This window comes from Mycobacterium sp. NGS27 (genome assembly GCF_059813005.1).
Window position 1 is genome coordinate 338251 of record NZ_JCALDT010000006.1, and the last position, 56792, is coordinate 395042.

Annotated in this window: 54 protein-coding genes, 2 tRNA genes and 1 pseudogene (2 of these 57 only partly in view); 37 read left to right on the forward strand and 20 right to left on the reverse strand. The window is 68.2% G+C overall.

Annotated elements, in window-relative coordinates:
• Positions 1-402, forward strand: partial view of an electron transfer flavoprotein subunit alpha/FixB family protein gene (locus AC5Y30_RS18670; RefSeq protein WP_067356295.1) — the final stretch only. The gene continues 555 nt to the left of window position 1, outside the view; the window shows 402 of its 957 coding nt (coding positions 556-957); the start codon falls outside the window, past its left edge; it ends in the stop codon at positions 400-402.
• A gap of 169 nt (positions 403-571) precedes the next feature.
• Here the strand turns inward: AC5Y30_RS18670 and AC5Y30_RS18675 are convergent, their stop codons facing one another.
• Both AC5Y30_RS18675 and AC5Y30_RS18680 read right to left on the reverse strand, forming a co-directional pair.
• On the reverse strand, positions 572-949 hold the full coding sequence (locus AC5Y30_RS18675) for an SRPBCC family protein (RefSeq protein WP_499920231.1): 378 nt from the start codon (positions 947-949) through the stop codon (positions 572-574).
• Entirely contained in the window at positions 949-2445 is a 1497-nt protein-coding gene (locus tag AC5Y30_RS18680) for a cryptochrome/photolyase family protein (protein WP_499920138.1), read from the reverse strand. The genes AC5Y30_RS18675 and AC5Y30_RS18680 overlap by 1 nt, the downstream gene beginning before the upstream one ends.
• Before the next feature lie 193 nt (positions 2446-2638).
• Between AC5Y30_RS18680 and AC5Y30_RS18685 the strand changes: the two genes are divergently transcribed.
• Genes AC5Y30_RS18685 through mnmA form a run of 4 tightly spaced genes read left to right on the forward strand, consistent with a single transcriptional unit; the run spans position 2639 to position 6660 of the window.
• Positions 2639-3475 (forward strand): GNAT family N-acetyltransferase, encoded by an 837-nt coding sequence (locus tag AC5Y30_RS18685; protein WP_499920139.1) that lies wholly within the window; start codon positions 2639-2641, stop codon positions 3473-3475.
• On the forward strand, positions 3472-4362 hold the full coding sequence (locus AC5Y30_RS18690) for a lysophospholipid acyltransferase family protein (RefSeq protein WP_499920140.1): 891 nt from the start codon (positions 3472-3474) through the stop codon (positions 4360-4362). The genes AC5Y30_RS18685 and AC5Y30_RS18690 overlap by 4 nt, the downstream gene beginning before the upstream one ends.
• A gap of 33 nt (positions 4363-4395) precedes the next feature.
• Positions 4396-5583, forward strand: coding sequence for a cysteine desulfurase family protein (locus AC5Y30_RS18695; RefSeq protein ID WP_499920141.1), 1188 nt, complete (start codon positions 4396-4398; stop codon positions 5581-5583).
• Positions 5584-6660 carry a tRNA 2-thiouridine(34) synthase MnmA gene (gene mnmA, locus AC5Y30_RS18700; protein WP_499920142.1) on the forward strand — a complete coding sequence of 359 codons (1077 nt, stop codon included), beginning with the start codon at positions 5584-5586 and terminating at the stop codon, positions 6658-6660.
• 6 nt (positions 6661-6666) lie between these two features.
• Here mnmA and AC5Y30_RS18705 read toward each other — a convergent pair whose 3' ends face one another.
• A complete protein-coding gene (locus AC5Y30_RS18705; RefSeq protein ID WP_499920143.1) occupies positions 6667-7311 on the reverse strand; it encodes a sensor domain-containing protein in 645 nt (214 codons plus the stop codon).
• 99 nt (positions 7312-7410) lie between these two features.
• Between AC5Y30_RS18705 and AC5Y30_RS18710 the strand changes: the two genes are divergently transcribed.
• From AC5Y30_RS18710 to AC5Y30_RS18735, 6 genes are all read left to right on the forward strand, one after another.
• Positions 7411-8436: a uroporphyrinogen decarboxylase/cobalamine-independent methonine synthase family protein gene (locus AC5Y30_RS18710; protein ID WP_499920144.1), complete on the forward strand. Its 1026-nt coding sequence runs from the start codon at positions 7411-7413 to the stop codon at positions 8434-8436.
• A 138-nt stretch (positions 8437-8574) separates the two neighbouring features.
• On the forward strand, positions 8575-10656 hold the full coding sequence (gene ligA, locus AC5Y30_RS18715; RefSeq protein ID WP_499920145.1) for an NAD-dependent DNA ligase LigA: 2082 nt from the start codon (positions 8575-8577) through the stop codon (positions 10654-10656).
• A 4-nt stretch (positions 10657-10660) separates the two neighbouring features.
• Entirely contained in the window at positions 10661-11773 is a 1113-nt protein-coding gene (locus tag AC5Y30_RS18720) for a cystathionine gamma-lyase (protein WP_499920146.1), read from the forward strand.
• Between the two features lie 61 nt (positions 11774-11834).
• Entirely contained in the window at positions 11835-12443 is a 609-nt protein-coding gene (locus tag AC5Y30_RS18725; RefSeq protein WP_499920232.1) for a TetR/AcrR family transcriptional regulator, read from the forward strand.
• Positions 12444-12594: 151 nt separating this feature from the next.
• Positions 12595-13041, forward strand: coding sequence for an MmpS family transport accessory protein (locus AC5Y30_RS18730; protein WP_499920147.1), 447 nt, complete (start codon positions 12595-12597; stop codon positions 13039-13041).
• Entirely contained in the window at positions 13038-15947 is a 2910-nt protein-coding gene (locus AC5Y30_RS18735; protein WP_499920148.1) for an MMPL/RND family transporter, read from the forward strand. Before AC5Y30_RS18730 ends, AC5Y30_RS18735 begins: the two co-directional genes overlap by 4 nt.
• Here the strand turns inward: AC5Y30_RS18735 and AC5Y30_RS18740 are convergent.
• Positions 15944-16600, reverse strand: coding sequence for an ACT domain-containing protein (locus AC5Y30_RS18740; protein ID WP_499920149.1), 657 nt, complete (start codon positions 16598-16600; stop codon positions 15944-15946). The two genes, AC5Y30_RS18735 and AC5Y30_RS18740, sit on opposite strands and share 4 nt — an antisense overlap.
• 116 nt (positions 16601-16716) lie before the next feature.
• On the opposite strand from AC5Y30_RS18740, the gene gatC reads away from it, so the two are divergent.
• From gatC to gatB, 5 genes are all read left to right on the forward strand, one after another.
• The gene (gene gatC, locus AC5Y30_RS18745; protein WP_499920150.1) at positions 16717-17016 is read left to right on the forward strand and encodes an Asp-tRNA(Asn)/Glu-tRNA(Gln) amidotransferase subunit GatC; all 300 of its coding nucleotides are present in this window, start codon (positions 16717-16719) and stop codon (positions 17014-17016) included.
• Entirely contained in the window at positions 17013-18515 is a 1503-nt protein-coding gene (gene gatA / locus AC5Y30_RS18750; RefSeq protein ID WP_499920151.1) for an Asp-tRNA(Asn)/Glu-tRNA(Gln) amidotransferase subunit GatA, read from the forward strand. Before gatC ends, gatA begins: the two co-directional genes overlap by 4 nt.
• 38 nt (positions 18516-18553) lie before the next feature.
• Entirely contained in the window at positions 18554-19585 is a 1032-nt protein-coding gene (locus AC5Y30_RS18755) for an ATP-dependent 6-phosphofructokinase (protein WP_067355742.1), read from the forward strand.
• A 315-nt stretch (positions 19586-19900) separates the two neighbouring features.
• Positions 19901-20821: a MinD/ParA family ATP-binding protein gene (locus AC5Y30_RS18760; protein ID WP_499920152.1), complete on the forward strand. Its 921-nt coding sequence runs from the start codon at positions 19901-19903 to the stop codon at positions 20819-20821.
• A 201-nt stretch (positions 20822-21022) separates the two neighbouring features.
• Positions 21023-22537 (forward strand): Asp-tRNA(Asn)/Glu-tRNA(Gln) amidotransferase subunit GatB, encoded by a 1515-nt coding sequence (gene gatB / locus AC5Y30_RS18765; RefSeq protein WP_499920153.1) that lies wholly within the window; start codon positions 21023-21025, stop codon positions 22535-22537.
• A 35-nt stretch (positions 22538-22572) separates the two neighbouring features.
• On the opposite strand, the gene AC5Y30_RS18770 is transcribed toward gatB, so the two are convergent.
• Entirely contained in the window at positions 22573-23703 is a 1131-nt protein-coding gene (locus tag AC5Y30_RS18770; RefSeq protein WP_499920154.1) for a PQQ-dependent sugar dehydrogenase, read from the reverse strand.
• A gap of 261 nt (positions 23704-23964) precedes the next feature.
• On the opposite strand from AC5Y30_RS18770, the gene AC5Y30_RS18775 reads away from it, so the two are divergent.
• A complete protein-coding gene (locus AC5Y30_RS18775) occupies positions 23965-24822 on the forward strand; it encodes a DoxX family protein (RefSeq protein ID WP_499920155.1) in 858 nt (285 codons plus the stop codon).
• On the opposite strand, the gene AC5Y30_RS18780 is transcribed toward AC5Y30_RS18775, so the two are convergent.
• Positions 24823-25179, reverse strand: coding sequence for a PH domain-containing protein (locus AC5Y30_RS18780; protein WP_499920233.1), 357 nt, complete (start codon positions 25177-25179; stop codon positions 24823-24825).
• Positions 25180-25534: 355 nt separating this feature from the next.
• Between AC5Y30_RS18780 and AC5Y30_RS18785 the strand changes: the two genes are divergently transcribed.
• The 3 genes from AC5Y30_RS18785 to ilvC are packed head-to-tail and all read left to right on the forward strand — an operon-like array spanning position 25535 to position 28938.
• The gene (locus AC5Y30_RS18785) at positions 25535-27403 is read left to right on the forward strand and encodes an acetolactate synthase large subunit (RefSeq protein ID WP_499920156.1); all 1869 of its coding nucleotides are present in this window, start codon (positions 25535-25537) and stop codon (positions 27401-27403) included.
• Complete coding sequence (gene ilvN / locus AC5Y30_RS18790) at positions 27403-27903, forward strand: acetolactate synthase small subunit (protein ID WP_499920157.1); 501 nt, start codon at positions 27403-27405, stop codon at positions 27901-27903. The genes AC5Y30_RS18785 and ilvN overlap by 1 nt, the downstream gene beginning before the upstream one ends.
• A gap of 33 nt (positions 27904-27936) precedes the next feature.
• Positions 27937-28938: a ketol-acid reductoisomerase gene (gene ilvC, locus AC5Y30_RS18795; RefSeq protein WP_499920234.1), complete on the forward strand. Its 1002-nt coding sequence runs from the start codon at positions 27937-27939 to the stop codon at positions 28936-28938.
• A gap of 64 nt (positions 28939-29002) precedes the next feature.
• On the opposite strand, the gene wrbA is transcribed toward ilvC, so the two are convergent.
• Together wrbA and AC5Y30_RS18805 are read right to left on the reverse strand one after the other, a co-directional pair.
• Complete coding sequence (wrbA, locus tag AC5Y30_RS18800) at positions 29003-29602, reverse strand: NAD(P)H:quinone oxidoreductase (protein WP_499920158.1); 600 nt, start codon at positions 29600-29602, stop codon at positions 29003-29005.
• Positions 29603-29621: 19 nt separating this feature from the next.
• Positions 29622-29732: pseudogene (locus tag AC5Y30_RS18805) on the reverse strand (hypothetical protein); the annotation flags it as partial.
• A gap of 11 nt (positions 29733-29743) precedes the next feature.
• On the opposite strand from AC5Y30_RS18805, the gene serA reads away from it, so the two are divergent.
• Together serA and AC5Y30_RS18815 are read left to right on the forward strand one after the other, a co-directional pair.
• Positions 29744-31330 (forward strand): phosphoglycerate dehydrogenase, encoded by a 1587-nt coding sequence (gene serA / locus AC5Y30_RS18810; RefSeq protein ID WP_499920159.1) that lies wholly within the window; start codon positions 29744-29746, stop codon positions 31328-31330.
• 37 nt (positions 31331-31367) lie between these two features.
• On the forward strand, positions 31368-32378 hold the full coding sequence (locus AC5Y30_RS18815) for a 3-isopropylmalate dehydrogenase (protein ID WP_499920160.1): 1011 nt from the start codon (positions 31368-31370) through the stop codon (positions 32376-32378).
• Here the strand turns inward: AC5Y30_RS18815 and AC5Y30_RS18820 are convergent.
• On the reverse strand, positions 32278-33582 hold the full coding sequence (locus AC5Y30_RS18820) for an MFS transporter (RefSeq protein WP_499920161.1): 1305 nt from the start codon (positions 33580-33582) through the stop codon (positions 32278-32280). The genes AC5Y30_RS18815 and AC5Y30_RS18820 overlap by 101 nt on opposite strands.
• A 232-nt stretch (positions 33583-33814) precedes the next feature.
• Between AC5Y30_RS18820 and AC5Y30_RS18825 the strand changes: the two genes are divergently transcribed.
• The 4 genes from AC5Y30_RS18825 to AC5Y30_RS18840 all read left to right on the forward strand — a co-directional run bounded on the left by AC5Y30_RS18825 (position 33815) and on the right by AC5Y30_RS18840 (position 36463).
• Positions 33815-34621: a fumarylacetoacetate hydrolase family protein gene (locus tag AC5Y30_RS18825; RefSeq protein ID WP_499920162.1), complete on the forward strand. Its 807-nt coding sequence runs from the start codon at positions 33815-33817 to the stop codon at positions 34619-34621.
• A complete protein-coding gene (gene gltX, locus AC5Y30_RS18830) occupies positions 34618-36099 on the forward strand; it encodes a glutamate--tRNA ligase (protein WP_499920163.1) in 1482 nt (493 codons plus the stop codon). The genes AC5Y30_RS18825 and gltX overlap by 4 nt, the downstream gene beginning before the upstream one ends.
• A gap of 146 nt (positions 36100-36245) precedes the next feature.
• A tRNA-Gln gene (locus AC5Y30_RS18835) sits at positions 36246-36317 on the forward strand.
• A 73-nt stretch (positions 36318-36390) separates the two neighbouring features.
• Positions 36391-36463 (forward strand) — tRNA-Glu (locus AC5Y30_RS18840).
• A gap of 12 nt (positions 36464-36475) precedes the next feature.
• Here AC5Y30_RS18840 and AC5Y30_RS18845 read toward each other — a convergent pair.
• Both AC5Y30_RS18845 and AC5Y30_RS18850 read right to left on the reverse strand, forming a co-directional pair.
• A complete protein-coding gene (locus tag AC5Y30_RS18845; RefSeq protein ID WP_499920164.1) occupies positions 36476-36988 on the reverse strand; it encodes a pyridoxamine 5'-phosphate oxidase family protein in 513 nt (170 codons plus the stop codon).
• A gap of 112 nt (positions 36989-37100) precedes the next feature.
• The gene (locus AC5Y30_RS18850; protein WP_499920165.1) at positions 37101-37802 is read right to left on the reverse strand and encodes an IclR family transcriptional regulator; all 702 of its coding nucleotides are present in this window, start codon (positions 37800-37802) and stop codon (positions 37101-37103) included.
• An 85-nt stretch (positions 37803-37887) separates the two neighbouring features.
• Here AC5Y30_RS18850 and leuC point away from each other — a divergent pair, with 85 nt between their 5' ends.
• From leuC to AC5Y30_RS18865, 3 genes are all read left to right on the forward strand, one after another.
• Positions 37888-39327, forward strand: coding sequence for a 3-isopropylmalate dehydratase large subunit (gene leuC, locus AC5Y30_RS18855; RefSeq protein WP_499920166.1), 1440 nt, complete (start codon positions 37888-37890; stop codon positions 39325-39327).
• 26 nt (positions 39328-39353) lie between these two features.
• Positions 39354-39962, forward strand: a complete 609-nt coding sequence (gene leuD / locus AC5Y30_RS18860) for a 3-isopropylmalate dehydratase small subunit (RefSeq protein WP_499920235.1) — start codon at positions 39354-39356, stop codon at positions 39960-39962.
• A gap of 199 nt (positions 39963-40161) precedes the next feature.
• The gene (locus AC5Y30_RS18865) at positions 40162-40806 is read left to right on the forward strand and encodes an HU family DNA-binding protein (RefSeq protein ID WP_499920167.1); all 645 of its coding nucleotides are present in this window, start codon (positions 40162-40164) and stop codon (positions 40804-40806) included.
• A gap of 88 nt (positions 40807-40894) precedes the next feature.
• On the opposite strand, the gene mutT1 is transcribed toward AC5Y30_RS18865, so the two are convergent.
• The 3 genes from mutT1 to cofC form a co-directional block, all read right to left on the reverse strand.
• Positions 40895-41842, reverse strand: a complete 948-nt coding sequence (mutT1, locus tag AC5Y30_RS18870; RefSeq protein WP_499920168.1) for an 8-oxo-(d)GTP phosphatase MutT1 — start codon at positions 41840-41842, stop codon at positions 40895-40897.
• An 88-nt stretch (positions 41843-41930) separates the two neighbouring features.
• Positions 41931-44120 carry an RNA degradosome polyphosphate kinase gene (locus AC5Y30_RS18875; protein WP_499920236.1) on the reverse strand — a complete coding sequence of 730 codons (2190 nt, stop codon included), beginning with the start codon at positions 44118-44120 and terminating at the stop codon, positions 41931-41933.
• A gap of 193 nt (positions 44121-44313) precedes the next feature.
• A complete protein-coding gene (cofC, locus tag AC5Y30_RS18880) occupies positions 44314-44976 on the reverse strand; it encodes a 2-phospho-L-lactate guanylyltransferase (RefSeq protein WP_499920169.1) in 663 nt (220 codons plus the stop codon).
• A gap of 159 nt (positions 44977-45135) precedes the next feature.
• On the opposite strand from cofC, the gene AC5Y30_RS18885 reads away from it, so the two are divergent.
• Positions 45136-46170 carry an NAD(P)H-dependent glycerol-3-phosphate dehydrogenase gene (locus AC5Y30_RS18885; protein WP_499920170.1) on the forward strand — a complete coding sequence of 345 codons (1035 nt, stop codon included), beginning with the start codon at positions 45136-45138 and terminating at the stop codon, positions 46168-46170.
• Between the two features lie 89 nt (positions 46171-46259).
• The gene (locus AC5Y30_RS18890) at positions 46260-47396 is read left to right on the forward strand and encodes a D-alanine--D-alanine ligase family protein (RefSeq protein WP_499920171.1); all 1137 of its coding nucleotides are present in this window, start codon (positions 46260-46262) and stop codon (positions 47394-47396) included.
• Between the two features lie 4 nt (positions 47397-47400).
• Here the strand turns inward: AC5Y30_RS18890 and AC5Y30_RS18895 are convergent, their stop codons facing one another.
• Complete coding sequence (locus AC5Y30_RS18895; RefSeq protein ID WP_499920172.1) at positions 47401-47961, reverse strand: DUF3515 domain-containing protein; 561 nt, start codon at positions 47959-47961, stop codon at positions 47401-47403.
• A gap of 128 nt (positions 47962-48089) precedes the next feature.
• Here AC5Y30_RS18895 and AC5Y30_RS18900 point away from each other — a divergent pair, with 128 nt between their 5' ends.
• The 3 genes from AC5Y30_RS18900 to AC5Y30_RS18910 are packed head-to-tail and all read left to right on the forward strand — an operon-like array spanning position 48090 to position 50718.
• A complete protein-coding gene (locus AC5Y30_RS18900; RefSeq protein ID WP_499920173.1) occupies positions 48090-49058 on the forward strand; it encodes a thiamine-phosphate kinase in 969 nt (322 codons plus the stop codon).
• A 41-nt stretch (positions 49059-49099) separates the two neighbouring features.
• On the forward strand, positions 49100-49783 hold the full coding sequence (locus AC5Y30_RS18905; RefSeq protein WP_499920174.1) for a uracil-DNA glycosylase: 684 nt from the start codon (positions 49100-49102) through the stop codon (positions 49781-49783).
• Between the two features lie 5 nt (positions 49784-49788).
• Positions 49789-50718, forward strand: a complete 930-nt coding sequence (locus tag AC5Y30_RS18910; protein ID WP_499920237.1) for an NADP-dependent oxidoreductase — start codon at positions 49789-49791, stop codon at positions 50716-50718.
• Positions 50719-50724: 6 nt separating this feature from the next.
• Here AC5Y30_RS18910 and AC5Y30_RS18915 read toward each other — a convergent pair whose 3' ends face one another.
• The 4 genes from AC5Y30_RS18915 to AC5Y30_RS18930 are packed head-to-tail and all read right to left on the reverse strand — an operon-like array spanning position 50725 to position 54444.
• On the reverse strand, positions 50725-51552 hold the full coding sequence (locus AC5Y30_RS18915; RefSeq protein ID WP_499920175.1) for an oxidoreductase: 828 nt from the start codon (positions 51550-51552) through the stop codon (positions 50725-50727).
• Positions 51553-51554: 2 nt separating this feature from the next.
• Positions 51555-52799 (reverse strand): hypothetical protein, encoded by a 1245-nt coding sequence (locus tag AC5Y30_RS18920; protein ID WP_499920176.1) that lies wholly within the window; start codon positions 52797-52799, stop codon positions 51555-51557.
• Positions 52792-53997, reverse strand: coding sequence for a sulfotransferase family protein (locus AC5Y30_RS18925; RefSeq protein WP_499920177.1), 1206 nt, complete (start codon positions 53995-53997; stop codon positions 52792-52794). Before AC5Y30_RS18925 ends, AC5Y30_RS18920 begins: the two co-directional genes overlap by 8 nt.
• Before the next feature lie 3 nt (positions 53998-54000).
• A complete protein-coding gene (locus tag AC5Y30_RS18930) occupies positions 54001-54444 on the reverse strand; it encodes a nuclear transport factor 2 family protein (RefSeq protein ID WP_499920178.1) in 444 nt (147 codons plus the stop codon).
• A gap of 95 nt (positions 54445-54539) precedes the next feature.
• Between AC5Y30_RS18930 and AC5Y30_RS18935 the strand changes: the two genes are divergently transcribed.
• Complete coding sequence (locus tag AC5Y30_RS18935; protein ID WP_499920179.1) at positions 54540-55430, forward strand: SDR family NAD(P)-dependent oxidoreductase; 891 nt, start codon at positions 54540-54542, stop codon at positions 55428-55430.
• A gap of 2 nt (positions 55431-55432) precedes the next feature.
• On the forward strand, positions 55433-56254 hold the full coding sequence (locus tag AC5Y30_RS18940; protein ID WP_499920180.1) for a mycofactocin-coupled SDR family oxidoreductase: 822 nt from the start codon (positions 55433-55435) through the stop codon (positions 56252-56254).
• A gap of 12 nt (positions 56255-56266) precedes the next feature.
• Here AC5Y30_RS18940 and rpmB read toward each other — a convergent pair whose 3' ends face one another.
• Positions 56267-56461: a 50S ribosomal protein L28 gene (gene rpmB, locus AC5Y30_RS18945; RefSeq protein ID WP_046185726.1), complete on the reverse strand. Its 195-nt coding sequence runs from the start codon at positions 56459-56461 to the stop codon at positions 56267-56269.
• A gap of 250 nt (positions 56462-56711) precedes the next feature.
• Here rpmB and AC5Y30_RS18950 point away from each other — a divergent pair, with 250 nt between their 5' ends.
• On the forward strand, positions 56712-56792 hold the 5' end (the start) of the coding sequence (locus tag AC5Y30_RS18950) for a DAK2 domain-containing protein (protein WP_499920238.1). 1623 nt of this gene lie beyond the right edge of the window; only the first 81 of its 1704 coding nucleotides appear in the window; its start codon is at positions 56712-56714; its stop codon lies off the right edge, out of view.

Sequence of the window (56792 nt, forward strand, 5' to 3'; positions counted from 1 at the left end):
CCCGCGGTCGCCGGTGACCGTCCGGAACTGACCGAGGCCACCATCGTCGTCTCCGGTGGTCGCGGTGTCGGCAGCGCGGAGAACTTCAGCGTCGTCGAGGAGCTGGCCGACTCGCTGGGTGCGGCCGTCGGTGCGTCGCGCGCCGCCGTCGACTCCGGCTACTACCCGGGCCAGTTCCAGGTGGGCCAGACCGGTAAGACCGTCTCGCCGCAGCTCTACATCGCGCTGGGCATCTCGGGTGCCATCCAGCACCGCGCGGGCATGCAGACGTCCAAGACGATCATCGCGGTCAACAAGGACGAAGAGGCGCCCATCTTCGAGATCGCCGACTACGGCGTGGTGGGCGACCTGTTCAAGGTCGCGCCGCAGCTGACCGAGGCGATCAAGACTCGCAAGGGCTGAGCCTCTCGGCCGCACGGCCCCCGGCACCGCGGTGCCGGGGGCTTTTGCGTTCGGTCACGGCACAGGGGCGCCGTGTCCACACCGTGAACCGGACTCCGAATCCGCTAGCGCCCGTGCTAGTGGATTGCCAAGCCGCGCAATGGTTCTCGGAGCCGGGCGTCGACCTCCGCTAGGCGCCGGTCAGCATCGCGTCGATGCGGCGCACCGCGACGGAACACACCGTCAGGTAGGGGGCGGACCACCACGGCACCGAAATGCTCACCCGCGAGCCACCACCCACCGCGTCCACCCGGTGCCGGGTCGCCGGCACACCGGCCACCTTCCACGCCCAGTGGCGCCCCGGCTCGTACTCGGTGACTTCGAACGGCACCGCGATCAGCAGGGAGGTCTGCACGGTGCCGGTGGCATGCAAGGCCAGCTCGGTGTGCGGCGCGTCGAGGCGGGCGCGGCGAATCGTCGGGCCCCACTTCGGCCACGCGTCCAGGTCGACCAGCAATTCCCACACCGCGGCCGGGGGCGCCGCGGTGTATTTGTCCACGGTCAACATCACGGCGCGGCCTGCCCGAGCCGGTGCTGTTGTTCGACGACGTCGTCGAGATCGGTGAGTCGCCGCAGGCCCGCCAACGGTTGGATCATGCGCCGGTTGCCCGCCAGAGACTTCTCGTTGCGGTTCAGGAACGACCAGTAGCCGCCCGTGAAGGGGCAGGCGCGCTCACCCACCCGCTCGGTGGGGCGATACGAGCAGTCCGCGCAATAGTCGCTCATGCGGTTGATGTAGGCACCCCCCGCGGCGTAGGGCTTCGTCGCCATCAGGCCGCCGTCCGCGTGCTGCGACATGCCCACGACATTGGCGACCATCACCCACTCGTAGCCGTCGACGAAGCACCGGTGGAACCAGTCGGTGACCGCCGCGGGATCCCACCCGCGCTGCAGCGCGTAGTTGGACAACACCATCAGCCGCGGGATGTGATGCGCCCAGCCGTGGTCGCGCACCTGGGCCAGCACGTCTTTGAGGCAGCGCGCTTCGACCGCGTCGGCGTCGAGGTCGGCGAACCAGTTCGGCAGCCCCGCGCGCGCGTTGAGCGCGTTGCGGTGCCGATAGTCGGGTCCGAAATGCCAATAGACGTGCCAGATGTAGTCGCGCCACCCGATCAGCTGGCGGATGTAGCCCTCGACGCTGTTGAGTGCGGCGTCGCCCGCCCGGTAGGCGTCTTCGGCCGCGTACGCACAATCCAGCGGGTCCAGCAGGCCCAAATTCATCGGCGCGGACAGCAGGCTGTGCGCCATGAACCGGTCACGCGAGAGCATGGCGTCCTCGTGAGGGCCGAAGTGCGGCAACCGATCCCGCAGGAACACCCGCAGGGCGGACTGCGCTTCGGTTGCGGTGACGGGGAATTCGCGCGGCCCGTCGCGGCCGACGAAGGTGACGACGCCGTCGCGTTCCCAGCGGTCCAGGTCGGCGCGCACCTGCTCGTCGATGTCGTCCTCGACGGGGCGCCAGGGCGCGGGCACGTCCAGTGTCTTCGCGTGCTTGGGCGCCGGCTCGCGGTTGTCGGCGTCGAAGTTCCACCGACCGCCCGCGGGCTGGCTCCCGTCCATCAACAGGTCGAACCGGCGGCGCGCGTCGCGGTAGAAGTTCTCCAGCAGCAGCGTGCGCTGCCGCTTGGCCCACTCGTCGAACTCCGCGCGGTCGGTGCAGAACCCGCGCGGGGGCAGCACGTCGATCGCCGGCTTCGACCGCACGAAACGATCCGCCGCCCAGGTGGTGGGCTGACACACGCTGATTCGCTCCGGCACCCGTTCCAGGGCTTCGCCGTAGGTACGGGTCTGCAGGAACTGTGCCTGGTCGCCCAGTTCGGCCGCGCGGTGGCGCAGTGCGGACAGCACGAGGTGGGCCTTGCGGCGGTGGAATCGGCGGCGTTCGAAGACCGCGCGGGACTCGATCAGCAGCACGGGCTGGGCGGGGTGATCCAGGAAGTGCGGGCCCAGTTGATCGGCGAAGCACCAGCGGCGAGGAGTCCGGATCGTCGACGAACTAGTCACCCTGCACGTGCTACCCGGTGCGGTGCGGGCTCAACCGTGGGCAATCGGCAACGCAGCGTTCATCCCGCCGTCGCGTGCTGTGTGAGCCGCGTCGCACCGCAGGGGCCTGCGCGCACAGTTCGTCATCTGACGTGCACCGACACGTCACAGCGGCGATGCCGACTAGCTCATCGACTACGCCACGTTGGGGTTCATGAGCGTTGCTTCGGTCCTCATACCCAGCGAAAAGCCCACCGGCTCGCCGGCCGCACCCCGCTACTCCCTGTTGCTGTCCACCGACCCCGCCATGATCGAGGCCGCGCAGCGACTCCGGTACGACGTGTTCACCAGCACGCCGGGCTTCGCACTGCCGGCGGCCGACCAGGGTGGCCGGGACCTCGACCGGTTCGACGAGTTCTGTGACCACCTGCTGGTGCGCGACGACGACACCGGTGAGCTGGTCGGTTGCTACCGGATGCTGGCGCCTGCGGGGGCCATCGCGGCCGGCGGGCTCTACACCGCCACCGAGTTCGACATCCGCGCGCTCGACCCACTGCGGCCGTCGCTCGTGGAGATGGGACGCGCCGTGGTGCGCGAGGGGCATCGCAACGGCGGCGTCGTGCTGTTGATGTGGGCGGGCATCCTGGCCTATCTGGACCGCTACGGCTACGACCACGTGACCGGCTGCGTGTCGGTGCCCATCGGCGGCGAATCCGACGTGGCCTCCGGAAGCCAACTGCGCGGTGTCCGCGACTTCATCCTCAGCCGGCATGGGGCGCCACCGGAATATCGCGTGTACCCGTACCGGCCGGTGGTCGTCGACGGGAAGGGCATTGACGACATCGAGGCGCCGGCGCGCCCCTCGGTCCCCGCCTTGATGCGGGGTTACCTGCGGCTGGGCGCCCAGGTGTGCGGCGAACCGGCGCACGACCCGGACTTCGGCGTGGGCGATTTCTGCGTCCTGCTGGGCAAAGCGCACACCGACACCCGATACCTGAAGCGACTCCGATCGGTTTCCGCGGCGTCGGAAATGGCGGGCGGCCGGCGATGAAAGCGGGGCACTCGTGGCTTCCGCGCGCATCGTGCGATGCACGCTGTGTGGGTGCGAGCGCCGTGATGACGTCGAGCCCGCTGCGCAGCGCGCTGCGGATGACCCTGCGCTTGTCGCTGGCGCTGCTGTTGGCGCCCGGACTGCCGCTGCTGGCGGTGCCGTTGCCGGGCCGCACCCGAGTGCAGCGCATCTATTGCCGGTTGGTGCTGCGTTGCCTGGGCGTGCGAATCACCGTGACGGGCAACCCGATTCGTAACCTGAGTGGGGTGCTGGTGGTAAGCCCGCACATGTCCTGGGTCGACGTCTTCGCGATCGGGTCGGTGCTGCCCGGATCGTTCGTCGCGCGTGCCGACATGTTCACCGGCCCGGCGACCGGGATCGTCGCGCGCTTCCTGAAGATCATCCCGATCGAGCGGTCCAGTCTGCGGCGCCTGCCCGGTGTTGTCGACGCCGTCGCCCGCCGGCTGCGGGCCGGCCAGACGGTGGTGGCCTTCCCCGAGGGCACCACCTGGTGTGGTCAGTCCGGCGATGATGCCGCCCGCGTAGCGGGCGGAGGTGGAGCCGGACCATCCCACAGAGGTCGTGGCGCCTTCTACCCGGCGATGTTTCAGGCCGCCATCGACGCCGGCCGCCCGGTGCAGCCGCTGCGGCTGACCTACCACCACGTCGACGGCAGCCCCTCGACGGTGCCGGCCTTCGTCGGCGACGAGACCCTGCTGAGCTCGATCCGCCGGCTGCTCGTCGTGCCGTGCACGCTGGCGCGGCTGCACGTCGAGTCTCTCCAGCTCCCGGGGACCGACCGGCGCGCCCTGGCCGGCCGGTGCCAATCCGCGGTGGGTGCCGCAACCGCCCCGGGCGCTGGTCACGGGCACATGCTGGTGGCCTGAGCAAACCGGCGGGCCGGTATCGTGGGTCGCGTCATGGTCTACCTCGATCACGCCGCCACCACCCCGATGCACCCCGCCGCCGTCGAGGCGATGACGGCTGTGCTGGGCACGGTCGGCAACGCGTCGTCGCTGCACACCAGTGGCCGGGCGGCGCGGCGCCGCATCGAGGAATCCCGTGAGCTGATCGCCGACAGGCTGGGCGCGCGCCCCTCGGAGGTCATCTTCACCGCCGGCGGCACCGAGAGCGACAACCTGGCGGTCAAGGGCATCTACTGGGCACGCCGCGACGCCGAGCCACGCCGGCGGCGCATCGTCACCAGCGAGGTCGAACACCACGCCGTGCTGGACTCGGTCAACTGGCTCGTCGAACACGAGGGAGCCGAGGTCACCTGGCTTCCCACCGCCGCGGACGGTTCGGTGTCGGCGACGGCGCTGCGCGAGGTGCTCTCGCGCCACAGCGACGTCGATGACGTGGCTCTCGTGTCGGTGATGTGGGCCAACAACGAGGTCGGCACGGTCATGCCCGCCGCCGAACTCGCCGCCGTCGCCGCCGAATTCGGCGTGCCGATGCACAGCGACGCCATTCAGGCGGTGGGGCAGTTGCCGGTCGACTTCGCCGCCAGCGGATTGTCGGCGATGAGCGTGGCCGCGCACAAATTCGGCGGACCGCCGGCCGTGGGTGCGCTGCTGCTGCGTCGCGACGTCGCCTGCGTGCCGCTGGCGCACGGCGGTGGGCAGGAGCGCGACATCCGTTCGGGCACCGCCGATGTCGCCGGTGCGGTCGGGATGGCGGCGGCCGCCCGGATCTCGGTCGACGGGCTCGAGGCCAACAGCGCCCGGCTGCGCGCGTTGCGCGACCGTCTGGTCGACGGCGTGCTGGGCGGCATCGAGGACGTCACACTCAACGGCGCCCACGATCCGCAGCGCCTGCCCGGCAACGCGCATTTCACGTTCCGCGGCTGTGAGGGCGATGCGCTGTTGATGCTGTTGGACGCCAACGGAATCGAGTGCTCGACGGGGTCGGCGTGCACCGCCGGTGTCGCGCAGCCCTCGCACGTGCTGATCGCCATGGGCGCAGACGCGACCAGCGCTCGCGGGTCTCTGCGACTCTCGTTGGGTCACACCAGCGTTGACGCGGACGTAGACGCGGTGCTGCGGGTACTGCCCGGCGCGGTCGACCGCGCCCGTCGCGCCGCGCTGGCCGCCGCGGGGGCGTCCTAAGTGAAAGTGCTTGCTGCCATGAGCGGTGGCGTCGACTCGTCGGTCGCCGCCGCCCGGATGGTCGACGCCGGACATGACGTGGTCGGCGTGCACCTGGCGCTGTCCAGCGCGCCCGGCACGCTGCGCACCGGCTCGCGCGGGTGCTGCTCGAAGGAAGACGCCTCCGACGCGCGCCGCGTCGCCGATGTGCTCGGAATCCCGTTCTACGTCTGGGATTTCGCCGAAAGGTTCAAATCGGACGTCATCGACGAATTCGTGTCGTCGTATGCGCGCGGCGAGACCCCCAACCCGTGCGTGGTCTGCAATCAGAAGATCAAGTTCTCGGCGCTGTCGGCGAAAGCCGTTGCACTCGGGTTCGACACGGTGGTCACCGGCCACTACGCCCGGCTGCAGGACGGCCGGCTGCGTCGCGCCGTCGATCACGACAAGGACCAATCGTACGTGCTGGCCGTCCTGAGCGCCGAGCAGTTGCGCCACGCGGCGTTCCCGATCGGGGACACCCCCAAGCCGCAGATCCGGGCCGAAGCCGCCCGGCGCGGTCTGACGGTCGCCGAAAAGCCGGACAGTCACGACATCTGCTTCATCCCCTCGGGCAACACCCGCGCCTTCTTGGGCGAGCGCATCGGGGTGCGCCGCGGTGCGGTGGTCAATGCCGACGGAACCGTGCTCGCCGAGCACGACGGCGTGCACGGTTTCACCGTCGGACAGCGCAGGGGCCTCGGCATCGCCGGGCCGGGGCCCGACGGCGGCCCGCGCTACGTGACCTCGATCGACGCCGAGACCGGCACCGTGCAAGTGGGCGAGGCAGCCGATCTCGAGATACGCGAAATGGTCGGCCGGACACCGGTTTTCACCTCGGGCGTCACGCCCTCCGGCCCGGTGGAGTGCGCGGTGCAGGTGCGCGCGCACGGGGAAACAGCAGACGCGGTAGCCGAACTGGTCGACGACGAGCTGGTCGTGCGGCTGCGCGCGCCGATGCGCGGCGTGGCCCGCGGCCAGACGCTGGTGCTGTATCGGCCCGATCCCGACGGGGACGAGGTGCTCGGCAGCGCCATCATCGCCGGCACCACCCGCTGATCCGGGCTATCGCGGCATGTTCGCGGAGATATTCGTCATCACGATGTCGGACACCGATTGCGCGAACCCGCAGAAGGTGACCTCCAGCATGGCCACCGACAGGATCCGGTAGTCGCGGCCGCACCCGCCGGGCCGCAGGTGCAGCGAGGTGGCGTCGGCGTTCCAGTCACCGACGTAGAGCTGCCCGCTCGAGCCGTTCGCACAGTCGCCGACGGTGCTCACCAGGGCGCCGAAGGCACGGCGGGCGGTGTCGGCGTCGCGATAGGCCGCCGCGCCCTCGGAGATCAACGCGCCATCGGGTGGGTCCTGAAACGTCGTCTTGTGGAAGGCCTCGAGGTCGCGCCCGAACGTCGCCGTCTCGGCGTAGACGAACCGGCACTCGCGCGGCGCGTTATCGGCCAGCGCGTCGATGTCCACCGGGCTGGTGCCGTCCATCGACGGGATGATGGTCAGATGCTCACCGGCGCCGGTGATCGCACGCATCCGCGACTGGTCCAGCAGGATCGTGTCGACGTCGACGCCCTGCACCACCCTGCGGCCGGCGCCGGATCCCGCCACGGCCGCGCCGTCCACCACGCGCGAGCACGACGCCACCAGCGCCACCACCGCGCACAGCAGCGGTAGCCACGCCGATTTCGCCTTCTGCGACACGTCTTCGCACCCCTTTGGCGTTGAACCTACCCGCGCCGCCCCGCGGCACACAGACCCCTGCCAGCGGGCGGGCGGTGCGACGTCGAATACGGTTGTCCGGTGAGTGTTTTCACCCATCCCTTCGCGAGCGCCAGCGGCGTCGGGTCGTGGCCCGGCGTCGCAGCGCGCCGAGCGGCCGAAGTCGTGGTGGGTGAGCTCGGGGGCGCGCTGGCGCACATCGTCGAGCTGCCCGCGCGCGGAGTCGGCGCCGACCTGATCGGCCGGGCCGGCGCGCTGCTGGTCGACGTGGCCATCGACACGGTGCCGCGCGGCTACCGGCTTGCCGCCCGGCCCGGGGCGGTCACCCGCCGCGCCATCAGCCTGCTCGACGAGGACATGGACGCGCTCGAAGAGGCATGGGAAGCGGCCGGCCTGCGCAGCGACGGCCGGGTGGTGAAGGTGCAGGCGCCGGGCCCGATCACCCTGGCGGCCGAGATCGAGTTGGGCAACGGCCATCGGGCGATCACCGACCCCGGGGCCCTACGCGACCTGGCGGCGTCGCTGGCCGAGGGCGTGTCGGCGCATCGCGCGGGGCTGGCCCGCCGGCTCGAGGCGGAAGTGGTGGTGCAGTTCGACGAGCCGTCGCTGCCCAAGGCCCTGGGCGGCGCGCTGAGCGGGGTGACCGCGCTGAACCCGGTGGCGCCGATCGACGAGGAGGTGGCCGCCGGGCTGCTGGACACCTGCGCCCGAACCGTGGGCGGCGAGGTGCTGCTGCACTGCTGCGCTCCCGGCCTGCCATGGGATCTCCTGCAGCGCAGCATGTTTCGGGCCGTCTCGGTCGACGCCAGCGCACTGAACGCGGCGGATCTGGACGGTGTCGCCGAGTTCGTGGAGTCCGGCCGCACCGTCGCGCTGGGGGTGGTCGCAGGCAACGCTCCGCCGCGTCGCCCGTCGGCGCGGGAGGTGGCCGCCGCGGTGGTCGCGGTGACCGATCGCCTCGGCTTCGCCCGTGCGGCGCTGCGCGACCGCATCGGTGTGACGCCCGCGTGTGGTCTGGCCGGCGCGACGCCCGAGTGGGCGCGCACCGCGATCGAGCTCGCCCGCACAGCGGCCGAGATGTTCGCCGAGGATCCGGACGCCATCTGATTGCGTTCGGTGCGCCGAGATTGCCCCGATGGCTGTCACCCGGCCTCCGCGCGCGACCGCCACGGCAATCTCGCCGAGCCGACGAAGGGGAGTGCACGCGCCCGGTTTCGCGTCGGTGTCCTCGGATAGCCTGCCAAGGTGAGCGCAGCAGAAGCCGATTCGGTATCGCCCGAGGTTCGCCGGCAGTGGCAGGACCTGGCCGAAGAGGTTCGTGAACACCAGTTCCGCTACTACATCAAGGACGCGCCGATCATCTCGGACGCCGACTTCGACGCGATGTTCAACGAGCTTCTCGCGCTGGAGGAGCGTCATCCCGAACTCCGGGTGCCCGATTCGCCGACGCAGCTGGTCGGCGGGGCGGGTTTCGCCACCGAGTTCGCCGAGGCGGCGCACCTGGAGCGGATGCTGAGCCTCGACGATGTGTTCGATCGCGACGAGCTGGTGGCCTGGAGCAACCGCGTCGAGAACGAGGTCGGCAAGCAGCCGTACTACCTGTGCGAGCTCAAGATCGACGGGGTCGCCCTGGCGCTGGTGTACCGAGACGGCCGGCTGGAACGCGCCGCGACCCGGGGCGACGGCCGGGTCGGCGAGGACGTGACGCTCAACGCCCGCACCATCGACGACGTCCCGGAGCGGCTGTCCGCCAGCAAGGACTTCCCGATTCCCGCCCTGCTCGAGGTGCGCGGCGAGGCGTTCTTCCGGCTCTCCGATTTCGAGGCGCTCAACGCCAGCCTGGTCGAAGACGGCAAGCCGCCGTTCGCCAACCCCCGCAACAGCGCCGCGGGCTCGCTGCGCCAGAAGAACCCGGCCGTCACCGCCCGGCGCAAGCTGCGGATGATCTGCCACGGCATCGGCCGCACCGAGGGGTTCGCGCCGAAGACTCAGCACGAGGCCTACACCGCGCTGAGCGCGTGGGGGCTGCCGGTGGCCGAACAGACCGCGCGGGTGCGCGGCCTTGCCGCCATCGAGGAGCGGATCGGCTATTGGGGCGAGCACCGCTACGACCTCGAGCACGAAATCGACGGCGTGGTGGTCAAAGTCGACGACGTGGCGCTGCAACGCCGGCTCGGCACCACTTCTCGCGCGCCGCGCTGGGCCGTCGCGTACAAGTACCCGCCCCAGGAGGCACAGACCAAGCTGCTCGACATCCGCGTCAACGTCGGACGCACCGGGCGCGTCACCCCGTTCGCGTTCATGACGCCGGTGAAGGTGGCCGGGTCGACGGTGGGGCTGGCCACCCTGCACAACGCCGCCGAGGTGAAACGCAAGGGCGTGCTGATCGGCGACACGGTGATGATCCGCAAAGCCGGCGACGTGATCCCCGAGGTGCTCGGCCCCGTCGTCGACCTGCGCGACGGCTCCGAACGCGAATTCGTTATGCCCACCGCGTGTCCCGAGTGCGGCACCACGCTGGCGCCGGCCAAGGAGGGCGACGCCGACATCCGCTGCCCCAATGCCCGGTCGTGTCCGGCGCAGTTGCGGGAGCGGGTGTTTCACGTCGCCGGCCGCGGGGCGTTCGACATCGAGGGACTCGGCTACGAAGCCGCTACCGCGTTGCTGAAGGCCGGCGTGATCGCCGACGAGGGCGACCTTTTCACGCTCACCGAAGACGACCTGTTGCGCACCGAGCTGTTCCGGACGAAGGCAGGTGCCTTGTCCGCCAACGGCAGACGGCTGCTCGACAACCTGGACAAGGCCAAGAAGGTGGCGCTGTGGCGCGTCCTGGTGGCGCTGTCGATCCGGCACGTCGGGCCGACGGCCGCGCGTGCCCTGGCGACCGAGTTCGGCGATCTGGACTCGATCATGTCGGCGTCGACCGAGCGGCTGGCCGCGGTGGAAGGCGTCGGCCCGACGATCGCCGCCGCGCTCACCGAATGGTTCACCGTCGACTGGCACTGCGCGATCGTCGACAAGTGGCGGGCGGCCGGCGTGCGGATGGCCGACGAACGCGACACCAGTGTGCGGCGCACGCTTGAGGGGCTGACGGTGGTGGTCACCGGTTCGCTCGCCGGCTTCTCCCGCGACGACGCCAAGGAGGCGATCCTGACGCGTGGCGGAAAGGCGGCGGGCTCGGTGTCAAAGAAGACCGACTACGTGGTGGCCGGCGATTCGCCGGGTTCCAAGTACGACAAGGCGATTGAGCTGGGGGTGCCCGTCCTGGACGAGGACGGCTTCCGGAAGCTGCTGGCCGAGGGCCCGTCGGAAACCCCGGCGGAGTGAGGCGATGAGCGGCCGATACGGCGATTCCACCCGAAGCCTCAAAGCCGTTGATGTGCAAGCTGTTTCGGGGCAGCCGGTAGCACCGCAGGCGGTGCTCGCCGCCACCTACCACCTGTCCGACGACGAGACGGGCGCGCTGGACAGCTATGGTCGCAGCTCCAATCCGACCTGGCGGCAACTGGAGTCGGCGCTCGCCGAGCTCGAGGGTGCCACGGGCGCGCGGGTGTTCGGCTCGGGCATGGCGGCCATCAGCGCCGTCTTGCGCGCGCTGGCGACGCCGGGGTCGACGGTGGTGGTGCCGGCCGACGGCTACTACCAGGTGCGCCGCTACGCCCGCGAAGACTTGGCGCCCGGGGGTGTGACGGTCATCGAGGCGTCCAGCTCGCAGATCTATGACGCCGCCGCGGAAGCCGACGTGGTGCTGGCCGAAACGCCCACCAACCCGGCGCTGGACGTGATCGATGTGCACCGGTTGGCCGCCATCTGCCGGGGCCGCAACGCGCGCTTGATCGTCGACAACACCGCCGCGACCCCGCTTGGGCAACAGCCGTTGTCGTTGGGTGCCGACGCGGTGGTGGCCAGCGCGACCAAGGCGTTGTCGGGTCACGGTGACCTGCTGGCCGGCTACGTCGCCACCAACGAGCCCGAGCTGCTCGCCGCGGTGGAGCGACACAGGCTGCTCGCGGGTGCGATCGTGGGCGGGTTCGAGGCATGGCTTCTGTTGCGCAGCATGGGAACTGCCGGTTTGCGCTTCGAACGCCAATGCCAGAACGCCCGGGCTCTGGCGACCATGCTGGCCCGTCACCCGGCGGTGCGGGCGGTGCGCTACCCCGGATTGCCCGACGACCCGGCCCATCCGGTGGCGATGGCGCAAATGCGCCGATTCGGGTCACTGGTCTCGATCGAATTGGCCGACGCGGCCGCGGTGCACGCGCTGGTGGACCGTAGCGAACTGTTGATCGCGTCCACCAGTTTCGGCGGCCTGCACACGTCGGTGGACCGCCGGGCGCGCTGGGGAGACCCGGTCGCCGACGGATTCGCGCGCATCTCGCTGGGCATCGAAGACACCGACGACCTGCTCGCCGATGTCGAACGCGCGCTGATGGGCCTCCGCTGACGAAGTCACATTCGTCGCGTTCGACTGCGCCGAAATTGGTCCGCATCGCCTGAGCGGCTCTATCGTGGGCTCTATGACCCAGACGGCCGACCGGTGCGAGCAGGCATCGCCGTGGTCGCCGCGCGAGGCCGAGATATTGGCCGTGACCCTGGCGCTACTGCAGGAACACGGCTATGACCAGCTGACGGTGGACGCGGTGGCCAACGCCGCGCGCGCCAGCAAGGCCACGGTTTATCGCCGCTGGCCGTCCAAAGCCGAATTGGTGCTGGCCGCCTTCATCGAAGGTGTCCGTCAGGTGGCCGTGCCGCCGAACACCGGCACGCTGCGCGGCGACCTGCTGAGCCTGGGGGAGACCATCAGCCAGGAGTGTGGCCAGCACGCCGGCACCATCCGCGCGGTGATGGTCGAGGTGTCGCGGCACCCCGCGCTCAACGACGCCCTTCAGCACCAATTCCTCGATCAGCGCAAAGCCATGATCCAGCACGTGCTGCATCAGGCCGTCGACCGTGGCGAGATCACCGAGGACGTCATCACCGACGAACTCTGGGACCTACTGCCCGGATATCTCATCTTCCGGTCGATCATTCCCGGTCGCCCGCCCACGCGGGGAACCGTCAAAGCCTTCGTCGACGGGTTCCTCATTCCCGGCCTGACCAAGTCCGCCGGATAACCACACCGCCTTTTCCGCCCGCCCCGGAGAATATACGCGCGCGTCTCTTGTACAGTACGGTCCCGTACCGTACTGTCATAGCTGTCGATCACGATCCCGGGTTGGCAGGTGGACTGTGATCCTCCTCGCCCGATCTTTGAAAGGCTCACGGGTGAAAGGCTTTTCGATCGCATCCCTGGTGAGGCGGGGGTGGATGGTGCTCGTCGCCGTGGTGGTCGTCGCGCTCGCGGGATTCGGAATCTATCGGCTGCACGGAATCTTCGGGTCGCACAACAACACGTCGGCCAACAGCGGCCTGGCAGGCGAGATCGTCCCGTTCAACCCCAAACACGTCGTGCTCGAGGTGTTCGGCGCCCCGGGGGCGACCGCCACCATCAACTACCTCGACGTCAACGCCCAGCCGCAGCAAGTCAAGGACGCGCCCTTGCCGTGGTCGTTCACCATCACCAGCACCGAGCCCGCGGTGATCGGCAACGTCGTCGCGCAGGGCAACGGCGACACCCTGGGCTGCCGCATCACCGTCAACGGTGAAGTAAAAGACCAACGCACCGTCAACAAAGTCGACGCCTACACCTTCTGTCTGGATAAGTCTGGATGACAAACGATCACCAGTCGCGGCCGTTCGTGCCGCGCACCATCCGCCGGCTCGCGCTGCCGATTCTGCTGTTCTGGATCGGGCTGGCCGCCATCACGAACATCGCCGTGCCGCAGCTGGAAGACGTGGGGAAGACCCACAACGTGGCGCTCAACTCGCCAGATGCGCCGTCGCTCAAGGCGATCAAGCGCATCGGTGAAAAGTTCGGAGAGTTCGACACCGACAGCTCCGCGATGATCGTGCTGGAGGGCGACAAGCCGCTGGGCGCGGACGCCCACCGCTTCTACGACGAGATGGTCCGCAGAATCGAGCGGGACCACAAACACGTTCAACATGTCCAGGATTACTGGGGCGACACCCTGACCGCGGCGGGATCGCAGAGCAGCGACGGCAAGGCCGCCTATGTTCAGGTGAACCTTGCAGGCAACCAAGGCTCGGCGTTGGCCAACGAGGGCGTCGGGGCCCTGCGCGACATCATCGACCGCATGAAGCCGCCGCCGGGTGTCAAGACCTATGTGACCGGCGCGGCGCCGCTGATCTCCGACCAGTTCGACGTCGGCAGCAAGGGCACCGCGAAGGTCACCGGGATCACCGTCGGGGTGATCGCACTCATGTTGTTCTTCGTCTACCGCTCGGTGCTCACCACGCTGCTGGTGCTCGCCACCGTGCTCATCGAAATGTCCGCGGCCCGAGGCCTTGTCGCGTTTCTGGGCAACGCGGGAGTGATCGGGCTGTCGACCTATGCCACGAATCTGCTGACCCTGTTGGTGATCGCGGCGGGAACGGACTACGCGATATTCTTCGTCGGCCGCTATCAGGAGGCGCGCGGCACCGGAGAGGATCGCGAAAGGGCCTTCTACACCATGTATCACGGCACGACGCACATCGTGCTGGGTTCCGGGCTCACCGTGGCCGGTGCGGTAGCCTGCCTGAGCTTCACCCGATTGCCGTACTTCCAAAGTCTCGGCGTCCCAGCCGCGTTGGGAATTCTCGTCGCGCTGTTCGCCGCGCTCACCCTGGGTCCGGCGATCCTCACTTTGGGCGCCATGGTGGGCATCTTCGACCCCAAGCGCACGATCCGAACGCGTGGCTGGCGGCGGATCGGCACCGCCATCGTCCGCTGGCCCGGCGCCGTGCTCGCGGCGGCGTGCGTGCTGGCCCTGATCGGTCTGATCGCCTTGCCCGGCTACAAGACGAGTTACGACACCCGGCCCTATATGCCGGCCAGCGCGCCGGCCAACGTCGGTTACACCGCCGCCGAGAAGCATTTCTCCAGGGCGCGGCTGGAGCCCGAGCTGATGATGGTCGAAACCGATCACGACATGCGCAACCCGGAGAGCATGCTCGTCCTGGACAAGGTGGCCAAGGCGGTGTTCCACGTTCCCGGGGTCGCGCAGGTGCAGACCATCACCAGGCCGTTGGGCACCCCGCTCGTGCACAGCTCGCTCGCCTTCGTGGTCAGCAATTCCAGCGCGGCGCAGCAGCAAAACCTGACCTACCAACGTGATCGGGCCGACGACGCCCTCAAGCAGGCCAACGAACTGAACAAGACCATCAACATTTTGAAGCAGCAGTACGAGCTACAGCAGCAGCTCGCGGGCACCACCCACGACGAGACGCAAAGCTTTCACGACACGCTGGGCACCATCCAGGACCTGCGCGACAAGATCGCGAATTTCGACGACTTCTTCCGGCCGGTGCGCAGCTATTTCTATTGGGAGAAGCATTGTTACGACATCCCCGTCTGCTTCGCGTTCAGATCCCTGTTCGACGCGCTCGACGGCATCGATCAGCTCACCGAGAAATTCGAGAACCTGACGGCGTCCCTCGACAAGCTCGACGCACTGCAGCCGAAACTGACGGCGCTCATCCCGCCGCAGATCCAAAGCCAGCAGACCAACCGTGATTTGACTCTGGCGAATTACGCCACGCTGTCCGGCATTTACGCACAGACCGCCGCGGCGATCGACAACGCGACCGCGCTGGGGCGGGCCTTCGACGCGGCCAAGAACGACGACACCTTCTACCTGCCGCCCGAGGTCTTCAACAACCCGGACTTCAAACGCGGCCTGAAACTGTTCCTCTCGCCGGACGGCAAGGCCGCCCGCATGATCGTCACGCATGAAGGCGATCCCGCGACGCCCGAGGGTATTTCGCACATCGATCCGATCGCCAAGGCGGCGCATGAGGCGTTGAAGGGCACGCCCATGGCCGGTGCGGGAATCTATCTCGGCGGGACCGCCGCGACATACAAGGACATCCAAGACGGCGCCAAATACGACCTGATGATCGTGGCGTTCGCCGCGCTGAGCCTCATCCTGCTGATCATGATGATCATCACGCGCAGCCTGATCGCCGCGCTGGTCATCGTGGGCACGGTGGCCCTCTCGCTGGGGGCGTCCTTCGGTCTGTCGGTTCTGGTGTGGCAGTACATCTTCGGCGTCCAGCTGTACTGGGTCGTGCTCGCGTTGGCGGTGATCCTGTTGCTGGCGGTCGGATCCGACTACAACTTGCTGTTGATCTCTCGTTTCAAAGAGGAGATCCATGCCGGCCTCAACACCGGCATCATCCGGGCGATGGCCGGGTCCGGTTCCGTCGTCACCTCCGCCGGCATCGTTTTCGCCGTCACCATGTGTGCGTTCGTGTTCAGCGGTTTTCAGGTGCTCGGCCAGATCGGCACGACGATCGGCCTCGGCCTGCTGTTCGACACGCTGATCGTGCGGTCGTTCATGACGCCCTCTGTCGCAAGGCTTCTCGGGCGCTGGTTCTGGTGGCCGCAACGGGTGCGGCCGCGCCCGGCCAGCACCATGCTGCGCCCCTACGGCCCGCGCCCGGCGGTTCGGCAGCTGTTGCTGTGGGACGACGACGATCCGGTGGCGATGTCCGGATCGCACGCGCCCTCGCGCTAACGAAGCATGGTGGCGACGATCCCGGCGAGGTAGCCCAGCCGGGCGACCTCCGAGGGCCGGAATTCCGGGCCGGGGCGACCGAGCACCACCGCGGTATGCGGGTCGCCCAACGGGGCCGCGACCATCGTCACGTCCATGTCGCGCCACGCCTTCGGCACCCACTCGGCGCTGCCGTCCAGAGTCACGGCCCGCTCCAGCGGCAGCCACGGGGCCGAGTCTGCCTTGGTCTCCGGGGCGCCCGGACTGCCCGCCAGGCGCTGCAGCTCGCCGCCCGAACTGCGCAACACCGTGCACCAGCTGACGCGCAGCACCTTGGGCGCCTCGTTGGCGAGGACCTGCAGTCGGATTGCGTTGCCGTTGGCCGCCGCGACGTGGTCGAGCAGCTCGAGCTCGCGATGCGCTTCCAGCAGACCGGTGTGCGGGCGCACGCTGTCCACCCGGACACCGGACAGGGACTCGGCGGCGGTGATCAGCCGGTCCGGCATCGCCCCCGGCGGCAGTTCGATCACCAGGTCGTCGGTCGCGTAGCCCGCGCTGCGGTCCACGACGTCGAGCGACAAGATGTCGGCCCCCACCGAACCGAGCGCCACCGCCAGCGACCCCAGGCTGCCTGGCCGGTCGACGAGCTCGATGCGCAACAGATAGGAGGGCACGGCCAACACTGTCGCACAGCCCTGTGTCTTCTGCCCGCCGAGCGTCACGCCAGCGTGACGGTGGTCGCCGAATGTCACACCAGCGTGGCGGACACGGCGGGCTAGGCTTTGCAGTCGTGTCCCAGATCTCCCGCGACGAGGTAGCGCACCTGGCCCGGCTGTCCCGGCTGGCGCTGACCGACAGCGAGCTCGACAGCTTCGCCGGCCAGCTTGACGCCATCCTGACCCACGTCAGCCAGGTGCAGGCGGTCGATGTCACCGGCGTCGAAGCGACCGACAACCCGCTGAAGGACGTCAACGTCACCCGGCCCGACGAGTCGGCGCCGTGTCTGACGCAGGCCGAAGCGCTGGCCGAGGCGCCCGCGGCTGTCGACGGCCGCTTCGCGGTTCCGCAGATCCTGGGAGACAGCGAGTGAACGAGATCATCGTCTCCGACGCCGCCACGCTGGCCGCCCGGATCGCCGCCAAAGAGGTGTCGTCGGTCGAGGTCACCCAGGCGTGCCTGGACCAAATTCAGGCGACCGACGATCGCTACCACGCGTTCCTGCACGTGGCGGCCGACGCGGCGCTCGCGGCGGCAGCCGTCGTCGATAACGCGGTGGCCGCCGGGGAGCGGCTGCCGTCGCCGCTGGCCGGGGTCCCGCTGGCGCTCAAAGACGTCTTCACTAGCTCCGACATGCCCACCACCTGCGGGTCGAAGATCCTCGAGGGCTGGCGCTCGCCTTACGACGCCACCGTCACCTCGCGGTTGCGCGCCGCCGGAATCCCGATCCTCGGCAAGACAAACATGGACGAGTTCGCGATGGGCAGCTCGACCGAGAACTCCGCCTACGGCCCGACCCGCAATCCCTGGGACGTCGATCGGGTGCCCGGCGGCTCCGGCGGCGGCAGCGCCGCCGCGCTGGCCGCGTTCCAGGCACCGCTGGCGATCGGATCCGACACCGGAGGCTCCATTCGGCAGCCCGCCGCGCTCACCGCGACCGTCGGAGTCAAGCCCACCTACGGCACGGTGTCGCGCTACGGCCTGGTGGCGTGCGCGTCGTCACTGGATCAGGGCGGTCCGTGCGCACGCACCGTGCTGGACACCGCGTTGTTGCATCAGGTGATCGCCGGGCACGACAGCCGCGACTCGACGTCCGTCGACGCTGCGGTGCCCGACGTCGTCGGCGCCGCGAAGGCCGGCGCGGCCGGTGATCTCAAGGGCGTGCGGGTCGGTGTGGTCAAGCAGCTGCGCGGCGAGGGCTACCAGCCCGGCGTGCTCAGGGCTTTCGAGGCCGCCGTCGAGCAGCTGACCGCCCTGGGCGCCGAAGTGAGCGAGGTCGACTGCCCGCACTTCGAGTACGCGCTGGCCGCCTACTACCTGATCCTGCCGTCGGAGGTGTCGAGCAACCTGGCCCGCTTCGACGCGATGCGCTACGGGCTGCGGGTCGGCGACGACGGCAGCCACAGCGCCGAAGAAGTGATGGCGATGACGCGGGCGGCCGGCTTCGGGCCGGAGGTCAAGCGGCGCATCATGATCGGCACCTACGCGCTGTCGGCCGGTTACTACGACGCCTATTACAACCAGGCGCAAAAGGTGCGCACCCTGATCGCCCGCGATCTCGACGAGGCCTACCGCGCGGTGGACGTGGTGGTGTCGCCCGCGACCCCGACGACGGCGTTCCGGCTGGGTGAGAAGGTCGACGATCCGCTGGCGATGTACCTGTTCGACCTGTGCACCCTGCCGCTCAATCTGGCGGGGCATTGCGGCATGTCGGTGCCGGCCGGTCTGTCGCCGGACGACGGCCTGCCGGTCGGCCTGCAGATCATGGCGCCCGCGCTGGCCGACGACCGGCTCTACCGGGTCGGCGCCGCCTACGAGGCGGCCCGCGGACCGCTGCCTTCGGCGCCCACCGTGGGGACTGTCGGCGGCTAATCGCGCCATTACGCCGCCACCCCAGGCAAGATGAGGGGATGCGGATCGGAGTGCTCACCGGGGGCGGCGACTGCCCCGGGCTCAACGCGGTCATCCGGGCAGTGGTGCGAACGTGCGACTCCCGATACGGCTCGTCGGTGGTCGGGTTTCAGGACGGCTGGCGCGGGCTGCTGGAGAACCGGCGCGTCCAGCTGCAGAACGACGACCGCAACGACCGCCTGCTGGCCAAGGGTGGCACCATGCTGGGCACCGCCCGCGTGAATCCCGACAAACTGCGGGCCGGGCTGAACCAGGTCAAGCAGACCCTCGACGACAACGGGATCGACGTCCTGATCCCGATCGGAGGGGAAGGCACGCTGACGGCCGCGCACTGGCTTTCGGAGGAGAACGTTCCCGTCGTCGGTGTGCCGAAGACCATCGACAACGACATCGATTGCACTGACGTGACTTTCGGTCACGACACCGCATTGACCGTCGCCACCGACGCCATCGACCGGCTGCACAGCACCGCCGAATCGCACCAGCGGGTGATGCTGGTCGAGGTGATGGGCCGCCACGCCGGCTGGATCGCACTGAACGCGGGCCTGGCTTCGGGCGCGCACATGACGTTGATACCCGAGCAGCCCTTCGACGTCGAAGAGGTCTGCCGGCTGGTCAAAAGGCGCTTCCAGCGCGGAGATTCGCACTTCATCTGCGTGGTCGCCGAGGGTGCAAAACCTATTCCCGGATCGATTGCGTTGCGGGAAGGAGGAATTGACGAATTCGGTCACGAAAAGTTCACCGGCGTGGCCGCCCAGCTCGGCGCCGAAGTGGAAAAGCGGATCAACAAAGACGTCCGGGTGACCGTGTTGGGACACGTCCAGCGGGGAGGCACCCCGACGGCCTACGACCGGGTGCTGGCCACCCGGTTCGGGGTGAACGCGGCCGACGCCGCGCATGCCGGGGAATACGGCCAAATGGTGTCGCTGCGCGGGCAGGACATCGGCCGGGTGGCTTTGGCGGACGCGGTGCGTCAGCTCAAGCTGGTGCCGGAAAGTCGCTACGACGACGCCGCCGCGTTCTTCGGTTAACCGTTGGGCGCGTGGCGAATAACGGTGTAACTGTGCGTTGAATTTGTCCGCCGATGAAGAACGTTTCGCGTTTGTCGCAGTTTGGTGGTTTCCGGACTGCTATTTCGGGGTTATACCGGGAGTATGAATAACCGCGGTTCGACTCGCGGATCAGTTCGGCAATCCGCGGCAGCGGCGGGGCCACCGGGCCCGCCGAACCACAAGCCGGGTGGGCACAAGTGGCAAATCGAGGGCGATCCCGCAGCGTCCACCGTGCCGCAGTCGCGCGGTCCGAACCAACAGAGGGACAGACCACCCGGGGCGCCGCCCCGGCGGGTGCCGTCATCGCCACGTCCCGAACCGACGCTGGGTGCCACCGCGCTGGACCGCTTCGACATGCGCGACCCGGACGCCGAAGGGTTCAACTGGCGACAGCTGCTTCAGCGCATCACCGGCATCGAGCTCGGCCCGGGCAAAAACACGGCCTACGAAAACGAGCTGCGGCAACGTATCCGCGTGACTGTAGGCGGTGCCTTTCCCATCGCGGTGCTCAACCTCAAGGGCGGGGTCGGCAAAACGACTGTGGTGGAGGCGCTCGGGTCGACGTTCGCCGCCGTGCGCGACGACCGGGTGATCGCCCTCGACATCGACGCCGGAGACCTGGCGGAGCGCCACGGCCTTCGCAACCCGCACAGCCTGGCCGACCTTCTGCACGGCAGCCCGGCGGCACAGTACGAGGACATCCGCGCGCTGACGTACATGAACGGCTTTGGGCTGGAAGTGCTCGGGCTGCCCGACACCGACTGGCGCCTGGACCGCCGCGACATGCTGCGAGCCTTCTCGATGCTGCGCAACCAGTATTCGCTGGTGCTGGTCGACTGCGTCAAAACGCTCAATTCCGCTGTGATGGACGCGGTCTTACCTGAATCGCGAGCCCTGGTGGTGGTCACCAGCCCCGCCATCGATGCGGTACGCAAAACACGGGCGACACTGGAGTGGTTGCGCCACAACGGTTATCAATCCTTGATGCAGTGCACCGTGCTGGCCATCAATCACGTCGAGCCGGCGAAAGTGGACGGTGTGGCCGTCACGGAACTAGACCGACTGTCCGCCCGCGTCGGCGCCACGGTAGTGCTGCCATTCGATCGGCACGTGCACGATGGCCGAAAGATTGCGCTGGACCGGTTGAGCAAGGAGAGCCGTCGCTGTTATCTGGAGATGGCGGCGGTGCTGGCCGATATGTTCCCGGGCCGGTAGGGGCGGTTCGCGATCACCACGGTGTTGATTGGTGGTGACCCGCTTCGCCCGGCTCCGCCGCGCTCGCGATCACCACGGTGTCGATCGGTGGTGACCCGCTTCGCCCGGCTCCGCCGCGCTCGCGATCACCACGGTGTCGATCGGTGGTGACCCGCTTCGCCCGGCTCCGCCGCGCTCGCGATCACCACTAGGATCGGGCGCATGAGTGTTGCCGCCAGCGCCGATCTGATGGATTACGACGACGTCATCGCGCGTTTCGATCCGGTACTCGGCCTCGAGGTGCATGTGGAGCTGTCCACCGTCACCAAGATGTTCTGCGGCTGCACCACCGCTTTCGGCGCCGAACCCAACACCCAGGTATGCCCGGTGTGCCTCGGCCTGCCCGGCTCGCTGCCCGTGCTCAACCAGAACGCAGTCGAGTCGGCCATTCGCATCGGGTTGGCGCTGAACTGCGAGATCGTGCCGTGGTGTCGCTTCGCCCGGAAGAACTACTTCTATCCGGACCAGCCGAAGAACTACCAGATCTCGCAGTACGACGAGCCCATCGCCATCAACGGCTACCTGGAGGCCCCGCTGGAGGACGGCACCACCTGGCGGGTCGAGATCGAGCGCGCGCACATGGAGGAGGACACCGGCAAGCTCACCCACATCGGCAGTGAGACGGGCCGCATCCACGGCGCGACCACGTCGCTGATCGACTACAACCGCGCCGGCGTGCCATTGATCGAGATCGTCACCAAGCCCATCGAGGGCGCCAGGGCACGGGCGCCGCAGATCGCCCGCGCCTACGTGACGGCGTTGCGAGACCTGCTGCGCGCCTTGGATGTATCCGACGTCCGGATGGATCAGGGCTCAATGCGTTGTGACGCCAATGTGTCCTTGAAGCCGATCGGGACGACCGAGTTCGGTACCCGGACCGAGACCAAGAACGTCAACTCGCTGAAAAGCGTTGAGGTGGCGGTGCGCTACGAGATGCAACGCCAGGCCGCGGTTCTGGCGTCCGGTGGTCGAATCATCCAGGAAACACGGCACTTTCACGAGGCCGGGGGCTACACCAGCCCCGGCCGCACCAAGGAGACCGCCGAGGACTACCGGTATTTCCCCGAACCGGACCTGGAGCCCGTCGCGCCCAGCCGGGAACTGGTCGAGCGGCTGCGCCAGACCATTCCCGAACTGCCGTGGTTGAGCCGCAAACGCATTCAGGACGAGTGGGGCATCTCCGACGAGGTGATGCGCGACCTGGTCAATGCCGGGGCCATCGAGTTGGTTACCGCGACCATTGGGCACGGCGCGTCCAGCGAGCAGGCCCGCGCCTGGTGGGGAAACTTCTTGATGCAGAAGGCCAACGAGGCCAACGTGGCGCTGGATGAGCTGGCCATCACGCCCGCCCAGGTCGCCGCGGTGGTGGCGCTGGTCGACGACGGCAAGCTGTCCACGAAGCTGGCCCGCCAGGTGGTCGAGGGTGTCCTGGCCGGGGAGGGCGAGCCCGAAGAGGTGATGACCGCCCGCGGGCTGGCGTTGGTGCGCGATGACTCGGTGACCCAGGCCGCGGTGGACGAGGCGCTGGCCGCCAATCCCGATGTGGCAGAGAAGATCCGCGGCGGCAAGGTGGCCGCGGCCGGCGCGATCGTCGGCGCGGTGATGAAGGCCACCCGCGGCCAGGCCGACGCGGCACGGGTGCGGGAGCTGGTGTTGGCCGCCTGCGGCCAGGGCTAGCGGGCTGATCGTCCGCCACCACGACGCGCGAGCGGTCAGCTCTTGTCGTCGCTGTTGCGCGGGAATCCGCCGCCCTGCGGGAAGAGCGGGAAGACGACGTCGTCCAGCTTCTCGGCGTCCCCGGCCGTCTTGTTAACCGTTGCGCCCCAGACGTTTCCATCAGGCGACATGCGCAGCGCCCAGGCGTGGGCGTGGGTGTCCTTGCGGACTACGTCGGGCTCACCGGTGACCGCGCCGGTGGCCGGTGCCAGCCGGACAGCGACCGTCAGCTTGGTGTTGATCAGGTTGACCAACACGGTGCCGTCCATCGCCGCGCAGCCGGCCACGCCCGGCTTGTCCGGCCAGGTCCACACCGTGGAGACGTCCGATGTCTTGGTGATGCGCTGCAAGCGATCTGCGGTCGGGGTGCGGTCGGCGACGTACAGCGAGCCGTCGACCGGGTCCGTGCACAGGCCGCCGCCGGAGCCCACCCCGGACAACGCCGTCGTCGGTGGCGCCTGGCCCACGGTGGTGGGCTGCTCGATCCGCAGCACCTTGCCCGCCAGCGATTTGGGGTCGGCGGCCAGCGCCGGGTTGCCCGCGTCGCCGGTCATCACGACCAGCGTGGTGGGGCTGGTGAAGGTCAGCGCTCCGGTGTTTCCGGTGGCGCCCTTGGGGATTCCGGTCAGGATGTCCTTGGGGATGTCGCCGTCGGCCACCCGGATGACCCGGTTGTCGCTCGGCGTGCTGATGTAGGCGTACATCAGACGGTCCTGCTTGTAGGTGGGCGACATGACGATGTCCATCAAGCCGCCATCGCCGGAGCCGTCCACCGGGATCACCGTCTTCACCTTCGGCTCGGCGCTGACGGAAATCTCCTTGACCGCGCCGGTGGTGCGCTCGGCGACGAGCGCGGTTTTGCTGTCGGGCCCCATGATCAGGCCGCTGGTGCTCTCCAGGCAGCCCTGCATCACACCGGGGGCGGGACAGGCCTTGGGGAACGGTGTGGGCGGCAGCGGCGGCGGCGGGGGAGGCGTCGAGCTGGGCTGCGGCTTGAGCTCGGGGGCGGTGGTGAACGGTTGCGACTGGGCGTCGTTGAAGCGCGCGCACCCGCTCGTCACCAGCACGATGGCGCACAGCGCGGCGAACCCGCGCCGAACCGACCGCCTCGATCGCCCTAGTCGCATGACCGTCAGGCTACGGACAGTTCCAGCGGCGCCGCCACACACGTCCCTCTTGTCCGACGCCGAACGCTCGATCCGGCCGCGTCGCCACCCCGACCCGAAGCCGCCTTCGGTCGGACCGGCGATCGGCCGGGGGCGCCGGGACCGGTTTGCGGGCCCATTCGGGGCCCATCAGGACCGGTTTGGCGGGCAAACCGCCGATTGCCAGGCGAAAGCGCCGCTCAAATCCCCAATTCAGGGCCGAATGCCCTTACCCTGACACCCGTGACCAGTCAAGCGAATGACGCACATTGGCAAAGGCCCGGCGAATCCCCGGAGCCGACCCCGGGACGCCCCGCCTCGGCGCGGCTGGTCGATCCCGAAGATGACCTGACGCCAGTCGGCTACCCGGGCGACTTCAACCCGTCTACCGGGACCACCACCGTCATCCCCTACGGCGGCGCCGCCGCAGTCGCCGGCTCCGGCGCGGGGGGCTACCACCTGCTGGAACAGCAGGAACCCTTGCCCTACGTCCAACCGCATTCGGCGGCCCGGCATGATTCCGGGTCCGTCGAGGTCGACGACGATGAACACCACGACCGGTGGCCCGATGTCGGCCGGCGTGGAACGCAGCATCTCGGTTTGCTGCTGCTGCGTGTCGGGCTGGGCGTGGTGCTCGGCGCCCACGGACTGCAGAAGCTGTTCGGCTGGTGGGGCGGCTCGGGCGTTGCGGGGTTCAAGAACTCGCTGTCCGATGTCGGCTACCAGCACGCCGACATCCTCGCCTACGTGAGCGCCGGCGGGGAGGCCGTGGCGGGAGCGCTGCTGATACTCGGCCTGTTCACCCCCATCGCGGCGGCCGGAGCGCTGGCGTTTTTGATCAACGGCCTACTGGCCAGCGTGTCGGCGCGGCCGCACTCGCGCACCTTCTCGTTCTTCCTGCCCGAGGGCCACGAATACCAGATCACCCTGATCGTCATGGCCGCCGCTGTCGTGCTGTGCGGTCCCGGCCGCTACGGCCTGGACGTGCGCCGCGGTTGGGCGCACCGCCCCTTCATCGGGTCCTTTGTCGCGCTGCTGGCCGGCGTCGCGGCCGGTGTCGGAGTGTGGGTGGCGCTCAACGGGGTGAATCCGATCGGCTGATCACCGGTAGGGGTTGGGCACCCGCCCCGCGCTGGCCTCGGTCAGCTCCGGCAGGGTGGAGAACGTGACCGCGGGCAGCCGCAGCTCGGCGCCGCTCTTGAGCCGCGCGCGTCCCCACGAACCGCGGTGAAAGCGCAGCCCGTCGATTTCGTCCCAGCGCACCTTCTGGCTGCCGAACAGCGTCCGAACGGTCACGCCCTGGTCGTCGGCGACGGTGCGTAACCGGACGATCAACGCCGACAGCAGCACCGGAATGAGCAGCAGCGGAAGCGACGGCGGCCACAGCAGCACCGGAATCAGCAGCCCCAGGGTCAAGAATCCGACGGCCAGGTGCGCTATCGGCGACACCTTGATCACGACGGGCGCTGTCGACGGGGTTTGGGGAGACGAACCGGTGGCCACCCCACCATCATTTCATCCGCCACCGGGATTGATCCCGCGAAGCGCTCCGCCGCCAACCCAGTGGTAAGCGGCGCGCCTCCGGTGACGGATTTGACTGCTGAGCTGTGCGAAGGCTACCGTCGGACGCTATGGATACCTCCGGAAAGCCCGGGATGCTCGTAGTAATTAGTCGGCGCGTTGGTGCCTGACTTGACCTTCAGCATCTGAAGCAATCCAGAACCAACGCGCAACCCTCGTGCAGCAGATGAGCTGTCGGGGGTTTTTTGTTGCCCCCAGCGAGACTCCCGGAATGAATGAGGACTGAACGACAGTGAGCGCTCCCATCAGGCAGCACGCCTCCGCGACACCGGACGCCGCGGACATCGCCACGGACGCGGCCCTGCCCGCCGCGAAGTCCGTCGCCGGCAAGCCGAAACGTATCGGGCCCGAGCAACTCACCGGCGCACAATCGGTGATCCGCTCGCTGGAGGAACTCGGCGTAGAGGTCATCTTCGGCATTCCCGGCGGCGCGGTGCTGCCGGTGTATGACCCGCTGTTCGACTCGAAGAAGTTGCGCCACGTGCTGGTCCGGCACGAGCAGGGCGCCGGACATGCCGCCAGCGGCTACGCGCACGCCACCGGCAAGGTCGGCGTCTGCATGGCGACGTCGGGACCCGGGGCCACCAACCTGGTGACCCCGCTGGCCGACGCCCAGATGGATTCGATTCCCGTCGTGGCCGTCACCGGCCAGGTCGGACGCTCGCTGATCGGCACCGACGCCTTCCAGGAAGCCGACATCTCGGGCATCACGATGCCGATCACCAAGCACAACTTCCTGGTCCGCTCGGGCAACGAGATCCCGCAGGTGCTCGCGGAGGCGTTTCACATCGCCTCCTCGGGCCGACCCGGCGCGGTGCTCGTCGACATCCCCAAAGACGTTCTGCAGGGCCAGTGCACGTTCAGCTGGCCGCCGCGGGTCAACCTGCCCGGATACAAGCCGACCACCAAACCGCACAGCCGGCAGATCCGTGAGGCCGCCAAGCTGATCGCGGCCGCCCGCAAGCCGGTGCTCTACGTGGGCGGCGGTGTCATCCGCGGTGAGGCGACCGAGCAACTCTACGAACTGGCCGAGCTGACCGGCATCCCCGTGGTGACCACGCTGATGGCGCGCGGGGCGTTCCCGGACAGCCACCCGCAGCACATGGGCATGCCCGGCATGCACGGCACCGTCGCCGCGGTGGCGGCGCTGCAGCGCAGCGACCTGCTGATCGCGCTGGGAACCCGCTTCGATGACCGGGTGACCGGCAAGCTGGACACCTTCGCCCCCGAAGCCAAGGTCATTCACGCCGACATCGACCCGGCCGAGATCGGTAAGAACCGCCACGCCGACGTCCCGATCGTCGGCGACGTCAAGGCCGTCATCGCCGAGCTGCTCGAGTTGCTGCGCCAGGACGGGATTCCCGGCAAGCTCGACATGACCGAGTGGTGGGCCTACCTGAACGAAGTTCAGTCCACCTATCCGCTGAGCTACGACCCGCAGAGCGACGGCAGCCTGGGCCCGGAGTACGTCATCGAAAAGCTCGGTCAGTTGGCCGGTCCGGACGCCCTGTACGTCGCCGGCGTCGGCCAGCACCAGATGTGGGCGGCCCAATTCATCTCCTACGAGAAGCCGCGCACCTGGCTCAACTCCGGCGGGCTGGGCACGATGGGGTTTGCCATTCCGGCGGCCATGGGCGCCAAGATGGCCCGCCCGGACGCCGAGGTTTGGGCGATCGACGGCGACGGCTGCTTCCAGATGACCAACCAGGAGCTGGCCACCTGCGCGGTCGAGGGCATCCCGATCAAGGTGGCGCTGATCAACAACGGCAACTTGGGCATGGTGCGCCAGTGGCAGACCCTGTTCTACGACGAGCGCTACTCGCAGACCGACCTGGCCACGCACTCGCATCGCATCCCCGACTTCGTGAAGCTCGCGGAGGCGCTCGGCTGCGTCGGAATGCGTTGCGAGCGTGCGGAAGACGTCGAAGACGTGATCAATGCGGCGCGCGCGATCAACGACCGCCCGGTGGTGATCGACTTCATCGTCGGCGCCGACGCGCAGGTGTGGCCGATGGTGGCCGCCGGCACCAGCAATGACGAGATCCAGGCGGCGCGCGGAATCCGCCCGCTGTTCGACGACGAGAGCGAAGGCCACGCCTGATGAACACCCATACCCTGTCGGTGCTGGTCGAGGACACGCCCGGCGTGCTCGCCCGGGTGGCGGCGCTGTTCTCGCGGCGCGGGTTCAACATCGAATCGCTGGCCGTCGGTGCCACCGAGCAGAAGGACATGTCCCGGATGACGATCGTGGTCTCCGCCGAGGAGACCCCGCTCGAACAGATCACCAAGCAGCTCAACAAGCTGATCAACGTCATCAAGATTGTCGAACTGGACGACGACAACTCGGTGTCGCGGGAATTGGCGATGATCAAGGTGCGCGCCGACGCGGGCACCCGCAGTCAGGTGATCGAAGCGGTGAACCTGTTCCGCGCCAAGGTGATTGACGTTTCCACCGAAGCGCTGACGATCGAGGCGACGGGTGACCGCGGCAAGATCGAGGCGCTGCTGCGGATCCTGGAACCCTTCGGGATTCGCGAGATAGTCCAATCGGGAGTGGTGTCGTTGTCCCGCGGTCCGCGCGGCATCGCCACGGCCAAGTAACACACGAGGAGATATTCAACAGTGGCACTAGAAATGTTCTACGACGACGATGCCGACCTGACCATCATCCAGGGCCGCAAGGTCGGTGTCATCGGGTACGGCAGCCAAGGGCACGCGCACTCGCTGAGCCTGCGTGATTCCGGGGTGCAGGTGAAGGTGGGTCTCAAGGAGGGTTCGAAGTCGCGGGCCAAGGTCGCCGAACAGGGCCTGGACGTCGACACCCCGGCCGAGGTCGCCAAGTGGGCGGACGTGATCATGCTGCTGGCGCCCGACACCGCTCAGGCGGACATCTTCAAAAACGACATCGAGCCCAACCTGAAGGACGGCGACGCGTTGTTCTTCGGTCACGGGCTCAACATCCACTTCGACCTGATCAAGCCGCCGGCCAACGTCACCGTCGCGATGGTCGCCCCCAAGGGTCCCGGCCACCTGGTGCGTCGTCAGTTCGTCGACGGCAAGGGTGTGCCCGCCCTGATCGCCGTCGACCAGGACCCCACCGGCGACGGCGAGGCGCTTGCCCTGTCCTACGCCAAGGCCATCGGCGGCACCCGCGCCGGCGTCATCAAGACCACCTTCAAGGACGAGACCGAGACCGACCTGTTCGGTGAGCAGGCCGTGTTGTGCGGTGGCACAGAGGAATTGGTGAAAACCGGTTTCGACGTGATGGTCGAGGCGGGCTACCCGCCGGAAATGGCCTACTTCGAGGTGCTGCACGAGCTGAAGCTGATCGTCGACCTGATGTACGAGGGCGGCATCGCCCGGATGAACTACTCGGTGTCCGACACCGCGGAATTCGGCGGCTACCTGTCCGGTCCGCGCGTGATCGACGCCGGCACCAAGGAGCGGATGCGAGAAATCCTGCGCGACATCCAAAGCGGCGACTTCACCAAGAAGCTGGTCGCCAACGTCGAAGGCGGCAACAAGCAACTCGAGCAGCTGCGCAAGGAAAACGCCGAGCACCCCATCGAGGTCACCGGCAAGAAGCTGCGCGACCTGATGAGCTGGGTCGACCGGCCGATCACCGAAACCGCCTAGCGTCTTTGTGTCACGCTGGCGTGACGCTCGAGCACCGGTGTCACGCTGGCGTGACGCTCGGCGGTTAGGAACCCAGCCGGTCGGCGACGGCCACCACCCGGCGGGCCAGGTGTTCGAGCGCGGCGCCGGTGGGCTCGTCGAACTCGTTGATGTTGTCGTGGGTGGTAACCAGGCTCGCCCCGTACGGATTGCCATCGACGAACTTGCACGGGTCGGTGTATCCCGGCGGCACGATGATGCCGCCGAAATGCATCAGCGTGATGTACAGCGAGAGCAGGGTGGTTTCCTGACCACCGTGAATGGTGTTGGACGACGTGAAGCCCGCATACACCTTGTCCGCCAGCTTGCCCTGCGCCCACAGTCCGCCCAGCGAGTCGAGGAACGTGCGTAACTGCGCTGCCGGGGACCCGAACCGGGTGGGTGAACCGAAGATCACCGCGTCGGCCCAGACGATGTCGTCGCCGGTGGCCGACGGAAGGTCCTTGGTGGCCTCATAATTCGCCGTCCAGGCCGGGTTGTGGGCGAACGATTCGGGGTCCTGCGTTTCGGCGACGTGCCGCAGGCGGACTTCGGCCCCCGCCGATTCGGCCGCGGCGGCAACGCGCTGCGCCATCGTGGTGCCATGACCGGTGGCTGAGTAGTAGATGATCGCAAGTTTCGTCACGGCGTCATCGTAGGCCGTATGCGTCGACGACCTGCACGTTCAGGCCGGCCCGGGCGCAGATTACGGCGGCGGTCGGCCCGTCGGGTCGGCTGCCGCCGACGGTGACGTCGGCGCGTCGATTACAGCCGATAGGCTGGCCGGGTGAATCTGCCTGTTGTACTCATTGCCGACAAGCTTGCCGAATCAACCGTCGCAGCCCTGGGCGACCAGGTCGAGGTGCGCTGGGTAGACGGCCCCGATCGCGAGAAGCTGCTGGCGGCCGTGCCGGAGGCCGACGCACTGCTGGTGCGTTCGGCCACCACGGTCGACGCCGAGGTGCTGGCGGCGGCGCCCAAGCTGAAAATCGTCGCCCGCGCCGGGGTAGGCCTGGACAACGTCGACGTCGACGCCGCCACCGAGCGCGGTGTGCTGGTGGTCAACGCGCCGACGTCGAACATCCACAGCGCCGCCGAGCACGCGCTGGCGTTGTTACTGTCCGCTGCCCGGCAGGTGCCGGCCGCCGATGCCTCGTTGCGCGAACACGCCTGGAAGCGGTCGTCCTTCTCGGGCACCGAGATCTTCGGCAAGACGGTCGGCGTTGTGGGCCTGGGGAGGATCGGGCAGTTGGTCGCCCAGCGGCTCAGCGCCTTCGGCACCCACCTGATCGCTTACGACCCCTACGTGTCGCCGGCCCGCGCGGCACAGTTGGGCATCGAGCTGCTGACGCTGGACGAACTGCTGACCCGCGCCGACTTCATCTCGGTGCACCTGCCGAAGACACCCGAGACCGCGGGTCTGATCGACAAGGACGCGCTGGCGAAGACCAAGCCGGGCGTCATCATCGTCAACGCCGCCCGCGGTGGTCTGGTGGACGAGGCCGCGCTGGCCGACGCGGTGCGCAGCGGCCACGTGCGCGCGGCCGGCCTGGACGTCTTCGCCAAAGAGCCGTGCACCGACAGCCCGCTGTTCGAGCTGCCGCAAGTGGTGGTCACGCCGCATCTGGGCGCGTCGACCGAAGAGGCTCAGGACCGGGCCGGCACCGACGTCGCCGCGAGCGTCAAGCTCGCCCTGGCCGGCGAATTCGTTCCCGACGCGGTCAACGTCGGCGGTGGGGTGGTCAACGAGGAGGTCGCGCCCTGGCTGGACCTGGTGCGCAAGCTCGGGGTGCTGGCCGCCACCCTGTCCGACGGCCCGCCGGTGTCGCTGTCGGTACAGGTGCGCGGCGAGCTGGCCTCCGAAGACGTTGAGGTGCTTAAGCTTTCGGCGTTGCGGGGGTTGTTCTCGGCCGTCGTCGAGGGGCCGGTGACGTTCGTCAACGCGCCGGCGCTGGCCGAAGAACGCGGCATCATCGCCGAAATCGGCACCGCCTCGGAGAGCCCGAACCACCGCAGCGTGGTCGACGTGCGCGCAGTCGCGCCCGACGGCACCGCCGTCAACGTCGCGGGCACCCTGTCCGGCCCACAGCTGGTGGAGAAGATCGTCCAGATCAACGGCCGCAACTTCGATCTGCGCGCCCAGGGCATCAACCTGGTGATCAACTACGTCGACCAACCCGGCGCGCTGGGCAAGATCGGCACCTTGCTGGGGTCGGCCGGGGTGAACATCGAAGCGGCGCAGCTTTCCGAGGACGCCGAGGGCCCGAGCGCGACGATCCTGCTGCGGCTGGACCAAGACGTGCCGGGCGATGTCCGGGCGGAAATCGGCGCGGCCGTCGGCGCCAACAAGCTTGAGGTGGTTGATCTCTCGTGACGGCTGACGCGCACCGACGCGATGAGATGGGGCGCCGATGAAGCTGGCGGTGATCGAGGGCGACGGTATCGGGCCCGAAGTCATTTCCGAGGCCATCAAAGTCCTGGACACGGTGCTGCCCGGGGTGGACAAGACCAGCTACGACCTCGGGGCGCGGCGGTATCACGCCACCGGTGAGCTGCTGCCGGATTCGGTCGTCGACGAGCTGCGCGCGCATGACGCCATCCTGCTCGGTGCCATCGGCGACCCGTCGGTGCCCAGCGGCGTGCTCGAGCGAGGGTTGTTGCTGCGCCTGCGTTTCGAGCTGGACCACCACATCAACTTGCGGCCGGGGCGGCTGTACCCGGGGGTGAACAGCCCGCTGGCCGGTAACCCCGAGATCGACTTCGTGGTGGTGCGCGAGGGAACGGAAGGTCCCTACACCGGCACCGGCGGCGCCATCCGCGTCGGAACGCCCAACGAAGTGGCAACCGAGGTAAGCCAGAACACGGCATTCGGTGTGCGCCGCGTGGTGGCCGATGCGTTCGAGCGGGCGCAGCGACGCCGAAAGCACTTGACACTAGTGCACAAAACGAACGTGCTCACCTTCGCCGGCAAGCTGTGGTCGCGCATCGTCGCCGAGGTCGGCAAAGACTACCCCGACGTCGAGGTGGCGTACCAACACATCGACGCCGCGACCATCTTCATGGTCACCGACCCCGGCCGCTTCGACGTGATCGTCACCGACAACCTGTTCGGCGACATCATCACCGACCTGTCGGCGGCGGTATGCGGGGGAATTGGCTTGGCGGCCAGTGGAAATATCGACGGCACGCGGGCGAATCCCTCCATGTTCGAGCCGGTCCACGGCAGCGCTCCGGACATCGCCGGACAGGGCATCGCCGATCCGACCGCCGCCATCATGTCGGTGGCGCTCCTGCTCGCCCATCTCGGCGAAGACGACGCCGCTATGCGGGTGGACCGGGCCGTCGAGCAGTATCTGGCAACGCGAGGGAACGAACGGCGCGCCACCACCGAAGTCGGCGAACGGATTGCTGCCGGGCTTTGATCTCCAGGCCGGGCGGCACCAACCGCGTCGGTACCAGCGGCACGGCCGCCAAGGGGAACAACGCGCACAACAGCCATGCCGGTGGGTATTTCGCGGCCGAGATCAAGGCGCCGAAGAGCGGAGGCCCCGCGGCCGCCATCATTCGCTGGGTGGTGTTCTGGATGCCCAGGGCACGGCCGCTCCAGTACGGGCCGGCGAATTCGGTTATGGCGGTGGCTTCCAGCCCGTTGTCGAGAACCGCGATCACCGCGATGGCGACCATCAGCACCACCTGCCACCGGGTGTTCACGTAATCGGCCCAAGTCAGCAACAGAAGAGCGAGCACGGCGGCGGTCGCGATGTAGCGCACGGGTCGCATGCGTGAGCCGAGCCGATCGGACCAGCGGCCCACGGCCACGCGGCCGACCGCGCCGAGCAGCTGCGAGAGAGTGACCAACCCGCCGGCGGCCGCGACCGACCAGTGCAGGTTCCTGATCAACCACACCAGCATGAACGTCACGGTCACCGTTTGCGGCATCATCAGCAGACCCGCCACCGCGTGAATTCGCCACAGTGTCAACGACCCTCGGTACGGGCTGGCGAGTTCCTGAACGCTGGCGCTGGCGCGGGGCTTGCGCGGCGGGTCGACGATGCCGATGATGCTCACGATCGCCCCGAGCGTGCACGCCAGTGCGGTGAACCGAAGGCCGGCGCGCGGCCCGTGTTCGGCAAGCTCGGGAATTATCATGGCGCCCAACGCGATTCCCAGGGGTTGCGCGGTTTGGCGGATGCCCATCGCCAGCCCGCGCTGGTGTGGCGGAAACCAGGCGGACACCAACCGCCCGCCGGCCGTGTTGCAGCTGGCGGCGGCCATGCCGCCGAGAAACAGGTACACGGCGATCATCACCATCGAATGCGCCGAGGCCGCGGCGTAGGCCGCTACCGCGGTCAGCGCCGAGCCGGTGGCCATCACTACCCGCTCGCCGACCCGGTCCAGCACGTATCCCCAGAGCACCAGCGTGACCACCATGCCCCAGCTGGGCATCGAGGCCAGCAGGCCCGCCTCGTCGAGCCGGATTCCGCGCGCGGCCTGCAGCGACGGGATGAGGAACGCGACGCCGTTGATGAAGAGGAACGAACTCGCCGTTGCCAGCAGCGAAGCGATCATGATCGACCAGCGCGCGCCGGCGCCTATTTCGGGCGTCGCGGCCGGGTCGGTCTGCATTCCCCATGCTTGCATACCAACGCGAATTTTAGGGGTAGGACTTGTGGCGGTGCCCCCGCCGCGGTGCCCCCCGCCACGCCCGGCTACGCCGCGCTCGCGACCGTCACTGGCTCGAATGGTGACGGCCCGCCACGCCCGGCTACGCCGCGCTCGCGACCGTCACTGGCTCGAATGGTGACGGCCCGCCACGCCCGGCTACGCCGCGCTCGCGACCGTCACTAGGCTCAACCGAATGCGCCTTGGTCGAATCGCCAGCCCGGACGGTGTCGCCTTCGTGAGTATCGAAGGCGAACTCGACGACCCCGCCGAGATGATCGCGCGCGAGATCGCCGAGCATCCATTCGGCACGCCGAACTTCACCGGCCGATCATGGCCGCTGGCCGACGTCCGGCTGCTCGCCCCGATACTGGCCAGCAAGGTGGTGTGCGTGGGGAAGAACTACGCCGATCACATCGCCGAAATGAAGGACATGACCGGGCCGGCCCCGGTGGATCCGGTGATCTTCCTCAAACCCAACACCGCGATCATCGGGCCGAACGTGCCTATTCGCTTGCCCGCCAACGCATCACCGGTGCACTTCGAGGGCGAGCTGGCGGTGGTCATCGGCCGGCCCTGCAAGGACGTCTCGGCCGCGCAGGCGGCGGAGAACATCCTCGGCTACACCATCGGCAACGACGTGTCGGCGCGCGATCAACAAAAATCCGATGGCCAGTGGACCAGGGCCAAAGGGCATGACACCTTCTGCCCGGTGGGGCCGTGGATCGTCACCGATCTCAAACCGCTGGACCCGGGCGATCTCGAATTGCGCACCGAGGTCAACGGCGACGTCAAGCAGCGCAGCCGCACCTCACTGCTGATTCACGACATCGGGTCGATCGTGGAGTGGATCTCGGCCGTGATGACCTTGCTGCCGGGCGACATCATCCTCACCGGGACACCCGCGGGTGTCGGTCCCATCGAGGACGGCGACAGCGTCTCCATCACCATCGAGGGCATCGGCACCCTCACCAATCCCGTGGTCCGCAAAGGAAAATCGTGACTGCCCCAGCCCACGTCCGCGTTCGATTCTGTCCCTCGCCAACCGGCACGCCGCACGTCGGAATGGTCCGCACCGCGCTGTTCAATTGGGCCTACGCCCGACACACCGGGGGCACCTTCGTCTTTCGCATCGAGGACACCGATGCGCAGCGCGACAGCGAGGAAAGCTATCTGGCGCTGCTGGACGCGCTGCGCTGGCTGGGCCTGGATTGGGACGAGGGACCAGAGGTCGGCGGACCCTATGGCCCCTACCGCCAGTCACTGCGCAGTGAGATCTATCACGATGTCGTGGCCAAGCTGCTCGAAGCGGGGGAGGCCTACTACGCCTTCTCGACGCCGGAGGAGGTCGAGGCGCGCCACGTCGCCGCCGGCCGTAATCCCAAGCTGGGCTACGACAATTTCGATCGGCAGCTGACCGATTCCCAGCGTGCCGCGTTCCTGGCCGAGGGCCGCAAACCCGTCGTGCGGCTGCGGATGCCCGACGAAGACCTCGCGTGGGACGACCTGGTTCGCGGCGCCACGAGCTTCGCCGCCGGGTCCGTGCCCGATTTCGCGTTGACCCGCGCCAACGGAGATCCGTTGTACACCTTGGTCAACCCGTGCGATGACGCGCTGATGAAGATCACCCATGTTCTGCGCGGCGAGGATCTGCTGCCGTCGACGCCGCGGCAGCTGGCGCTGTACCGGGCGCTTATCCGGATCGGCGTGGCCGAGCGCACTCCGCAGTTCGCGCACCTCCCAACGGTATTGGGCGAGGGAACCAAAAAACTCTCCAAGCGCGACCCGCAGTCGAACCTGTTCGCTCACCGCGACCGGGGCTTCATCCCGGAAGGGCTGCTCAACTATCTCGCGTTGCTCGGCTGGGCCATCGCCGACGACCACGACGTGTTCAGTCTCGGCGAGATGGTGGCCGCGTTCGATGTGGTCAACGTCAACTCCAATCCCGCCCGCTTCGACCAGAAGAAGGCCGACGCGCTCAACGCCGAGCACATCCGGATGCTGGCGGTCGACGACTTCGCCGTCAGGCTGCGCGACTATCTCAGTGCGCACGGTCATCGCCTCGAGCTGGACGACGCCAGCTTCGCCACCGCCGCGGAGCTGGTGCAGACCCGGATCGTGGTGCTCGGTGACGCATGGGAACTGCTGAAGTTCCTCAACGACGACGAGTACGCGCTCGACCCCAAGGCCGCCGCCAAAGAGCTGGGAGCCGACGGCGCCGCGGTGCTGGACGCGGCGCTGCCCGCGCTGGAGGCGGTGGCCGACTGGACGGCGCCGCAGATCGAAGCCGCGCTGAAGGCCGCGCTCATCGACGACCTGGGCCTCAAGCCGCGCAAGGCGTTCGGTCCGATCAGGGTGGGTGCGACCGGAACGACCATCAGCCCGCCGTTGTTCGAGTCGCTGGAGCTGCTGGGCCGCGGCCGTAGCATGCGGCGACTGCGGGCGGCGCGTGAGACGGCCGGGCAGACCCCGCTCGAGTGACCGAGACCGCGCGTGCGGAGTGCCCGTCGAGACTTTGGTAGTCTGCACTGCGGTTTATGAAAGGCCGATGACGGCTGGCGGCGGCGGACTCCAAAGAGCTTATGAAAGCCCGCAATCGACGCTGACCAGCGGTTTTAGGCAGCCAATGGGGTATGGTGTAATTGGCAACACAGCTGATTCTGGTTCAGCCATTCTAGGTTCGAGTCCTGGTACCCCAGCAAAATTTTCTCCGCCTCAAGCGATTAGGTGGGCTTAGCGGGGTGAGCTATGCTGACTGCTCGGATCGTTTCTGGCCCCGTCGTCTAGCGGCCTAGGACGCCGCCCTCTCACGGCGGTAGCGTGGGTTCGAATCCCATCGGGGCTACAAACATCGCAGCTACTGGTCGGTCCCCAGGACTGCCGGTGCGGTCGATCCGCCGACCGGCATGGCCGGCAAGCCCAGTTTGCGGTGATCCCACGAACGAGCCCGGCGGGCCACAATGCGAACGCACACCCGCTTGTTCATCATCTGCTCGACAAACGGTTTCATGTCGTCGCTGTAGGGGCCGGTGTAGCGCTCCCAGACGCTGACTCCCACGCGATGTGAGACGTCGGGATCGTCGACGATCTCGGCGACGCCCTCGAAGGACACCCCGCGCAGCGTGTCGTAGGTGTGGCCGTCCTCGATCAGAAAGCTCACGCGCGGATCGCGCTTGAGGTTGATCGCCTTCTGCGACTTGGCCTTGGTCTCCAGCCAGATCTCGCCGTCGACGACGGCATACCACATGGCGGTCAGGTGGGGCTGGCCGTCGGCGCCGACGGTGGCCAGCGTGCCGGTGCGGCTTTTCACGACGAAGTCGGCGATCTCGTCTTCGGACATGACGATGCTCGCGCGCTGATTGGTTCCCATGCCGGCCAGTCTGTCAGGCGGGTTGCGGTGACTGTGCATTGGTGGCGTTGAGCGTGCGTCGAGGGCGACGAATTCCCGATTACGCCGCCCTGGACGCACGCCCGCCGGTGGCTCAGAGGCGGCGGGTGAGAGCTTCGGCGGCAGAGAGCAGATCAGCGGCCCAGCGTGCCCCGGGGCGCCGGCCGATCCGGTCGATGGGGCCCGAGACCGAGATGGCCGCGACGACGGCGCCGCGGCTATCGCGCACCGGCGCCGACACACTCGCCACGCCCGGCTCGCGCTCGGCCACGCTTTGAGCCCAGCCCCGCCGCCGCACCTCGGCCAGCGTTCGTTCGGTGAATTTCGCCCTCGCGAGCACCGCCTTCTGGGTGGCCACGTCGCTATGGGCCAGTAGCACTTTGGCGCCCGACCCGGCCGTCATCGGCAATCGCGCCCCGATGGGAACCGTATCGCGAAGGCCCGCAGCGGGTTCCAGTGCGGCCACGCAGACGCGGTCGGTGCCCTCGCGACGGTACAGCTGCACGCTCTCCCCGGTCGTTTCGCGCAACATCGGGAGCACCGCGGCGCTGGCCGTCAGCAGGGGATCGTTGACGTGGGCCGCCAGTTCGGTGACGGCCGGACCGAGCAGCCAGCGTCCCTCGTCGTCGCGTGCCAGCAGGCGATGGACTTCGAGGGCGGCGGCCAGCCGGTACGCGGTGGCGCGCGGTAGCGAGGTCCGCTCACACAGTTCGGCCAACCCACAGGGCGATTGAGAGATCGTGTGCAGGATTTCCACGGCTTTGTCCAGGACGCCGATACCGCTATGGTGTCTCACAAGGAGATACTAGCGTCTCGCATTCTGAGATCACAGTCCGAATGATCGGCGAGCCGCTACCGAGGCGAATTGAGGCGAGTTCGATATGGGAATCGACCAAGGGGCGGCCGGGGTCGCCACCAAACCGCGCACTCTGGCCGAAAAAGTATGGGATGACCACGTTGTGGTATCCGGTGGTGCCAGCGAGCCGGACTTGATCTACATCGATCTGCATCTGGTGCACGAGGTCACCAGCCCGCAGGCTTTCGACGGCCTGCGCCTGGCCGGCCGGCCGGTGCGCCGCCCCGACTTGACGCTGGCCACCGAGGATCACAACGTTCCGACCACCGATATCGACAAGCCGATCGCCGACCCGGTGTCGCGGACCCAGGTCGAGACATTGCGCCGAAATTGTGCCGAATTCGGTGTGCGGCTATATCCCATGGGCAACGTCGAGCAGGGGATCGTGCATGTGGTCGGGCCGCAGCTGGGGCTCACGCAGCCCGGAATGACGGTCGTGTGTGGCGATAGCCACACCTCGACGCACGGCGCATTCGGCGCGCTGGCCATGGGAATTGGCACTTCGGAGGTCGAGCACGTGCTGGCCACCCAGACGCTGCCGCTGCGGCCGTTCAAGACGATGGCGGTCAATGTCGACGGGCAGCTGCCCGCCGGTGTGACGGCCAAGGACATCATCCTCGCCCTGATCGCCAAGATCGGTACCGGCGGTGGGCAGGGGCACGTCATCGAATATCGAGGCAGCGCCATCGAATCGCTGTCGATGGAAGGACGGATGACCGTCTGCAATATGAGCATCGAAGCGGGTGCTCGGGCGGGAATGGTGGCTCCGGACGAAACCACGTTTGAATTCCTGCGTGACCGCCCGCACGCCCCGCAGGGGGCGCAATGGGATGCGGCGATGAGCTATTGGCGGCAGCTGCACACCGACCCCGGCGCCGAATTCGACACCGAGGTCTATCTCGACGCCGCGTCGCTGAGCCCGTTCGTGACGTGGGGCACCAACCCCGGCCAGGGTGTGCCGTTGGCCGGCGCCGTGCCGGACCCCGAGCTGATGACCGACGACGCGCAGCGTCAGGCGGCTGAGAAAGCGTTGGCATATATGGACCTTCGACCAGGCACGCCGATGCGTGACGTCGCCGTTGACACGGTGTTCGTGGGCTCTTGTACCAACGGTCGTATCGAGGATCTGCGGGTCGTCGCCGACGTGCTGCGCGGCCGCAAGATCGCGTCGGGGGTGCGGATGCTCGTCGTGCCGGGCTCGATGCGCGTGCGTGCGCAGGCCGAAGCCGAAGGGCTGGGTGAGGTTTTCACCGCCGCGGGCGCCGAATGGCGCCAAGCGGGCTGCTCGATGTGCCTGGGGATGAATCCCGACCAGCTTGCGCCGGGGGAGCGGTGCGCCGCGACATCCAACCGCAACTTCGAAGGGCGGCAGGGTAAAGGCGGTCGCACGCATCTGGTGTCTCCGGCGGTAGCGGCAGCGACGGCGGTACGCGGCAGATTGTCCGCTCCAGCCGATTTGAGCTGACGAATTCGAACTCTGAAGGGATGAGCATGGAAGCATTTCGCACCCACACCGGTATCGGTGTGCCGCTACGGCGCTCCAATGTCGACACCGATCAGATCATTCCGGCGGTGTATTTGAAGCGTGTCACCCGAACCGGTTTCGAGGACGGACTGTTCGCCAGCTGGCGGTCGGATCCGTCATTCGTGCTAAATCTCAGCCCCTTTGACCGCGGCTCGGTGCTAGTGGCGGGACCCGATTTCGGGACGGGATCGTCGCGAGAGCACGCGGTGTGGGCGCTGATGGACTACGGGTTCCGGGTGGTCATCTCGTCTCGATTCGGTGACATCTTCCGGGGCAACGCCGGCAAGGCGGGGCTGCTGGCGGCCGAAGTCTCTCAGGACGGCGTGGAACTGCTCTGGAAGCTCATCGAGGAAAGCCCGGGACTGGAAATCACTGTCAATCTTCAAGATCGAAATATCACCGCGGGAACGACGGTGCTGCCGTTCAAGATTGACGACCATACCGCATGGCGACTGCTCGAGGGCCTTGACGATATAGCCCTTACGCTGCGGAAACTCGATGAGATACAAGCTTTCGAGGCGGCATATCCGGACTGGAAACCGCGCACTCTGCCCACCTCTTCAACGGCTGGGTGAAGCCGATTTTCTGCTTGATCGGCTAACTAAACCGAGCCGATTTTCAGCACCCTCCACCGGTCAAGGGCGGCAACCGGATTGCGAAAACGTCGCACGCTTTGCCTTGAAATTGCGCGTGGCTCTTGGAAATTTGCTGGGTGAGGGTTTACCGTGTCCACTAGTCGGTTCAAATCGAGGACCACTAGCGTCGGAGGGATTGATGAACAAGGCAGAGCTCATTGATGTGCTCACAACTAAATTGAACACGGACCGTCGACAGGCGACCGCAGCGGTCGAGAACGTCGTCGACACCATTGTGCGTGCGGTACACAAGGGCGACAGCGTCACCATCACCGGGTTCGGTGTGTTCGAGCAGCGCCGCCGCGCAGCACGGGTGGCCCGCAACCCGCGGACCGGTGAGACGGTGAAGGTGAAGCCGACGTCCGTCCCGGCGTTCCGCCCCGGTGCACAGTTCAAAGCGGTTGTGTCTGGCGCACAGCGCCTCCCGTCGGACGGCCCCGCCGTCAAGCGCGGTGTCGTAGGGGGTAGCGGCGCGGCCAAGAAGACCGCCGCGAAGAAGGCGCCCGCCAAGAAGACCGCGGCCAAGAAGACCGCAGCCAAGAAGACCGCGGCCAAGAAGGCTCCGGCCCGCAAGGCCGCGACCAAGGCTCCCGCCAAGAAGACTGCGGCCAAGAAGGCTCCAGTTCGTAAGGCGGCGACCAAGGCTCCGGCCAAGAAGACTGCCGCCAAGAAGGCCCCGGCCAAGAAGGCCGCGACCAAGGCTCCGGCCCGCAAGGCTGCGAGCAAGGCTCCCGCCCGCAAGGCGGCCGCAAAGAAGACGACCGCCCGTCGCGGTCGCAAGTAGCGGAGTCAAGTTCTAGACACGAGTACCCTTCGGGCGGCATTGAAGCCCCCGAAGGGTATTCGTGCGTTAGCGGGTTGCCGCCATCGCGTCAGGCCCGAACGTCGGCCGCCAGCGCGCCGCCGATGTGGTCGGCAGCCACCAACCGTCCGTCTGACAGCGACAGCACCCAGGTGCTGCCCTTGTGGTTGCGCGATTTGTCGGGCCGCACGCCATCGCGCTGACACCACCACTCGATCAAATCCGGAATCACCTTGCCCTGAGTGCAGACAACGCGGGTGCCTTGCTGCTCGGCGATATCCAGCATCCGGTGGCGTCCGCGTTTCGCGTTCTTGGCATAGGCCTCTTCGGTAAGGGTGGGCTCGTTGTGCACGGGTACGTCCAGATCCTCGGCAAGCGGTTCCACGGTCTGGTGGCAGCGAACGCGGTCGGCCGCATGCACCTGCGACGCGCCGAAGGCGAGCAGCTGCGGCACCAGCGCCTCGGCCTGCGCACGTCCACGCTTGTCCAGCGGCCGCTTGGCGTCGTCGCCGGAGAAACGCGATTTGCGGCCGGCCGTGCCGTGCCGGACCACCAATAGGGTATGCGTGTCGGCGGGCTTCTTGTTGAAGTGGCGCAGCACTTTTCGGTCTTGCGCGTAATCCAGCTTCTGCATCGCCTCGGCGATCGGCAGCCACAGCAATCCGTCCACCTCGTTGCCGGGAGCGAAGTCCCCGCCGGTGGAGCGCGCCGCCCAGTAGCAGACCTTTTTGACGCCCTGGTCGATCGGGTAACTCACCAAGTCGAGCCGCCTGCCGAGGACGGCGTGCTGACCCGTCTCCTCGTGCACCTCGCGCACCGCCGTCACCGGCGCCGTCTCGCCGGGGTCAACCTTGCCCTTGGGCAGTGACCAGTCGTCATACCGGGGACGGTGAATGACGGCGATTTCGATGTCGCGGTCGCCCGCATCACCATCGCCCGGCCGCCACAGCACCGCACCGGCGGCGTAGACGACTCGGCTTCCAGAGCGCCGTGCGGCGGAGGAATTCTGGGTCGGCACCTCAACTCCTGCAGATCAATTCACTTCAGAGCCGCACACATGGTCAGGATGCGGCCGGGAGAAACGACCGGAAATCAACCGCACAGAGCTAGGGGCTGCGATGGCGCTCCATCAACGATACTTGGTGGTCGCGCACGCTCTCGCCTTCTTGTGGCGACGGGGTCCATTGCCCGTCGGGCCCCAATTCCCAGCACCGGGTCGACGGATCCAGTGCGGATTCGAACAATTCGTCAAGCTGCGCGGTGAGCTTGGGGTCCTTGACCTGAGCCAGCACCTCCACGCGCCGATCGAGGTTGCGGTGCATCATGTCGGCGCTGCCGATCCAGAACTCGTTGATGTTGCGGAAATGGATGATCCGCGAGTGCTCCAGGAAACGGCCGAGAATCGAGCGGACGAAGACGTTTTCGGAATACCCTTCGGCGCCGGGGCGCAGCGCGCAGATGCCGCGCACCACGACCTCGACCCGCACCCCGGCCTGCGAGGCCCGGTAGAGCGCATCGATCACCTGCTCGTCGACGAGCGCGTTCATCTTCAGGCGAATGCGTCCGTTTCCGCGCTCGCGGTGCGCTTCGATCTCGCGTTCGACACGTTCGATGATGCCGGCCCGAATTCCATGCGGTGCCACCAGCAGATTGCGATAGGAGACCTTACGCGAATAGCCGGTAAGCGAATTGAACAAATCGGTGAGGTCCGCGCCGATATCGGGGTTCGCCGTCAGCAGGCCGACATCCTCGTACAGGCGGGCGGTTTTGCTGTTGTAGTTGCCGGTTCCGATGTGGCAGTACCGCCGGATGGCCGAACCTTCGCGACGCACCACCAGGCAAGTCTTGCAGTGCGTCTTGAGGCCGACCAGCCCGTAGACCACATGCACGCCCGCCTGCTCGAGTGCGCGCGCCCAGCGGATGTTGGCCTGTTCGTCGAAACGCGCCTTGATCTCGACGAGTGCGACGGCCTGCTTTCCGGCCTCGGCCGCTTCGATCAGCGCCCGCACGATCGGCGAATCACCGGAGGTGCGGTACAGCGTTTGTTTGATCGCCAGCACATTCGGGTCCGCGGCGGCCTGCTGGATGAAGCGCTGCACGCTGGTGGAGAAAGAGTCGTACGGGTGGTGCACCAGGACGTCGCCCTCGCGCAGCGTCGCGAAAATGCTCTTGGGAGATTCGCGATCCGCGAACGCGGGGTGGGTGTCAGGGACGAACGCCGGGTCCTTGAGTGCCGGCCGGTCCAGGCCGTAGATCTGCCACAGCGACGAAAGGTCGAGCAGGCCGGGGACTTCGATGACGTCACCGGGATGCACATCGAGTTCGCGCAGCAGCAGTTCCAGCATGCCCTCGGTCATGTCGTCGGCGATTTCGAGTCGCACCGGCGGACCGAACCGCCGGCGCGCCAATTCCCGCTCCAGCGCCTGCAGCAGATCCTCATCGCGGTCTTCTTCGACTTCCATATCGGCGTTGCGGGTGATGCGAAACGCGTGATGCTCCACGATTTCCATGCCCGGGAAGAGAAGAGGAAGGAACGCCGCGATCAGCTCCTCCATCGGCAGGTAGCGGACGATCGTCCGCCCGCCGTCGTCGGCGCTGCCGATAGCCGCGAGCTCGACGAAGCGATCGACGTTGTTGGGCACCTTGACTCGCGCGAAGTGCTGACCGCCGTCCTCGGGCTGACGCACCATGACCGCCAGGTTCAGGCTCAGCCCGCTGACGAACGGGAACGGGTGCGCGGGATCGACGGCCAGTGGCGTCAACACAGGGAAGACCTGTTCGGTGAAATAGGCGGACAATTCGTCGCGCTCGCGCTGATCGAGGTCGGCCCACGTGACGATGTGAATGCCTTCCTCGGCGAGCGCGGGCCGCACCGAATCGAGGAACACCCGCGCGTGCCGGGTCGCGATCCGCTGCGTGTGTTCGCCGATGAGGGCGAGTTGCTTTCGCGGCGTCAGCCCGTCGGCGGAGCGGACCGACAATCCCATCTCGTCACGGCGCTTGAGGCCGGCGACGCGCACCATGTAGAACTCGTCGAGGTTGGAGGCGAAGATCGCCAGGAACTTGGCACGTTCCAGCAGCGGCAGCGAGTTGTCGTCGGCCAGCGCGAGCACGCGGGCGTTGAAGTCGAGCCAGCTCAGTTCGCGGTTGAGGTAACGATCGTCCGGGAGATCGGTCAGCGCGGCCTGGGTCGCAGCCGGTGGTGCCGCCACGGCCGAGTCGCCCGAATGCCACAAATTCTCGTCGGGTCGCGCCTCAGCTTCGATTTCAGTCACCCTGCGATCATTGCTCATCATGCGCGGGTGCTGCCAGTGGTGATCGCGAGCGCGGCGTAGCCGGGCGAAGCGGGTCACCACCATCGGAGCCAGTGGTGATCGCGAGCGCGGCGTAGCCGGGCGAAGCGGGTCACCACCACCGCGGCCGGCGCTCGAGGGACATCCATTCGCCGTTTGGATGACGTTTACTCACCGGACAGATTTGCCGATCGATTCAGTGCGCCGCGATCGCGCGTGCGGTGGCCGGCCCCACCCCGAGGCGACGGGCGGCGGCGAGATCGTTGGGGGTGTCGACGTCACACCGCAGGCCGGGCCAGGCGCCGGTGAGCTCGATCGCACCCGAACTGCGGTGCCGCGCCGAGGAATCGGAGCCGAACTGCGGGTTGAGCGGGCTGCCGAACGCGAACAGCGCCGCGGTGCCGGTGGCCAGCCGGTCGGCGACGAAGCTACGCCGGTGCTGGCGTGCGGCGGCGATCGCCTCGTTCAGCTCCTGGGTCTGCAGTGCGGGTAGATCCCCTTGCAGCACAACGATATTGGTGAAAGCACTGCCCACCGCGTGTTCCGCGCTTGCGATGGCGTTGTTCAGTGGATCGGGATGACCCTCGGGTGTCGGGTCGGCCAGCACGTCGGCTCCCAGATCGATGGCCGCCGCGGCCGCGCCGTCATCGGGCGTGATCACGGTGATCGAACCCAGCGACCTGACCCGTCCGGCGGCGGTCAGGGTGTCCGTCAGCATGGCGAGCACGACGCTTTCCCGCGTGCGCGCCGAAAACACCGGGGCCAGCCTGGTCTTGGCCGCGGCCAACCGCTTGACGGCGATGATCAGCGCCACATCGCCGCCGTCGTGGGCCGCACCGTCGGCTCGTATGCCGCTCATGAGAAGTCATCCTGCCAGCGACGCTCTGCGGATCGCCCGTCACGGGGCGTGATGCCGACCGGTGCGCCGGACGCGCTGGCTCGCGTGACGCCCGTGATCTAGGGTGTAGCGGCTGCACGTGCCGCGTGAGCGACACCGACCACGGACAGGGGGTCACACATGACCAGCGCATCATCGGGCGCCGTCGCGGTCATGGGTGCCGGGGCGTGGGGCACGGCGCTGGCCAAAGTGCTGCTCGACGCCGGGGGGCCGGACACGTCGGTCACGCTGTGGGCCCGCAGGCCCGAGCTCGCCGAGCAGATCAATTCCACCCGATACAACGCCGACTACCTGCCCGGCACGTTGCTGCCGCCGGGCATCCGGGCCACCGCCGACGCCGCCGAAGCCCTGCGCGACGCGTCGACCGTACTGCTGGGCGTGCCCGCGCAGACGATGCGCGGCAACCTCGAGCGCTGGGCGCCGCTGATCCGGGAGGGCGCCACCCTGGCCAGCCTGGCGAAGGGCATCGAGCTCGGCACGTTGATGCGGATGAGCCAGGTCATCGTCTCCGTCGTCGGCGTCGACCCGTCTCAGGTCGCGGTGATCTCGGGACCCAACCTGGCCAGCGAAATCGCCGCATCCCAGCCCGCCGCCACCGTCATCGCGTGCAGCGACTCGGGGCGGGCCGTGGCCCTGCAGCGCATGCTGAACAGCGGCTACTTCCGCCCGTACACCAATAGCGACGTGGTCGGCACGGAGATCGGCGGGGCCTGCAAGAACGTCATCGCCCTGGCGTGCGGGATGGCCGTCGGGGTCGGACTCGGCGAGAACACCGCGGCGGCGATCATCACCCGCGGCCTGGCCGAGATCATGCGGCTGGGGATTGCGCTGGGCGCCAAGGGCGCGACCCTGGCGGGGCTGGCCGGAGTGGGCGACCTGGTGGCGACCTGCAGCTCACCGCGATCGCGCAACCGTTCGCTGGGCGAACGGCTCGGCCGGGGGGCGACCATCTCGTCGGTGCTGGCCGGCACGCCCGACGGCGGCGACGGGCACGTCGTCGAGGGTGTGACGTCCTGCGAGTCGGTGCTGGCGCTGGCCGCCAGTTACGACGTCGAAATGCCCCTCACCGACGCCGTGCACCGCGTGTGCCACAAGGGGTTGTCGGTGGACGAGGCGATGGCCCTGCTCCTGGGCCGCAGGACCAAGCCCGAATAGACCGCGCGGACGTATGAGGACATACGAGAAGGCCATGCAAGGCCCGCCACCCGGCCGGGCCCGGCGCCACCCGGTAGCCTCTTGAGATTGTGAATGCCAGCCAGCGCTCGCCGCACCCCGGCTCAGGCCAGCGGGTACGCGTCGCCGTCGTCTTCGGCGGGCGCAGCAACGAGCACGCCATCTCGTGCGTCTCGGCGGGCAGCATTCTGCGCAACCTGGACCCGGAGCGGTTCGAGGTGCTCGCGATCGGCATCACTCCCGAGGGCTCCTGGGTGCTCACCGACGGCGACCCCGCCGCGCTGGCGATCACCAACCGGCAGCTGCCCGAGGTGACCGCCGCATCGGGAACGGAATTGGCGCTGCCCGCCGATCCCGTGCGCAGCGGTCAACTGGTGTCCCTCGCCCCCGGCGCCAGTGAGGTGTTGGCGTCGGTCGACGTGGTGTTTCCGGTGCTGCACGGCCCCTACGGCGAGGACGGCACCATTCAGGGTCTGCTGGAACTCGCCGGTGTGCCCTACGTGGGCGCCGGCGTGCTCGCCAGCGCGGCGGGCATGGACAAAGAGTTCACCAAAAAGCTGTTCGCCGCCGAAGGACTGCCGATCGGCGACTACGCGGTGCTGCGCCCGTCGCACTCCGGGCTGCGCCCCGACGAGTGCGAGCGGCTGGGCCTGCCGGTGTTCGTCAAACCCGCCCGGGGCGGTTCCTCGATCGGCGTGAGCCGGGTGTCGAGCTGGGATCAGCTGGACGGCGCCATCGCGATGGCCCGGCGGCATGACCCGAAAGTCATCGTCGAGGCCGCCGTCGTCGGTCGTGAGCTGGAATGCGGTGTGCTCGAAATGCCCGATGGCACAGTGGAAGCCAGCACGCTGGGTGAGATACGGGTGGCCGGCGTGCGCGGGCGCGAGGATTCGTTCTACGACTTCTCGACCAAATACCTCGACGACGCGGCCGAATTGGACGTGCCCGCCAAGGTGGACGACGAAATCGCCGACACCGTGCGGCAATTGGCGGTCCGGGCGTTCAAGGCCATCGACTGCCAAGGGCTGGCCCGGGTGGATTTCTTCCTCACCGAAGACGGGCCGGTGCTCAACGAGATCAACACGATGCCGGGATTCACCACGATCTCGATGTACCCGAGGATGTGGGCGGCCAGCGGCGTGGACTACGCGACGTTGCTGGCGACGATGGTCCAGACCGCGCTGGCCCGCGGAGTAGGCCTGCGCTGACCACCTAGCGGGGCTGGCCGGGGTCGATGGGCGCCGCCGGGATGCTGCGGTCGATCGCCTCGGAGAGCCGCTGGATCGGCGTCGGTCCCGATCCGGCCGGCAGAGTGAGCGCCACATAGACTCCGCGATCCACCGTGTACCAGGTGGATCGGCCCGCATCGCCGGCGGATTGCTGTTCGGAACGCACCTGGAACCACTGCACCCGATCGACGACCTGGATCGGGGATCCCAGCACGAACTCGGCGGGGCGATCGACGCCGCAACGCAGCACCACCGGGTCACCGTCCGGCCCGCTTCGCCAGGCGGCGACGCCGTGCGGGGCCGGCTGCTCGAGCGGCGCGTGCTGGTAATCCCCGAGCCGTTGCGGCAGCGCGCCCATCAGCGCCCGGCATGCGGGCGCGTCGGCCTGCGGCGCGGGGGCCGCGGGAACCGCGACCGAACGCGGGGGCGCCTCGCGGGTCGCCGCGATGGCCAGGATCACGCCGATGGTCGCGACGGCCAGCGCGATCGCGACGATGATCAGCGCGCGCGGCGGCCCGGCATCGGCGTCCGATTCGGTTGCCACCGCCCGCGCACCTCCTGTTCTGCTAACCACTATCGCCCGCATTTACTTAGGTGCCAATTTATTCTCGGGGCGAATAAGGGCCGCGTAGCCCCGTCCGCCGCGGTCTGAGCGACGGCACGAGCCCTATCGTGGGTGGCGTGCAAGACGAAGCGGGCGAGTCGCCGTCGCTGCGGCAACTCGGCGAGTTCGCCGTGATCGATCGCCTGGTGCGGGGGCGCGAGCAGCCCGCAGCGGTCGTGGTCGGACCGGGTGACGACGCGGCGCTGGTGTCATCGGGTGATGGCCACGCGCTGGTGTCGACCGACATGCTCGTGCAGGATCGGCACTTCCGGCTGGACTGGTCGACGCCGCACGACATCGGCCGCAAGGCCATTGCCCAGAACGCCGCGGACATCGAGGCGATGGGTGGGCGGCCGACGGCGTTCGTGGTCGCCTTCGGCGCACCCGGTGATACACCGGCGGCGGAGGTGGACGCGCTGGTCGACGGAATGTGGGAGGAGGCGCAACGGATCGGTGCCGGCATCGCCGGCGGTGACCTGGTCCACTGCCCGCAGTGGGTCATCTCGGTGACGGTGCTGGGCGACTCCGACGGGCGCGCACCGGTGCTTCGGTCGGGCGCGAAGCCCGGTGCACTGATCGCCGTCGCCGGTGACCTGGGCCGGTCGGCGGCGGGATTTGACCTGTGGCACAACGATATTGATGGCTTCGATGAGCTGCGGCGCCGGCATCTGGTGCCGCAGCCCCCCTACGGACAGGGCGCGGTGGCCGCGGCCGGGGGCGCGCAGGCGATGATCGACATCTCCGACGGCCTGGTCGCCGACCTGCGTCATGTCGCCCAGGCGTCGGGGGTCGGCATGGATCTGTCCACGGCGGCGCTGGCCGCGGACCGCGATGCGCTTGGGGCCGCCGCGGTCGCGGTGGGCGCCGATCCCTGGCGCTGGGTGCTGGGCGGTGGCGAGGACCACGCCCTGGCGGCGTGTTTCGACGGTCCCGCGCCGGCCGGATGGCGCGTCATCGGGCGGGTTCTCGACGGGCCGGCCCGGGTGCTCGTCGACGATCAGGAGTGGATCGGCTACGCCGGCTGGCAATCGTATTAGGGTGACGCGGTGACCGTTTACGCGATCGCGAAGAGCCGATGATGACCGCGCGTCCGCTGAGTGAACTGGTGGAGCCCGGTTGGGCGAGCGCGCTGCAGCCGGTGTCCGACCAGGTGGCCGAGATGGGGCAATTTTTGCGCGCCGAGATCGCGGCCGGGCGCAGGTATTTGCCCGCCGGACCGAATGTGTTGCGCGCCTTCACCTATCCCTTTGACGACGTCCGGGTGCTGATCGTCGGGCAAGACCCGTACCCGACGCCCGGACACGCTGTGGGCCTGAGCTTTTCGGTGGCCCCCGAGGTGCGGCCGTTGCCGCGCAGTCTGGCCAACATCTTTCAGGAGTACGGCGCGGACCTGGGCCATCCGCAACCCTCGTGCGGTGACCTGACGCCCTGGGCGCAGCGCGGCGTGCTGCTGCTGAACAGGGTGCTCACCGTGCGCCCCAGCAATCCCGCTTCGCATCGTGGCAAGGGCTGGGAGGCGGTGACCGAGTGCGCTATCCGGGCGCTGACGCAGCGGTCGCGGCCCCTGGTGGCCATCCTGTGGGGCCGCGACGCTTCGACACTCAAACCGATTCTCGCCCAAGGGAATTGCGTCGCCATCGAATCGCCCCATCCGTCCCCGCTGTCGGCCTCGCGCGGGTTCTTCGGTTCGCGCCCGTTCAGCCGCGCCAACGAACTGCTGGCCGAGATGGGCGCCGACGCGATCGATTGGCGCCTGCCATGACTGAGATGTCCGCGCTGCGGGCGCACCGCCGGGGCGGCCCGGAGGAGCTGGTGCTCGAACGTGCCCCGGTCCCGGTGCCGGCCGCGGGCGAAGCCTTGATCGCCGTGCACGCGGCGGGAATCACCTTCGACGAGCTGACGTGGGAGGAGACCTGGACCCGCGACGGGGCCAGCCGCCTGCCGGTGATCCCGTCCCACGAGGTGTCGGGCGTCGTCAAAGCAGTCGCCGCCGACGTCACGGATTTCGCGCCCGGCGACGAGGTGTACGGGTTGATCGCGTTCGACCGCGACGGTGCGGCGGCCGAATTCGTCGCCGTACCGGCGGCCGACCTGGCCAGCAAGCCGTCGACGGTGTCGCACGTCGTCGCCGCCGCGCTACCGCTGGCCGGCCTGACCGCCCTGCAGGCTCTGGTCGACCACGCCGCCGTGCAACCGGGCGAGACCGTGCTGGTGCACGGGGGCGCCGGGGGAGTGGGGCTGCTGACGGTTCAGCTGGCCGCGCTGCGGGGCGTCCGGGTGACCGCGACGGTGCGCAGCGGCGCCGCCAATCTTCTGCGGGGCTGCGGCGCGCACCGGGTGATCGACGTGCGCGCCGAGGCATTCGACGAGACCGATGCCCGCTACGACGTCGTCATCGACACGGTCGGTGGCCAGATGTTGGAGCGGTCGTTCGGCGTGCTGCGCCGCGGGGGCCGGCTGGTTACCCTGCCCGCACCGCCTCCGGACGGCCGGGCCGACGAGTTCGGCGTCACCGCAACCTTTTTCATCGTCACGCCGAATCGAGATCAGCTCGACGAGCTGGCCGCGCTGGTGGACGGCGACCGGTTGCACGTCGCGATCGCCCAGACGTTCGGCCTCGACGAGGGCCGCGAGGCGTATGAGAGTCGCGGCACCGACAGGCACGCCGGCAAGACGGTCCTCGTCGTGCGGGACTGAGCGCCGTCAATCCGCGAAATTGACGTCTTTCGTGACGGCCTTCCACTCCTCGATCGACGCCGACATCGCGGTGATCTTGTCCCGCATGGCCTTCAGCACGTCACGGCCCAGCAGCAGTCGCAGTGGCGGCTCGTCGAGTGTGGTCACCATCAGCACCGCGTCGGCCACCTTTTTCGGATCACCGGGTAGATGATCGGCGAACTGCTTGATCAGGTCCTTGCGCGCGGCCACGTCGGCGTAGTCGGAGATCGGGCTGCCCGACTCCTTCATCGACCGCGTCGCCCAATCGGTGCGGAACGCGCCCGGCTCGATGGCGGTCACCTTGATGCCCAGCGGGCGCACCTCGGCGGCCAGCGCCTCGGTCACCGCCTCCAGCGCGAACTTGGTCGACGAGTAATAGGCGTTGGGCGGGTTGGCCACCAGGCCCGTCATCGAGGAGATGTTGATGATGTGCCCCGACCCGCGGGCGCGCATGGCCGGCAGGACCGCCTTGATCATGTCGACCGCCCCGAAGTAGTTCACGTCGAACAGCTTTCGCACCTCGGCGTCCTCGCCCTCTTCCACCGAGGACAGATAGCCGTGACCGGCGTTGTTGACCAGGACGTCGATACCACCGAACGCCGCGTCGGCCGCCGACACCGCCGCCGTGATCTGGCCGGCGTCGGTCACGTCGAGCGCGAGGGGCAGGGCCCGGTCGCCGAATTCGTCGGGGATATCGGCCACCGCCTCGGGCCGCCGTGCGGTCACCGCCACGCTGTGGCCGGCTTGCAGTGCGGCGCGCGCGATTTCGCGACCGAAGCCGGTGGAGCACCCCGTGATCAGCCAGCGCGACATCGTCAGATCGTCCCTTCCGGCAGGCGCCGCAGGTAGGCCTTGCGGCGCTGCGCCAGCTCTGTTTCCCGCTGTTCCTCGCTGACCCTCGGCAGGTGCGGCACCTCGGCGTCGAGCCGGTCCAGCTTGACCACCCGCCCGCGCGCGCCGAGGTCTTCGGCCGGACCGCCCTCGCCGAACTCCGCCATGCGCAAAGTCAAAATGGCTTCCCGCAAGCCGTCGGAGTCGATCCAGTTGGCCACGCCGGGGTCGACGGGCGAGATCACGTAGGTGTACGAGCCGTCCTCGTTGGCGACCGACTGTGCTTTGTTGAGGCTGCCGGTGCGGTCGACGAGATCCAAAGTGGTGCCCCAGATGTTGCTCAGCGGCACGGTGAAGTACTCGGCGCCACCGTCATTCAGGTCGACGACGAACGCCTCGTCGGGGGCGAGGTCGAACCGGCCCATCACGTACACCTGGCTGCGCATCGCGCCGATCTTGTCGGCCGACCAGGCCAGGTTGAAGTGGTTGGCCGGCATCTTGTAGACCCCGTGGCTGAGCTTGCCGGTGAAGTCGGCGAAATAGTCCATCATCGCCGCCGTGGCCTCGGCCTGCTCGTCGAGCGTGCGCGCCGGGGTTGCCGGCAGCCCGCCAAGCCGTTGCACCTCAATGTGATTGGGGTCGTCGCGGTCCCAGTCCAGCAGCACGTCGCGAATGTAGAACTCGTGGGCCTCCGGCGAGGTTTGCACATGGTTCACCCGGCCGTTCGCGGGTTCGGCGTCGACGGTGATGGTGTAGCTGCCGTCGGGCTCGACGTGCATGGTGCGGCCGTTGAGCACGGCGACGGTGCCCATGCGCGCGTCCCACAGCGTGAAGTAGTTCTCGGTCATGCGGTGCTCGCCGACCCGGCCGTGAATCTCGTAGCGTTCGTCCCCGGAGATCGGGATCACCCGGTACACGCTGTCGGGATTGTCGATGCCCCAGCGCGATCCGGGAACGCTTCGGCCGTCCACCGGGTGTGCAAGCCGGGTGATGCAGCTGACCTTCGGCCGCAGCTTGTCCTGATTCGACGACCACACCGCCGCCGAGAACATCACCTCGGCGAAGGCGTCGTCGAACCGTTCGCGCATCGCGTCGGTCGCCTTGGCGCGACCCAGCCAGGTCTCGGCGACCGTGCGGTAGGCGGCCTTGACGGTCGGGTGCTCGATCAGGTCGAGGGCCGCCAGCTCCTGTTCGTGCTGGGAAGCCGTCGCGACCGGATGATCAGGCATGTGTTGTCCCTCCGATGTGCTGTCCGAAACGCTTGTTGTACAACGTGAATCGCTCGTCGACCTGCTCGGGGCGCAGGCCGTAGTTCTCCAGCCCGTAGGGCGGGCGGGGTGCCTCCCGGGGGCGGCGGGCCAGCCAGCGCCGCATCGCTTCCTCGGCCTGCGCGGTGAGCGGCAGGCCGATGGCGTCGTAGACGCGGGCCACCTGGCCGATCGGATCGGCCACCGCGTCGTCGAACCCGATGTCGGTGACCACGGCGCCCTCGTCGGCCCATCCGTCGCGGACCGCCATCGCCCGATCGTTCGTCCAGCCCATCCGCTCCAGCCACTGCGCACCTACCCGGTGCACGTCGACGGTGTCGGCGTGCATCGCGTGCAGGGTCGCGTTCAGGTTGACCCCCGACGCTATCGTGGTGCGCGGGTCACGATGCATGTGCACGATGTGCAGGCCGGGAAACTGCGCGCGCAAGAGATTCAAATAGCCAAGGTGCGCAGGCGATTTGAGCACCCAGCGCCGGCCCCGCACGCCGCGCCGGCGCTTCTGCCACTGGAGGAACTGCAGCATCCGGTGCAGGTAGCCGTAGGCGGGGGAGAAGTCCTGGGCGTCGAGCCAGGTTCGGTACCGCGGCAGGTGCGCGCCCGACTCGGGCACGTGCGACAGGAACGCATCGGCCAGAAAGACGATCTCCTCCTCGGCCTCGCGCGCGTACATCGGGTGGATCGAAAACAATTCGGGCGCCAGGTCGCGCGACTTCGCTTCGCGCGCTTCGCTGATAGCGATGCGCGGATCGGGGGCGTCGGTGAACCGATAGTTCAGCCGCGGCGCGACCTCGACGACCTCCCAGCCGTACGCGCAGACGAAACGCGGGTCGGCGGCCAACAGCCGCTGCAGCAGCGTGGTGCCGCTGCGCATCATCCCGACGACGACGATCGGCGCGGCCACCGCCTCGTCGAGGATCTCCGGGTGGCGGCGGATCCACTCCTGCGCGCGCAGCCGCATCCGCAGGCTGTGCACGATGCCCGAGCGCAGGATGTGCACGCCGACGTTGTTCAGGTCGGCGTGCGCGTAATCGTCGAGCAACACCCGCAGCGGGCCCTCGAATTCGCCCGGGCCCCAATCCGTCAGCTCTTCCTTGCGTTGCGCGTCGGCCAGGACGGCGGCCGTGTCGAACGGGCCGTCGGACGCGCTGGCGGATGCCACGGGTCAGAACTTCAGATGCTGGCTGACGTCGCCGACCTGGTCGACGAACATGGTGCGGCTGTCGAAGCGCCAGGCCCCGTCCACCCGGTGAAACGTGTCCTTGTAGTGCCCGGTCACGATCACCTGCAGCGGCAGGTCATCGGTGGCCTGCGTGACGCAGTAGTAGGAGGTGCTGTGCGCGGTCCCGGCCGCCTCGTCGATGTAGAGCTGCACGTTGGTCGTGTTGTGTTTGGTCTTCGGGGTGCCGTCGTCATAAATCCGCGTGGCCATCTCGTACATCTCCCGCACCCGGGCCGAGCCGGCGAACACCGTCTCCGGCGGCCCGTCCTGGACGCCGCAGATCCGGCCGTACTCGAACAGCCGGGCCACCCCGTCCAGGTCGCCGTCGTCGAGCAGCTGCGCATAGGTGTAGATGAGGTTGCTGATCTCGGTGGCGCTGCCAGTCATGTCGAACCGCCTCGGGAGTCTGCCGCACTGTTCCGCGAACAATGTTGGCAGAACCGGTCCAATTTACATAGAACCGACCACTATTCTTGATCGCCGTGACCATACCGTGGACCCCGAACAGGCTCGGCAACCTGCGCGGCAAACGCGTGATCGTGACCGGAGCGACCAACGGCGTCGGGCTCGGCACGGCGCGCGCGCTCGCCAAGGCCGGCGCGCACGTGATCCTGGCGGTGCGCAACACCGAACTCGGCGAGCAACGCGCGACTGAAATGGGTGGTTCGACCGCCGTGGTCAAGCTCGACCTGGCCGACCTGTCGTCGGTGCGCGCCTTCGCGAACCTGATCGACGAGCCGGTGGACATCCTGATCAACAACGCCGGCGCGCTGACCGACCGGCGCACCGAGACGGTCGACGGCTTCGAGATGACACTGGGCACCAACCTGCTCGGACCGTTCGCGCTGACCAATCTGCTCCTACCCAGGGTGCGTTCGCAGATCATCAACGTCGGATCCGACGCGCACCGCTCGGCGACGCTGCGGCTCGACGACCTGCACTCGCGCCGGCACAAGTGGACGAGGCTGGGCGCGTACGCGCAGTCGAAGCTCGCGGTCATGCTGTGGGGCCTGGAGCTGGACCGCAGGCTGCGCGAGGCCGGATCGCCGATCGTCACGCAGCTCACCCACCCGGGCTGGGTGGCCTCGAACCTGTCGAACCTCGGCGACTCGGCGCTGATGTCGCTGGCCCACAAGGGCGTCAAACTGGTGGCCGACCGGTTGGCCAACGACATCGACGAGGGCGCCGCGCCCACGCTGTACTGCATCAGCGAGCCGATTCCGCCGGGCAGCTACGTCGGGGTCACCGGCAGGTTCGGGCTGCGTGGCGGCCCGGTGCTGATCGGCCGCACGCCGCTGGCCTGCGATTACGACACCGCCGCGCGGCTGGTGGCCTTCGCCGAACGCGAGACCGGCACAACCCTGGAGGTCTAGGCATGGGTGAATTCGACAACACGGTCGCCGTCATCACCGGCGCCGCGCGCGGGCAGGGCCGCAGCCACGCCGTTGCGCTCGCCGAACAGGGCGCCGACGTCATCGCCATCGACATCTGCGCCGATCTCGAGGCGATCCCGTACGCCCTGGGGACCGAATCCGAGCTCGCCGAAACCGTGCGGCTGGTCCAGGCGGCCGGCCGCAAAGCGGTGCCCGTCGCCGCGGACGTCCGCGACCTCAAGGCGCTGCAGGCCGGAGTGCAGGCCGGCGTTGACGAGCTCGGCGACATCGACGTCGTCGTCGCCAACGCCGGGGTGGTGGCCATCGGGTTCACCGACCCCGAGTCCGAACCGGTGTTCAACACGATCGTCGACACCAATCTCAAAGGTGTGTGGCACACGCTGCTGGCGACGGTTCCCTCGATCGTGCGCAAGGGACGGGGCGGCTCGGTGGTGCTGGTCAGCTCATCGCAGGGCCTCACCGGCCGCGGCGGCGACGGCAGCGCGGCGATGTTCGCCTACGCCGCGTCCAAACACGGGGTGGTGGGGCTGATGCGCTCGGCGGCGAATGCCTATGCGCTACACAAGATTCGGGTCAATTCGATCCATCCGAGCGGGGTCGCGACGCCGATGATCCTGAACGATTTCGTGGTGAGCCGGATGCTGGAGAACCCCAACCCGGCGCTGTCGCAGACGCTGCTGCCCGACGTGCCGTTGGTCGAGGCGCAAGACGTCACCGAAGCGGTGCTCTGGCTTGCCGGACCGCGCTCGCGCTACATCACCGGCGCCGCGATACCCGTGGACGCCGGGCACGTCGTCATGTGACGACGGCCGCTGTCAGCCCCGGACGACCTTACCGGCCTTGATGCAGGACGTGCAGACGTTCAAACGCTGCTTGTTGCCGCCCGGACGGGTGACGACGTGCACGGTCTGAACGTTCGGGTCCCACCGGCGGCTGGTGCGGCGGTGGGAGTGCGACACCGACTTACCGAAGCCGGGGCCTTTCCCGCAGATGTCGCACACAGCGGCCATTGTTCAAGCTCCTCAAATCTCGGGGGTCCGGCAATCCGGCCGGGACAGCCCAGGTTCACCCGGGCGCGTACCTGAGGATACCGACTGTGGTGGCAAGCACCAAAACGGTCGCCGCCGCTGTCGCCCCCTCTGGCTAGGCTCGATGCGCTGAATCGGCCCGGGTGGTCACCGGCAGCCGTCGCGGGTGTCGCCGGGCTACGCTGGCGCCCATCGGGTGCTGGGCGTCGAGGTGCGGAGGAGGTGGGTAACCCTGGGCACTGCTGAGACATCGCAGGCTCGTGTCCTGGACGCGATCACGCTGCGCGACTGGGCGCACACCGCCGTCAGCGAC

What these genes read in the sequence shown, in the direction of transcription:
- AC5Y30_RS18675 (WP_499920231.1), bottom strand. Translation starts at nt 949, where the DNA reads ATGTTGACCGTGGACAAATACACCGCGGCGCCCCCGGCCGCGGTGTGG.
- AC5Y30_RS18685 (WP_499920139.1), top strand. Translation starts at nt 2,639, where the DNA reads ATGAGCGTTGCTTCGGTCCTCATACCCAGCGAAAAGCCCACCGGCTCG.
- AC5Y30_RS18690 (WP_499920140.1), top strand. Translation starts at nt 3,472, where the DNA reads ATGAAAGCGGGGCACTCGTGGCTTCCGCGCGCATCGTGCGATGCACGC.
- AC5Y30_RS18695 (WP_499920141.1), top strand. Translation starts at nt 4,396, where the DNA reads ATGGTCTACCTCGATCACGCCGCCACCACCCCGATGCACCCCGCCGCC.
- AC5Y30_RS18720 (WP_499920146.1), top strand. Translation starts at nt 10,661, where the DNA reads ATGAGCGGCCGATACGGCGATTCCACCCGAAGCCTCAAAGCCGTTGAT.
- AC5Y30_RS18735 (WP_499920148.1), top strand. Translation starts at nt 13,038, where the DNA reads ATGACAAACGATCACCAGTCGCGGCCGTTCGTGCCGCGCACCATCCGC.
- AC5Y30_RS18755 (WP_067355742.1), top strand. Translation starts at nt 18,554, where the DNA reads ATGCGGATCGGAGTGCTCACCGGGGGCGGCGACTGCCCCGGGCTCAAC.
- gatB (WP_499920153.1), top strand. Translation starts at nt 21,023, where the DNA reads ATGAGTGTTGCCGCCAGCGCCGATCTGATGGATTACGACGACGTCATC.
- AC5Y30_RS18770 (WP_499920154.1), bottom strand. Translation starts at nt 23,703, where the DNA reads ATGCGACTAGGGCGATCGAGGCGGTCGGTTCGGCGCGGGTTCGCCGCG.
- ilvN (WP_499920157.1), top strand. Translation starts at nt 27,403, where the DNA reads ATGAACACCCATACCCTGTCGGTGCTGGTCGAGGACACGCCCGGCGTG.
- ilvC (WP_499920234.1), top strand. Translation starts at nt 27,937, where the DNA reads ATGTTCTACGACGACGATGCCGACCTGACCATCATCCAGGGCCGCAAG.
- AC5Y30_RS18815 (WP_499920160.1), top strand. Translation starts at nt 31,368, where the DNA reads ATGAAGCTGGCGGTGATCGAGGGCGACGGTATCGGGCCCGAAGTCATT.
- AC5Y30_RS18820 (WP_499920161.1), bottom strand. Translation starts at nt 33,582, where the DNA reads ATGCAGACCGACCCGGCCGCGACGCCCGAAATAGGCGCCGGCGCGCGC.
- AC5Y30_RS18825 (WP_499920162.1), top strand. Translation starts at nt 33,815, where the DNA reads ATGCGCCTTGGTCGAATCGCCAGCCCGGACGGTGTCGCCTTCGTGAGT.
- AC5Y30_RS18845 (WP_499920164.1), bottom strand. Translation starts at nt 36,988, where the DNA reads ATGGGAACCAATCAGCGCGCGAGCATCGTCATGTCCGAAGACGAGATC.
- leuC (WP_499920166.1), top strand. Translation starts at nt 37,888, where the DNA reads ATGGGAATCGACCAAGGGGCGGCCGGGGTCGCCACCAAACCGCGCACT.
- leuD (WP_499920235.1), top strand. Translation starts at nt 39,354, where the DNA reads ATGGAAGCATTTCGCACCCACACCGGTATCGGTGTGCCGCTACGGCGC.
- AC5Y30_RS18865 (WP_499920167.1), top strand. Translation starts at nt 40,162, where the DNA reads ATGAACAAGGCAGAGCTCATTGATGTGCTCACAACTAAATTGAACACG.
- AC5Y30_RS18875 (WP_499920236.1), bottom strand. Translation starts at nt 44,120, where the DNA reads ATGATGAGCAATGATCGCAGGGTGACTGAAATCGAAGCTGAGGCGCGA.
- cofC (WP_499920169.1), bottom strand. Translation starts at nt 44,976, where the DNA reads ATGAGCGGCATACGAGCCGACGGTGCGGCCCACGACGGCGGCGATGTG.
- AC5Y30_RS18885 (WP_499920170.1), top strand. Translation starts at nt 45,136, where the DNA reads ATGACCAGCGCATCATCGGGCGCCGTCGCGGTCATGGGTGCCGGGGCG.
- AC5Y30_RS18905 (WP_499920174.1), top strand. Translation starts at nt 49,100, where the DNA reads ATGACCGCGCGTCCGCTGAGTGAACTGGTGGAGCCCGGTTGGGCGAGC.
- AC5Y30_RS18910 (WP_499920237.1), top strand. Translation starts at nt 49,789, where the DNA reads ATGTCCGCGCTGCGGGCGCACCGCCGGGGCGGCCCGGAGGAGCTGGTG.
- AC5Y30_RS18915 (WP_499920175.1), bottom strand. Translation starts at nt 51,552, where the DNA reads ATGTCGCGCTGGCTGATCACGGGGTGCTCCACCGGCTTCGGTCGCGAA.
- AC5Y30_RS18920 (WP_499920176.1), bottom strand. Translation starts at nt 52,799, where the DNA reads ATGCCTGATCATCCGGTCGCGACGGCTTCCCAGCACGAACAGGAGCTG.
- AC5Y30_RS18930 (WP_499920178.1), bottom strand. Translation starts at nt 54,444, where the DNA reads ATGACTGGCAGCGCCACCGAGATCAGCAACCTCATCTACACCTATGCG.
- AC5Y30_RS18940 (WP_499920180.1), top strand. Translation starts at nt 55,433, where the DNA reads ATGGGTGAATTCGACAACACGGTCGCCGTCATCACCGGCGCCGCGCGC.
- rpmB (WP_046185726.1), bottom strand. Translation starts at nt 56,461, where the DNA reads ATGGCCGCTGTGTGCGACATCTGCGGGAAAGGCCCCGGCTTCGGTAAG.